Source organism: Streptomyces sp. UNOB3_S3 (assembly GCF_020740895.1).
GTDB lineage: Bacteria > Actinomycetota > Actinomycetes > Streptomycetales > Streptomycetaceae > Streptomyces.
Genome location: NZ_JAILXP010000005.1, coordinates 1 through 56,390 on the forward strand (window position 1 = coordinate 1; position 56,390 = coordinate 56,390).

Annotated in this window: 60 protein-coding genes and 2 pseudogenes (1 of these 62 running past the window's edge); 52 read left to right on the forward strand and 10 right to left on the reverse strand. The window is 68.4% G+C overall.

The features are described from left to right. The coding region (locus tag K6I33_RS01160) for a LysR family transcriptional regulator (protein ID WP_229347566.1) at positions 1-515 on the reverse strand (515 nt) is incomplete at its 3' end. 106 nt (positions 516-621) lie between these two features. Between K6I33_RS01160 and K6I33_RS01165 the strand changes: the two genes are divergently transcribed. Beyond that, entirely contained in the window at positions 622-1,221 is a 600-nt protein-coding gene (locus tag K6I33_RS01165; RefSeq protein WP_229347573.1) for a short chain dehydrogenase, read from the forward strand. 8 nt (positions 1,222-1,229) lie between these two features. On the opposite strand, the gene K6I33_RS01170 is transcribed toward K6I33_RS01165, so the two are convergent. Beyond that, positions 1,230-2,378, reverse strand: coding sequence for a hypothetical protein (locus K6I33_RS01170; RefSeq protein WP_229347575.1), 1,149 nt, complete (start codon positions 2,376-2,378; stop codon positions 1,230-1,232). Positions 2,379-2,563: 185 nt separating this feature from the next. Here K6I33_RS01170 and K6I33_RS01175 point away from each other — a divergent pair, with 185 nt between their 5' ends. After that, complete coding sequence (locus tag K6I33_RS01175) at positions 2,564-3,739, forward strand: serine hydrolase (RefSeq protein WP_229347577.1); 1,176 nt, start codon at positions 2,564-2,566, stop codon at positions 3,737-3,739. Between the two features lie 12 nt (positions 3,740-3,751). Here the strand turns inward: K6I33_RS01175 and K6I33_RS01180 are convergent, their stop codons facing one another. Continuing rightward, positions 3,752-4,525: a polysaccharide deacetylase family protein gene (locus K6I33_RS01180; protein WP_229347579.1), complete on the reverse strand. Its 774-nt coding sequence runs from the start codon at positions 4,523-4,525 to the stop codon at positions 3,752-3,754. Between the two features lie 180 nt (positions 4,526-4,705). Between K6I33_RS01180 and K6I33_RS01185 the strand changes: the two genes are divergently transcribed. The 9 genes and pseudogenes from K6I33_RS01185 (at position 4,706) to K6I33_RS35900 (ending at position 14,424) form a co-directional block, all read left to right on the forward strand. Further along, positions 4,706-4,894, forward strand: a complete 189-nt coding sequence (locus K6I33_RS01185; protein ID WP_229347581.1) for a hypothetical protein — start codon at positions 4,706-4,708, stop codon at positions 4,892-4,894. Beyond that, positions 4,878-5,672, forward strand: a pseudogene (locus K6I33_RS01190) (helix-hairpin-helix domain-containing protein); the annotation flags it as partial. The gene K6I33_RS01185 and the pseudogene K6I33_RS01190, both read left to right, overlap by 17 nt. A 68-nt stretch (positions 5,673-5,740) precedes the next feature. Next, positions 5,741-7,336 (forward strand): recombinase family protein, encoded by a 1,596-nt coding sequence (locus K6I33_RS01195; protein ID WP_229347583.1) that lies wholly within the window; start codon positions 5,741-5,743, stop codon positions 7,334-7,336. 2,187 nt (positions 7,337-9,523) lie between these two features. After that, positions 9,524-9,754 (forward strand): hypothetical protein, encoded by a 231-nt coding sequence (locus tag K6I33_RS01200; RefSeq protein ID WP_229347585.1) that lies wholly within the window; start codon positions 9,524-9,526, stop codon positions 9,752-9,754. After that, positions 9,754-9,990: a hypothetical protein gene (locus tag K6I33_RS01205; protein ID WP_229347587.1), complete on the forward strand. Its 237-nt coding sequence runs from the start codon at positions 9,754-9,756 to the stop codon at positions 9,988-9,990. The genes K6I33_RS01200 and K6I33_RS01205 overlap by 1 nt, the downstream gene beginning before the upstream one ends. Before the next feature lie 26 nt (positions 9,991-10,016). Then, on the forward strand, positions 10,017-11,618 hold the full coding sequence (locus tag K6I33_RS01210) for a terminase (RefSeq protein WP_229347588.1): 1,602 nt from the start codon (positions 10,017-10,019) through the stop codon (positions 11,616-11,618). 4 nt (positions 11,619-11,622) lie between these two features. Further along, positions 11,623-13,092 carry a phage portal protein gene (locus K6I33_RS01215; RefSeq protein WP_229347590.1) on the forward strand — a complete coding sequence of 490 codons (1,470 nt, stop codon included), beginning with the start codon at positions 11,623-11,625 and terminating at the stop codon, positions 13,090-13,092. Then, positions 13,022-13,930 (forward strand): hypothetical protein, encoded by a 909-nt coding sequence (locus tag K6I33_RS01220; RefSeq protein WP_229347592.1) that lies wholly within the window; start codon positions 13,022-13,024, stop codon positions 13,928-13,930. The genes K6I33_RS01215 and K6I33_RS01220 overlap by 71 nt, the downstream gene beginning before the upstream one ends. Further along, positions 13,927-14,424: a hypothetical protein gene (locus K6I33_RS35900; protein WP_275126603.1), complete on the forward strand. Its 498-nt coding sequence runs from the start codon at positions 13,927-13,929 to the stop codon at positions 14,422-14,424. Before K6I33_RS01220 ends, K6I33_RS35900 begins: the two co-directional genes overlap by 4 nt. On the opposite strand, the gene K6I33_RS01230 is transcribed toward K6I33_RS35900, so the two are convergent. After that, a complete protein-coding gene (locus K6I33_RS01230; RefSeq protein ID WP_229347594.1) occupies positions 14,421-15,080 on the reverse strand; it encodes a hypothetical protein in 660 nt (219 codons plus the stop codon). The two genes, K6I33_RS35900 and K6I33_RS01230, sit on opposite strands and share 4 nt — an antisense overlap. Before the next feature lie 245 nt (positions 15,081-15,325). Between K6I33_RS01230 and K6I33_RS01235 the strand changes: the two genes are divergently transcribed. From K6I33_RS01235 to K6I33_RS01265, 7 genes are all read left to right on the forward strand, one after another. After that, on the forward strand, positions 15,326-16,261 hold the full coding sequence (locus tag K6I33_RS01235; RefSeq protein ID WP_229347596.1) for a P22 phage major capsid protein family protein: 936 nt from the start codon (positions 15,326-15,328) through the stop codon (positions 16,259-16,261). A gap of 11 nt (positions 16,262-16,272) precedes the next feature. Next, complete coding sequence (locus tag K6I33_RS01240; protein WP_229347598.1) at positions 16,273-16,734, forward strand: hypothetical protein; 462 nt, start codon at positions 16,273-16,275, stop codon at positions 16,732-16,734. Then, positions 16,731-17,084: a hypothetical protein gene (locus K6I33_RS01245; RefSeq protein ID WP_229347600.1), complete on the forward strand. Its 354-nt coding sequence runs from the start codon at positions 16,731-16,733 to the stop codon at positions 17,082-17,084. Before K6I33_RS01240 ends, K6I33_RS01245 begins: the two co-directional genes overlap by 4 nt. Further along, a complete protein-coding gene (locus K6I33_RS01250; protein WP_229347602.1) occupies positions 17,056-17,367 on the forward strand; it encodes a DUF5403 family protein in 312 nt (103 codons plus the stop codon). Before K6I33_RS01245 ends, K6I33_RS01250 begins: the two co-directional genes overlap by 29 nt. Next, positions 17,364-18,392 (forward strand): hypothetical protein, encoded by a 1,029-nt coding sequence (locus K6I33_RS01255; protein ID WP_229347604.1) that lies wholly within the window; start codon positions 17,364-17,366, stop codon positions 18,390-18,392. Before K6I33_RS01250 ends, K6I33_RS01255 begins: the two co-directional genes overlap by 4 nt. Beyond that, the gene (locus K6I33_RS01260) at positions 18,392-18,838 is read left to right on the forward strand and encodes a hypothetical protein (RefSeq protein ID WP_229347605.1); all 447 of its coding nucleotides are present in this window, start codon (positions 18,392-18,394) and stop codon (positions 18,836-18,838) included. The genes K6I33_RS01255 and K6I33_RS01260 overlap by 1 nt, the downstream gene beginning before the upstream one ends. A gap of 79 nt (positions 18,839-18,917) precedes the next feature. Next, positions 18,918-19,517: a hypothetical protein gene (locus tag K6I33_RS01265; protein WP_229347607.1), complete on the forward strand. Its 600-nt coding sequence runs from the start codon at positions 18,918-18,920 to the stop codon at positions 19,515-19,517. A 20-nt stretch (positions 19,518-19,537) separates the two neighbouring features. Here K6I33_RS01265 and K6I33_RS01270 read toward each other — a convergent pair whose 3' ends face one another. Then, a complete protein-coding gene (locus tag K6I33_RS01270) occupies positions 19,538-20,116 on the reverse strand; it encodes a hypothetical protein (RefSeq protein ID WP_229347609.1) in 579 nt (192 codons plus the stop codon). Between the two features lie 164 nt (positions 20,117-20,280). On the opposite strand from K6I33_RS01270, the gene K6I33_RS01275 reads away from it, so the two are divergent. The 29 genes from K6I33_RS01275 to K6I33_RS01410 all read left to right on the forward strand — a co-directional run bounded on the left by K6I33_RS01275 (position 20,281) and on the right by K6I33_RS01410 (position 45,904). Beyond that, the gene (locus tag K6I33_RS01275; protein ID WP_229347611.1) at positions 20,281-20,613 is read left to right on the forward strand and encodes a hypothetical protein; all 333 of its coding nucleotides are present in this window, start codon (positions 20,281-20,283) and stop codon (positions 20,611-20,613) included. Next, positions 20,580-21,101 (forward strand): hypothetical protein, encoded by a 522-nt coding sequence (locus tag K6I33_RS01280; protein WP_229347613.1) that lies wholly within the window; start codon positions 20,580-20,582, stop codon positions 21,099-21,101. Before K6I33_RS01275 ends, K6I33_RS01280 begins: the two co-directional genes overlap by 34 nt. A 13-nt stretch (positions 21,102-21,114) precedes the next feature. Next, positions 21,115-23,244 (forward strand): hypothetical protein, encoded by a 2,130-nt coding sequence (locus K6I33_RS01285; protein ID WP_229347615.1) that lies wholly within the window; start codon positions 21,115-21,117, stop codon positions 23,242-23,244. A 3-nt stretch (positions 23,245-23,247) separates the two neighbouring features. Beyond that, positions 23,248-24,210 (forward strand): hypothetical protein, encoded by a 963-nt coding sequence (locus K6I33_RS01290; protein ID WP_229347617.1) that lies wholly within the window; start codon positions 23,248-23,250, stop codon positions 24,208-24,210. Further along, on the forward strand, positions 24,207-25,271 hold the full coding sequence (locus K6I33_RS01295) for a hypothetical protein (RefSeq protein ID WP_229347623.1): 1,065 nt from the start codon (positions 24,207-24,209) through the stop codon (positions 25,269-25,271). The genes K6I33_RS01290 and K6I33_RS01295 overlap by 4 nt, the downstream gene beginning before the upstream one ends. Beyond that, positions 25,264-25,842, forward strand: coding sequence for a hypothetical protein (locus K6I33_RS01300; protein WP_229347626.1), 579 nt, complete (start codon positions 25,264-25,266; stop codon positions 25,840-25,842). Before K6I33_RS01295 ends, K6I33_RS01300 begins: the two co-directional genes overlap by 8 nt. A gap of 89 nt (positions 25,843-25,931) precedes the next feature. Then, on the forward strand, positions 25,932-26,354 hold the full coding sequence (locus tag K6I33_RS01305) for a hypothetical protein (RefSeq protein WP_229347629.1): 423 nt from the start codon (positions 25,932-25,934) through the stop codon (positions 26,352-26,354). After that, positions 26,351-26,866 (forward strand): hypothetical protein, encoded by a 516-nt coding sequence (locus tag K6I33_RS01310; protein ID WP_229347631.1) that lies wholly within the window; start codon positions 26,351-26,353, stop codon positions 26,864-26,866. Before K6I33_RS01305 ends, K6I33_RS01310 begins: the two co-directional genes overlap by 4 nt. A gap of 67 nt (positions 26,867-26,933) precedes the next feature. Then, on the forward strand, positions 26,934-28,112 hold the full coding sequence (locus K6I33_RS01315; RefSeq protein ID WP_229347633.1) for a hypothetical protein: 1,179 nt from the start codon (positions 26,934-26,936) through the stop codon (positions 28,110-28,112). After that, positions 28,087-28,671: a hypothetical protein gene (locus tag K6I33_RS01320; RefSeq protein WP_229347635.1), complete on the forward strand. Its 585-nt coding sequence runs from the start codon at positions 28,087-28,089 to the stop codon at positions 28,669-28,671. The genes K6I33_RS01315 and K6I33_RS01320 overlap by 26 nt, the downstream gene beginning before the upstream one ends. Before the next feature lie 304 nt (positions 28,672-28,975). Continuing rightward, positions 28,976-30,205, forward strand: a complete 1,230-nt coding sequence (locus tag K6I33_RS01325) for a peptidoglycan-binding protein (protein ID WP_229347649.1) — start codon at positions 28,976-28,978, stop codon at positions 30,203-30,205. Next, positions 30,202-30,444 (forward strand): hypothetical protein, encoded by a 243-nt coding sequence (locus tag K6I33_RS01330; RefSeq protein WP_229347652.1) that lies wholly within the window; start codon positions 30,202-30,204, stop codon positions 30,442-30,444. The genes K6I33_RS01325 and K6I33_RS01330 overlap by 4 nt, the downstream gene beginning before the upstream one ends. Continuing rightward, complete coding sequence (locus tag K6I33_RS01335) at positions 30,441-30,758, forward strand: hypothetical protein (RefSeq protein WP_229347654.1); 318 nt, start codon at positions 30,441-30,443, stop codon at positions 30,756-30,758. The genes K6I33_RS01330 and K6I33_RS01335 overlap by 4 nt, the downstream gene beginning before the upstream one ends. Before the next feature lie 69 nt (positions 30,759-30,827). Next, positions 30,828-31,397, forward strand: a complete 570-nt coding sequence (locus K6I33_RS01340) for a hypothetical protein (RefSeq protein WP_229347657.1) — start codon at positions 30,828-30,830, stop codon at positions 31,395-31,397. Continuing rightward, positions 31,382-31,570, forward strand: coding sequence for a hypothetical protein (locus K6I33_RS01345; protein ID WP_229347660.1), 189 nt, complete (start codon positions 31,382-31,384; stop codon positions 31,568-31,570). The genes K6I33_RS01340 and K6I33_RS01345 overlap by 16 nt, the downstream gene beginning before the upstream one ends. A gap of 463 nt (positions 31,571-32,033) precedes the next feature. Then, on the forward strand, positions 32,034-34,130 hold the full coding sequence (locus K6I33_RS01350; RefSeq protein ID WP_229347665.1) for an ATP-binding protein: 2,097 nt from the start codon (positions 32,034-32,036) through the stop codon (positions 34,128-34,130). Between the two features lie 507 nt (positions 34,131-34,637). Next, complete coding sequence (locus K6I33_RS01355) at positions 34,638-35,435, forward strand: hypothetical protein (protein WP_229347668.1); 798 nt, start codon at positions 34,638-34,640, stop codon at positions 35,433-35,435. A gap of 188 nt (positions 35,436-35,623) precedes the next feature. Then, entirely contained in the window at positions 35,624-36,313 is a 690-nt protein-coding gene (locus tag K6I33_RS01360) for a hypothetical protein (RefSeq protein WP_229347670.1), read from the forward strand. A 78-nt stretch (positions 36,314-36,391) separates the two neighbouring features. After that, positions 36,392-36,661, forward strand: a complete 270-nt coding sequence (locus K6I33_RS01365) for a hypothetical protein (protein WP_229347674.1) — start codon at positions 36,392-36,394, stop codon at positions 36,659-36,661. Next, a complete protein-coding gene (locus K6I33_RS01370) occupies positions 36,661-37,020 on the forward strand; it encodes a hypothetical protein (protein WP_229347676.1) in 360 nt (119 codons plus the stop codon). Before K6I33_RS01365 ends, K6I33_RS01370 begins: the two co-directional genes overlap by 1 nt. 16 nt (positions 37,021-37,036) lie before the next feature. Continuing rightward, positions 37,037-39,415 carry a phage/plasmid primase, P4 family gene (locus K6I33_RS01375; protein ID WP_229347678.1) on the forward strand — a complete coding sequence of 793 codons (2,379 nt, stop codon included), beginning with the start codon at positions 37,037-37,039 and terminating at the stop codon, positions 39,413-39,415. A 12-nt stretch (positions 39,416-39,427) separates the two neighbouring features. Continuing rightward, positions 39,428-41,284 (forward strand): DNA polymerase, encoded by a 1,857-nt coding sequence (locus K6I33_RS01380; RefSeq protein ID WP_229347691.1) that lies wholly within the window; start codon positions 39,428-39,430, stop codon positions 41,282-41,284. A gap of 13 nt (positions 41,285-41,297) precedes the next feature. Further along, on the forward strand, positions 41,298-41,723 hold the full coding sequence (locus tag K6I33_RS36215) for an endonuclease VII domain-containing protein (RefSeq protein WP_229347697.1): 426 nt from the start codon (positions 41,298-41,300) through the stop codon (positions 41,721-41,723). A gap of 315 nt (positions 41,724-42,038) precedes the next feature. Next, complete coding sequence (locus K6I33_RS01390; RefSeq protein ID WP_229347700.1) at positions 42,039-42,269, forward strand: hypothetical protein; 231 nt, start codon at positions 42,039-42,041, stop codon at positions 42,267-42,269. A gap of 199 nt (positions 42,270-42,468) precedes the next feature. Beyond that, positions 42,469-43,482: a hypothetical protein gene (locus K6I33_RS01395; RefSeq protein ID WP_229347703.1), complete on the forward strand. Its 1,014-nt coding sequence runs from the start codon at positions 42,469-42,471 to the stop codon at positions 43,480-43,482. 20 nt (positions 43,483-43,502) lie between these two features. Next, positions 43,503-43,628 (forward strand): hypothetical protein, encoded by a 126-nt coding sequence (locus K6I33_RS35905; RefSeq protein WP_275126604.1) that lies wholly within the window; start codon positions 43,503-43,505, stop codon positions 43,626-43,628. Positions 43,629-43,667: 39 nt separating this feature from the next. Beyond that, positions 43,668-44,303 carry a hypothetical protein gene (locus tag K6I33_RS01400; RefSeq protein WP_229347705.1) on the forward strand — a complete coding sequence of 212 codons (636 nt, stop codon included), beginning with the start codon at positions 43,668-43,670 and terminating at the stop codon, positions 44,301-44,303. Between the two features lie 47 nt (positions 44,304-44,350). Continuing rightward, positions 44,351-45,124, forward strand: a complete 774-nt coding sequence (locus K6I33_RS01405) for a LysM peptidoglycan-binding domain-containing protein (protein WP_229347719.1) — start codon at positions 44,351-44,353, stop codon at positions 45,122-45,124. Positions 45,125-45,610: 486 nt separating this feature from the next. Continuing rightward, positions 45,611-45,904, forward strand: coding sequence for a hypothetical protein (locus K6I33_RS01410; RefSeq protein ID WP_229347724.1), 294 nt, complete (start codon positions 45,611-45,613; stop codon positions 45,902-45,904). Between the two features lie 48 nt (positions 45,905-45,952). Here the strand turns inward: K6I33_RS01410 and K6I33_RS01415 are convergent, their stop codons facing one another. From K6I33_RS01415 to K6I33_RS01425, 3 genes are read right to left on the reverse strand one after another with little or no spacing between them, the layout of a single operon-like run. Then, the gene (locus tag K6I33_RS01415; protein ID WP_229347727.1) at positions 45,953-46,792 is read right to left on the reverse strand and encodes a helix-turn-helix transcriptional regulator; all 840 of its coding nucleotides are present in this window, start codon (positions 46,790-46,792) and stop codon (positions 45,953-45,955) included. Between the two features lie 7 nt (positions 46,793-46,799). Further along, positions 46,800-47,324: a DUF6879 family protein gene (locus K6I33_RS01420; protein WP_229347729.1), complete on the reverse strand. Its 525-nt coding sequence runs from the start codon at positions 47,322-47,324 to the stop codon at positions 46,800-46,802. After that, positions 47,308-47,703 (reverse strand): hypothetical protein, encoded by a 396-nt coding sequence (locus K6I33_RS01425; protein WP_229347731.1) that lies wholly within the window; start codon positions 47,701-47,703, stop codon positions 47,308-47,310. Before K6I33_RS01425 ends, K6I33_RS01420 begins: the two co-directional genes overlap by 17 nt. A 177-nt stretch (positions 47,704-47,880) precedes the next feature. On the opposite strand from K6I33_RS01425, the gene K6I33_RS01430 reads away from it, so the two are divergent. The 3 genes from K6I33_RS01430 (at position 47,881) to K6I33_RS01440 (ending at position 50,540) form a co-directional block, all read left to right on the forward strand. Then, positions 47,881-48,201 (forward strand): hypothetical protein, encoded by a 321-nt coding sequence (locus K6I33_RS01430; RefSeq protein WP_229347733.1) that lies wholly within the window; start codon positions 47,881-47,883, stop codon positions 48,199-48,201. Between the two features lie 1,080 nt (positions 48,202-49,281). Continuing rightward, positions 49,282-49,716, forward strand: coding sequence for a hypothetical protein (locus tag K6I33_RS01435; protein ID WP_229347735.1), 435 nt, complete (start codon positions 49,282-49,284; stop codon positions 49,714-49,716). Between the two features lie 167 nt (positions 49,717-49,883). Beyond that, the gene (locus tag K6I33_RS01440) at positions 49,884-50,540 is read left to right on the forward strand and encodes a bifunctional 2-polyprenyl-6-hydroxyphenol methylase/3-demethylubiquinol 3-O-methyltransferase UbiG (RefSeq protein ID WP_229347736.1); all 657 of its coding nucleotides are present in this window, start codon (positions 49,884-49,886) and stop codon (positions 50,538-50,540) included. A 45-nt stretch (positions 50,541-50,585) separates the two neighbouring features. On the opposite strand, the gene polX is transcribed toward K6I33_RS01440, so the two are convergent. After that, the gene (gene polX / locus K6I33_RS01445; protein ID WP_229347738.1) at positions 50,586-52,310 is read right to left on the reverse strand and encodes a DNA polymerase/3'-5' exonuclease PolX; all 1,725 of its coding nucleotides are present in this window, start codon (positions 52,308-52,310) and stop codon (positions 50,586-50,588) included. Positions 52,311-52,382: 72 nt separating this feature from the next. Here polX and K6I33_RS01450 point away from each other — a divergent pair. After that, positions 52,383-53,402 (forward strand): annotated as a pseudogene (locus tag K6I33_RS01450) (PHP domain-containing protein); the annotation flags it as partial. 13 nt (positions 53,403-53,415) lie between these two features. Here the strand turns inward: K6I33_RS01450 and K6I33_RS01455 are convergent. After that, a complete protein-coding gene (locus K6I33_RS01455; RefSeq protein ID WP_229347741.1) occupies positions 53,416-54,114 on the reverse strand; it encodes a VC0807 family protein in 699 nt (232 codons plus the stop codon). A 213-nt stretch (positions 54,115-54,327) separates the two neighbouring features. On the opposite strand from K6I33_RS01455, the gene K6I33_RS01460 reads away from it, so the two are divergent. Then, positions 54,328-56,390, forward strand: partial view of a germacradienol/geosmin synthase gene (locus K6I33_RS01460; RefSeq protein ID WP_229347743.1) — the 5' portion only. It continues 193 nt past the right edge of the window; only the first 2,063 of its 2,256 coding nucleotides appear in the window; its start codon is at positions 54,328-54,330; the stop codon falls past the right edge of the window.

The following is a 56,390-nucleotide window of genomic DNA, read 5'->3' on the forward strand; positions in this document are numbered from 1 at the left end:
GCCAGCGGGTGGTCGTCGGGGAGGGCGGCGACGCGCTCCTCCAGGTAGAGGGCCTCGGAGCGCAGCCGGGCGTCGGCGGGCCGGACGCGCAGAACGGCGACGTCGGTCTCACCGGTGGCCAGGCCCGCCGTGCGGCTGTCCACACGCGTGAGTTCGAGCGGTACGTCAGGGTGGCCGCGCCGCCAGGAGCGCAGCAGCGGCACGGTGAGCTCGCCGAGGACCGCGCAGGTGTAGCCGACGCGCAGCGGCCGGGAGACGGCGACGGTCTCGGCGAGGGCGGCGTCGACGTGGGCGAGGACGGCCCGCCCGTGGTCCCGGAGGGCCCGCCCGGCGGGGGTGAGGGCCAGGTGGCGGGACGAACGGTCGACGAGGCGCACGCCCACGTGTCCTTCGAGGGCGGCGAGGGTGCGGGAGAGAGCCGGCTGGGTGAGGCGCAGCCGCGCCGCCGCGGCGGTGATCGTGCCTTCCTCGGCGATGGCGACCAGGGCTCTGAGGTGACGCAGCTCCACATCCATGCGTGTGGAGCATAGTCCCTGACCGGACGACATTTCCGGGGGCCGGCCGGCGGGCCGTAGCGTCGCCGGTGTCCATATTTCCCAGGTGTTGTACGGGGTGGTTGTGATGAGGATTCTTCTGGTGGGCGCGTTCGGCACGCTCGGTGGCGCGGTGCGGACGGCGCTGGCGGGACGTGGCCACGAGGTGATCGCCGTGGGGCGCGGCCGCGGTGACGTGATCTGCGACATCGCCGACCCGGCGGCCGTGGCGCGGCTCTACGAGCAGGTGACCGGCGTGGACGCGGTGGCGTGCGCGGCGGGGGACGCCGTGTTCGGCCCGCTCGGCGGGCTGACCGCCGACGACCTGGCGGCGACGCTGCGCGGCAAGGCGCTGGGCCAGATCGAGCTGGTGCGCCAGGGTGTGCGGCACGTGGCGCCGGAGGGCTCTTTCACCCTGGTGACGGGCGTGCTGGCCCAGGAGCCGGTCGTGGGCGGGGCCGCCGCGTCGGCGGCGAACGGGGCGGTGGAGGCGTTCGTCCGGGCGGCGGCCATCGAGATGGCGCCGCGGCGCGTGAACGCGGTGAGCCCGACGCTGCTGGCCGAGTCCGCCGAGGCGTACGGGGCGTTCTTCCCGGGCGTCGAGCCGGTGCCGGCCGCCAGGGTCGCCCAGGCGTACGTCCGCTCCATCGAGGGCCGGGAGACGGGCCGGGTGCTCAGCGTGGGCTGAGCACCCGCTCAGTACCGCAGCACCGCCGCCAGCCGGTCCTCCTCGGCGAGGGTGTCGTCCCGGACGAACTCGACGTCCGCTCCGTTGTCCAGCGCCGCCTCGACGATCTCGTCGACGACGTCCTCGCGGATGGCGGGATCCGCCGTCAGCGGCTCGGTGGGCTCCTCCAGGCGCACCGGGTGGCCGCCGTTGCCGTCGACGCGGGCGGTGATCTGGTAGTGGTCCTCGACCGCGAGGAGCGCCACGCGCCCCTGGCGGACGGTCTGCCAGATCTCGTCCAGGCCGGAGGTGAAGCGCTTCTGGCCCCGCGCGTCGCTGAGGCGGCGCAGCACCTCGCCCTGCCGTGCGGCGCGGCGCTCCTCGAACGCCGGGCGCAGCACCTCGGCCAGCGCGTGCCCGGACAGGCCGATCGCGCCGCCCTGCTCGGTCCGGCCGGTGATCGCGTCGGGCCTGGGGCAGAGCTTCTCGAGGAGGGCGATCTGCTCGCGCAGCCCCACGACGTACAGCGGCCGGGGTTCACGGTCCAGTACGGGCATGAGGGCGCCGACGACCGTGCGCGCGTACTGGCGTTCGCGCTCCACGTGGGCCTCGCCGCGCGCGGTCAGGGAGTGGTTGCCGACCTTGTCGAAGTTCGCGCCGGGCAGGGCGTCCTCGTGGTCGGGGAGGGAGGGGCGGACGGGGAAGCCGTTCCCGATGGTCTCCACGAGGTGGTCCCCCGCGCCGTCCCACAGCCGGGTCTCGCCCTCGGAGAGCACCAGCACCCAGTACGGCTCCTCGGAGAGCCGGGCCGCGACCAGGTTGCGGGTGAGGAAGGTGTCCGCGACCACCACGCGCTGGGGCACGGTGCGGGGCAGGTACCAGACCTGGTGCTCGCCCGGGGCGGCCAGGATAAGCAGGCCGTCGCTGGAGTGGGCGAGGTCGACCTCCTTCACGGCGGCGTCGATCCGCGCCTCGACGTCGATGCGCGCCGACCGGGTCACCTTCGGGTCCTCGGCGAGCCGTCGCTTTGCCTCGGCGACCGTGTTGCGCAGCCTGACCTGGTCCTCGGTGCTGGTCGGTGCGCGGCGCGTGGTCGGCAGGAGCAGTGAAACGGCCGGGTACGGGCGCTCACGGCGCAGGTCACGGAGCGTCTCGTGGGTCAGCTCGCCGATGTCCATCAAGGTCCTCCTCGGGCCTGCGGGGTGTCTTCCAGCTCACCAGAGGCACGGCGGACCGGCCAATCGAGCGGGTCCACTCGGTGCACGGATCCCGTGCGCCTACCCGTTCCGGGGCTTCCTACCCGTACGGATGACTTCCTCCGCTCGCCCGATGAGCGGATCGTGGACTGCGGTAGCGAAGAGTCATGACGAAGCGTGCCGCCCGCACCGTTCTGCTGTCCCTGCTCACCACCGCGGCGCTGATCTGCGGCGCGTCCGGCGCGTCCGGCACCTTGCCGGACGGCCGCGCGCACGAGCGGACCCGGGCGGCCATGGAGGCGCTCGTACGGACCGGGATGCCCGGCGTCGTCGGCCAGGCGCGCGAGGAGCCCGAGGGGCGCGACGGGAGCCGGGTCTGGGACGGGGCCGCGGGGACGGCCGATCTCGGGCGGCCACGGGCGCCGCGGGCGCGCGACCGGTTCCGGATCGGCAGCAACACCAAGACGTTCGTCGCCACGGTGATGCTGCAACTGGAGGCCGAGCACCGGCTCCGGCTCACCGACACCGTGGAGCGCTGGCTCCCGGGCGTGGTGCGCGGCCACGGCAACGACGGGCGTGCCGTCTCCCTGCGCCGGCTCCTGGACCACACCAGCGGGATCTTCGACTACGCGGCGGACCCCGTCCTCCGGCAGCGGCTCTTCGGGCGGGACTTCCTCCGCCACCGCTTCGACACCTACACACCACGGCAGTTGGCGCGCACGGCCGTGTCCCACCCGCCGGTCTTCGCCCCCGGCAAGGGCTGGAGCTACTCCAACACCAACTACGTACTGGCCGGGATGGTCGTCGAGAAGGTCACCGGCCACTCCTACGGCCGGGAGATCCGCGACCGCGTCCTACGGCCCCTGGGCCTGCGTAACACCTTTGTGCCCGGCCGGTCGGCCGCCCTGCCCCGGCCGAGCGGGCGCGGCTACATCCGCTTCCCGGACGAGCCGGGGTCGCCGTTCCACGACGTCACCGACATCAACCCGACGGAGGCCGGGGCCGCCGGCGAGATGATCTCCACCGTCGGCGACCTGAACACCTTCTACCGGGCGCTGCTGCGCGGCCGCCTCCTGCCCGCCCGCCAGCTCGCGGAGATGCTGACGACGGTGGACACCGGGCTGCGCCCGGCGGCGCGGTACGGGCTGGGCATCGCCGCGCGGAAGCTGTCCTGCGGGGTGACGGTGTGGGGGCACGACGGCGGGATCCAGGGGGCGGTCTCCCACGTCAGCAGCGTCCGGGACGCCTCGCACACGGCCGCGTTCGGTGGCAACGCCCTCGGGGTGCCCTTCGACACGCTCGCGCTGGCGGAGGCCGAGTTCTGCGGGAAGGCACGCCCCTAGGCCCGGGTCGGCTCAGCCGCGCACGCGGCACCGCCGTACGAGCCGTCCCAGGCCCGCGAAGCCGTAGCCGTGGGCCCGGGCGGAGGCGATGATCTCCGGCAGGGCGTCGGCGTCCAGCACGGAGTGCCGCGCGTCCGTGGAGCCCACATGCATCTGGATGATCGCCCCCGGTGAGAACGCCCGCTCCGCCCGCCGGACGACCATGTCCACCGTCACGCCCCCGTCGGGCCCGCGCCAGCCGGCCGTGTCGTCCACCCATTCGACGACGGGGTATCCCAGGGCGTTGACGTCGCGGACGTTCCGCTCGGTGAACTCGCCGTACGGGAAGCGGAAGGCCACGGGCGTGCGGCCCGTGGCGCGGCGGATGGCCCGTGCGGCCAGGACGGCCTCCCGGCGCTCCTCGCGGAAGGACAGCCCGGGGAACCGTGGATGGCTGTAGGAGTGGCTGCCCACGGGATGGCGGACGGCCAGCGCGCGGGCCGCCTCCGGGTGGCGGTCGGCGAAGTCGCCCGTCAGGAAGAACATGGCGGGCACCCGCTCCTTCCGGAGCACGGCCAGGACCCGGGCGATGCCGTCCTCGTTCCACGCCGCGTTGAAGGTCAGCGCGATGACCTTCCGGTCCGTGGGGACGCGCCGGAGGGCCGTCCCGGCACACCCCGGCCGGCCGGTGACGGGCTCCCCCGCCGCACCCGGAGCCGCCGCGCTCCGAGCCGCCGCGCCCGGAGCCGCCGGGGCCAGCAGCAGGACGGCGGCCGCGAGCGCCGGCCATCGACGGGACCAGGACATGAGCGGACTCCTCCCGTGCGGAAAACCCGGGACGATCCCATGCGATCCGGTGCCGTCCGCTCGTACGCCGTGCCGAGAGATCGTTTCTCCTTCCCCCGTACGGGCGATACGGCGCGTGCCGCCACGGCACCGGGGGCAGACCCCGTACGTCCAAGCCGATGACCGGATAAGAGGTACTTCATGCGCCGCACCCCTGTCATGACCCTTGGCACCGCCGCCGTGCTCGGCCTCCTGCCCGGCTCGCCCGGGGTCACCGACAGCGGCACCCCCGCCACCACCGCGTGCCGGCTCCCCGCGCCCGCGCGGCCCGGCACCCGGTTGCGGGGCGCCGCCCCGGTGGCACGCTTGAACTGTGGCCCGGCCCAATGACGAGGTCGAGGCGCTCCTCCAGGAGTACGCCGACCTCGTCGCCATCACCGGTGGCGACGCCTTCAAGGCACGTGCCTACGAGAAGGCCGCCCGTGCGATCGGCGGCTTCCCCACCGACGTCTCCACCCTCGACGCCGAGGGCCTGCGGGAGATCCCGAACGTCGGGAAGTCCATCACCGACAAAGTCCTGGAGTATCTGAGCACCGGCCGCATCCCGGCACTGGAGGAGACCAGGGCGGCGATCCCGCCCGGGGTCCGGGAGCTCATCGCCGTCCCGACGCTGGGCCCCAGGAAGGCCATGACGCTCTACGAGGAGCTGGGCGTCTCCTCCGTGGAACAACTCCTCGACGCCATCCACGACGAGAAACTGCGCGACCTCAAGGGCTTCGGGCCCCGGACCGAGGAGAACATCCTCCACGGCATCGCCCTCATGCAGAAGGCCGGCGGCTCCGGCGGCCGCATCCTCCTCAACGCCGCCATGGACGTCGCGGAACAGGTCGTCGCCGAGCTCTCGCGGCTGGACGGCTGCGAGGGGTGCGCGTACGCCGGGTCGCTGCGCCGCATGCGGGAGACCATCGGGGACATCGACATCCTCGTCGCCGCCACCCGCTCGGGCCCGTTCATGGAGGCGATCACCGCCCTCCCGTACACCGCCGAGGTCATCGCGCACGGCGAGAAGAAGACCTCGATCCGCACCACCAAGGGCCTCCAGGTCGACCTGCGCGTCCTGCCGCCCCGCTCCTGGGGGGCGGGGCTGCTGTATTTCACCGGGTCCAAGGACGCGGAAGCACTCTGACACCTTGCCTCAACGAGCGAAAACCGCAGGTCAGAGTGAAGATGGAAGACATGGGCACGGCACCCGAGCGCCCCCGCTGGGGCATCCTCGCCCGTAAATCGAAGGTCTACGGGAAGGGCGACCGGCGTCGCGAGCTGAGCACCGAGGCGCAGATCGACACCGGCCACCGGGAGGCCGCAGAGGCCGGGGCCGAGGTGCCCCCGGAGTTCGTCTGGGCAGAGCTGGGCTCCGCGTTCAAGGACCGGGAACGAGAGGACTTCGACGAGGCACTAGCCGCACTCGCCGCAGGAAAGATCAGCGTCCTGTGGTGCTATCGGCTGGACCGGTTCAGCCGCAAGGGCGCCGAAGATCTCCTAAGGGTCATCGGCAAGGTGCGCGTCATCTTCTGGTACGACCGCTTGGACTCCATGGAGCCCGGGGACCGACGCCGGATCATCGACTACGCCGAGCAGGCCCGCGAGTACTCCGAACGCCTCTCACACAACGTAGTGCAGACCAAGCAGGTACAGCGTGAGCGAGGCGAGTGGCTGGGTGTCCACCCGTTCGGACTCAAGCCCAACCGGGACCGAAAGCTGGAGCACGGCGAGCGGTGGCCCGTGGTGGAACGGATCTTTTACACCCTCGCCGAGGGGAAGGTGTCCGGCCGGGGACTGGTGCTCGACATGAACCGGGAGGGCGAGTTGTCCCCCGGCGGCAAGGCGTGGTCCGTATCCACGCTGAGCCGAATCGTCAACCACCCCGTGTACGAGGGCTGGCAGATCATTCGGAACCCGGCTGGAAACTCACCCGTGAATCTCGTCTACAAGAACGCGCGGGGGCACCGGGTCGGCGTGCTCGCCGAGGGGTTCGAACCCATCCCCGCGGCGATCGTCAGGAAGGCCAGGCAGCACCTCAGCCGGCGGGACCCGGCCCCCAACAGTCACCAGCTCCCCCAGCAAGGGAAAGCGCAATCGCTCCTCGCCGACGCCCTACGGTGTCACGGCTGCAAGGGCCCTATGGTCACGGTGTCGCGGGAGTCCTACGGGTGCTACCGGCATCACCAGCAGGGCCTTGACTGCCCCGCTCCCGCGTTCGTGTCCAAGAAGCCTCTTGAGGACTACGCGGCCGTTCGCTGGATCAACCGCATCGGCGGTTCGGATGCCAAAGACCCGTTGCTGCTGGCCGTCGCGGAACGCTGGGCGCTCCTCACCCGGCCCGACGAGACCCAAGCTCACCGGGAGGCCCTGGAGGCCGTAGAAACGGCTCAAAAGCGGATGCGGCGGCTCATGATGGACCGGAACAAGGGCCGGTACGACCTGATGGAAGACCTCTTCGAAGAGCATGAGAGGGAAGCGCTCCAAGACCTCAAGGACGCCCGGGCGCTGCTAGCTGAACACGGGCCCACAACATCGTTGGACGCCGTGGGATTCCTGACTGAGCCGGAACAGGTCCAAAAGCTATGGGGTACGGCCACCCTGCCCATGCAGCGGGATCTACTCCGCTTGGCGATCGATTACGTGACCGTCAAGAAGTCTCCGAAGAAGGGGACAAGGTTCGACGGCAACCAGCGGGTGACGATCAAGTGGGCGAAGGCTGGAGGATCGGTGGCGCAGCACCCTGGAGGTAAGCAAGGCAGCGAGATCGAGGCACAAACTGCCGCCGCGTGACCTGGCGTCGAGGGCGCAGCGAAAAGGGCGCTGCCTGTACCTCTTTCCTTAATGCGTACTAGGAGAAGAAGGAGCGGGCAGCGCCTTTTCTGCTGGGCGTGGTGCCCGGCGTGCCGTACAGGACGCTCACGCCGGCCGCTCCGCCTGCTGTACCCCACCCGAACTTAATCAGGATGCAAGGCCAGGAGCGCCACGCGCGCGTGCGCAGAAGACGGAGCGACGCCCCGTAGCGCGGCCCTGTAACCCGCCTCGCCTGGCGCGGTCCCGTGGTGGCTCTCCTCCTGCGGTTCGACCCCAGGCGGGGCGCTGTGCTTGCTGTTTGGTCATGCCGGACGGACTACCCGCGACGGTTGATCTCCTGGCGACGGCGGGCACGATCCTGCTGCCACCCTTGCCATAGTTCCTTGCGGTCACGAGAGTTCTGGGGCCACAGGGCGCGGGCAAGGGCTGTCAGCCCAGTGATGAGAATTACGAGTACAGCGACGACCAGTACGGCACCCCACGGTACCGATTCCGGCAGGTTGAACACGATGTATGAGCCTTCCGACCTTGAGCGGTCGGCGGGTCACTCAGGCAGCTAGTACGGCGCTCCCCAGCACGCTGCGATGACGCCCGCCCCGGTGGTTGGTCACGGGGAAGGCGCAGTTCGGCCCTCTGGGCGCGATCTGAGGTGATGCCTCGATCGGCTCAGGTTTCCAGTCAGGCGGTGCTTCTGCCCCGGGGCGACTAACCGAGCGGGACAGTACGAGTAGTAGAACTCGCATAAGGAAGCGCAACAGACACCGCAGCAGCTCTGCCAGAGCTTCAAGGAATTCCCGGGCCGCAGCGCGCCTTTCAGCTGGTGTTTCCGCGTTCCGCAGACGCTCGCTGGCAGCGCGGAGTGTGTGCTGCTGAACCCTAGCCCTTTGTAGCTCTTGTACAAGCCAGAGATAGGACTGGGTCTTCCCGCTGCCTGTCGCGTGGTAATAGATGCTGTGGAGCTCATCTCGCACGACCAAGTCGGCCACTTCATTGGAAATCTCGGTTGCCGAAGCGTACGAGTTCGCCACTACGAGTACGGTTTCCGTCCGCTCTATGTTGTCCACCTCCATCCCCCCTGCGGCGCTCAGTGTGAGCCTAGTCTAACGCCAGCCTCAATGGGCCCGGCATCGCAGAGGAGTTGAAGCATCATCCGGCCTCCGACTCTGGCGTGCAGTGCCCCTGTTACCGAGCTGACCACGAGTGGGCGCGCACCTGAACGGTAACTGGTCAACCAGCACCCGTCGTGCTCAACTCCCGCGAAACTGGCCTCGCGTCCGCGCCACCGTCCTGTCCCGTGACGCGAGCCTCTGCCAGTGGGTCCGGTACGACACGGGCCTGCCGTGCTTCGAGGAGGCGTCCGAGGTGGACCACCGTTTCGATCCGCACGACCACAGACCCGAGGCACTGTGGTCGCTGTGCCACTGGCACCACGCCCGCAAGACGGCGCAGGAAGCTGCGGCCGGCCGGAGGCGGGCCCGCGAGGTCCGAGAGGTGCCCCGCAGTCGCAGGCCCCACCCTGGGGCGCTGTAATCCCCCTCTGTCTTGCGGCAACACCCCCGGGTGGTTCCCTAGCAGCCCCCGTCCCCACCCCTGGGGCCGCCGGGAGGATGGCCCGCGCGCAGCGTGTGGCCGGTGGGTGCGGAGGGCGGGGCCCGGTGCTGTCGCTGTGCTGTTCGTCGTGTTCTCAAACTGTGCAGCGTGCGGACCTGCCGGGGTGCAGCCGGAGCCTGGTGCCCGTTGAGGCATGCCCACGGTGGACGGAGCCGAGGCGCTGCCGCTCCTCATGGTGTGGCTCGTCGTGTTCGCCGCCGCTTCAACATCATTGATCGCTTCTCACACGCGAGCTACGACGAGCCGACGTCGAGCCATCGTGATCGTGGCCGACCCAGGGGGGTGGCTCCCCGATCATGATTCTTCCTGACCGGGGCGTGACAGCAGCTCGGTTTCTGTGCGATCCCGAGGCCGCCTCTTTTCGCCGCTTCGCCCCTTGCGCCGCCTGACCGAGGGCCGCTTTCCCCACGTACTGAGACCCGAGGTGACGACGCCCTGCGCATCGATCCCAAGCTGAAGGACGCGGACAAGATCCGCGCTGCTCTCGTCGACGGGTTCGAGGTCGAGCTGGATCTGGAGCCGGCGGACTTCGCGGCGATCGACATCGCCGCCCCCATGCTGGCCCGCGCTGCGTCGCTGGACGACCTGGTGCGCCGCGAGGGGCAGATGGTGCCGGGCGGGAACCGCGCCGGCATGTTCGTCCTGCACCCCGGCATCACCGAGGCCCGGCAGCTCCGGCAGGCGGCCAGCGCGCTGCTGGCGAAGGTCCGTGGCGAGGGCGACGGGCCGGAGCGCGGGCACAACTCCCGCTCGGCGGCCGGTGCCCGGTGGGCGGGTCGTCGCTGATGGCCCGCCGTAAGAGCAGGGCCGGGAACGGCCCGTCGAACGAGGCCCTGCGCATCGCCCGGACGATCGCCTACTACGGGGCGTGCCTTGATCGGGGCGTCACGCACGAACAGGCGCGGGCCCTGTGGGCGCACGACATGACGCAGCCCTTCACCTCCTGCCCGGCGGACGTCCCGCCGGCGCTGCTGGCCCGGATGGAGGCCGAGGCCCGGCGCGACGCGGAGGCCAGTACATGACCGACTGAACCGAACGGGGGTGGCGCTTGCCCACACCGGTCTTCGCCCCCGTACGGACCGTCGAGGACACCGTCCCCGAGCTGACCCTGGCCCGGGACATCCTGAGGTGGACGGCCTGGCACTTCCGGGCCGACTGGCGGTACACCCCGGAACAGGTGCGCATTCTGGCCCGCTGGTACGCCATCGACGCCGAGGGCGAGTTCACGTACACCTCGGGGACGCTCAGGAGGCTCAAGGGCTGGGGCAAGGACCCGATGATGGCGTCCGTGTGCTGGGTCGAGCTGATGGGCCCGTGCCGCTTCGGCGGCTGGCACCCGGACGGTTCGCCCAAGGGTGTGCCGGCCAAGGAGCCGTGGGTTCAGATCTTCGCGACCTCCGCGACGCAGAACACCAACACCATGTCGGCGCTGCTGGGCTTGCTCACGGCTGAGACGATCGCGCAGTACGCGGTCGATCTGGGCCAGGAGAAGTGTTACGCGACGCTGCCGGACGGTCGGCGGTGCCGGCTGGAGGCCAAGGCGTCGAGCTACCGGGCCGCCGAAGGCGGGCGCCCGAGCTTCGCCCTGATGAACGAGACGTGGCATTGGGTGACAGCCACGCAGGGGCCCAAGTTGGCGGCCACGATCCGGGCCAACGCCGCCAAGGTCTCCGGCCGGTACATGGAGATCACGAACGCCCCGGTCATCGGCGAGGACTCGGTGGCCGAGAACACGCTGTACGACTTCCAGAAACAACGCGACGGCAAGAACCGGTCCACCGGCCTGTACTACGACAGTGTCGAAGCCCCCTCCGGGGTGGATCTGGGCGAGGAGGAGCAGTTGCGCGCCGCCCTGCTGTGCGCCCGGGGCGATGCGGTCTGGGTCAACCCGGACCGCGTCATGCCCGAGATCTGGTCGGCGTCCACCACCGAGGACGAGTCCCGCCGCAAGTACCTGAACCAAACGACCGTCGCCGAGGACGCGCTGGTCGACCCCGAGGACTGGGGCCGGTGCGAGGTCGAAGGCCGGGACCTGCGGCCGGGCGACCGGATCGTCCTCGGCCTGGACGGCGGCGAGGCCGACGACAGCACAGCCTTGGTGGCCATGCGCGTGCGCGATGCGCTGTGCGTCCCGCTGGGCGTGTGGGAGAAGCCCGACGGTCCCGCCGGGGCCGGCTGGGAGGTGGACAAGGGAGTCGTCAGCGACGCCGTCGCGAACGCCTTCACCACCTACAACGTCGCCGCCTTCCTCTCCGACGTCGCGTACTGGGAGACCTACACCGCCCAGTGGTCCGAGACGTACGGCCCGAAGCTGCTGATCCGCTCGAACGCGCGATCCGCGGTGGGCTACGACATGCGCGCCAATCAGCGCGAGATCACCACGGAGAACATGGCCATGGTGGGGGCCATCGAAGCCCACCAGCTCCTGCACCAAGGCCACTTCACACTGCGCAGGCACGTGGAGAACGCCCGGAAGCGGCCGAACCAGTACGGCATCAGCTTCCGCAAGGAGTCGCGCGAGAGCCGGCACAAGGTCGATGCGTACGCAGCACTGCTGCTGTGCTGGATCGCCCGCCGGCGACTGATCGAGTCCGGCAAGCTCAAGCCACAACGCGCGGTGGCACAGCTGACCGCGTACGAAGGGTATTGACAGCTTGACCGAGGTCGCGAGCGTGCTCACGCAGCGCGCACGCCACGCCCGTGGCCTGATCCAGCGGGACTACGAGCGGCTGAACCTGGCCGACCGGTACCTGCGGGGCTTCCACCGCGCGCCGTTCATCCCGAAGAAGGCGAACCCGGAGTTCAGGGCCCTGGTGAAACGGTCCTTCGACAACATCGTCCCGCTGATCGTGGACGCGCCGACCAACGCCATGGGCGTGGACGGCTACCGCCGCTCGGGCAGCGATACCAACGCGCCCGAGTGGAAGTGGTGGCAGGCCAACCGGCTCGACCAGCGGCAGCACCAGGTTCACCGGGGCGCGCTCGCGGCCGGCCACAGTTACGTGACCGTCCTGCCCGGGATGCGTCCGGGTGAGAAGCGGGACCGGCCGCAGGTGCGCGCGTACGACGCGGTCAAGACGGTGGCGGTCTACGAGGACCCCACCTTCGACGCCTTTCCCCTGTACGCCCTGCACCTGGACCGCACGCCGGGCGACGGCGGCCAGGAGCCGCACACGGGCCGGCTGATCGACGACCAGGCCGTCTACCAACTTGACTTCGAGGCCGGTGACCCGAAGGTCACGAAGGTCGAGCCGCACGGCATGGGCGTGTGTCCGGTCGTTCGGTTCGCGCCGGCGGTCGACTTGCAGGGTCGCACTCAGGGGCTGGTCGAGCGGGTCATGACCACCCAGGACCGCATCAACCAGATGACGCTCAACATGCTCATCGCCCAGCACTACGGCGCGTTCGCGATCCGCTTTGCCACCGGCCTCGCGCCGGTGGAGGTGCTGGACGAGTACGGCGACCCCGTGCGCGACGAGAACGGGCAGCCGACGTTCCTCCCGCCGGTCCTTGACCCCTCCACGCTGCTGGTCTCCCCGAACGCCGAGACCGAGTTCGGGCAGCTCCCCGCCCAGTCCACGAAGGATCTCCAGGACTCCATAGCCATGGCGGTCAAGCACGCCTGCATGGTCACCGAGACCCCGCCGCACTACGTGATGTCGGACATGGTCAACATGGCGGCCGACGCGCTTGCGGCGGCCGAGTCCGCGTTCATGCGCAAGGTCGCCGAAGTGCAGGCCGCGTTCGGAGAGAGCTGGGAATCGGTCATGAGGCTGTGTGCGCTGGTAGCCGGCGACCGGGCCGGCTTCGAGGACGAGGAGTCCGAAGTCGTCTGGGCCGACCGGGGCAACCGCTCCTTCGCCCAGGCCGCCGACGCCGGCCTGAAGCTGTCGCAGATCGGCGTCCCGCTCGGCATCGTCCTGCGAAAGGTCCCCGGCTTCACGCAGTCGGACATCGACGAGGCGGTCAAGGAGTGGAAGGCTGCCCAGGAACAGCGGCTGCGCGAGATCGCCGCGAGCCAGCAGGCGAAGGCCCCCGACGAGGGGGTGAAGGATGGCGACGAGCGCGGACGCGCAACGGGCGACAGCCGCGTACCGGCGGGCGCAGGAGCGCATAGCCGCTGAGGCCGCCGCCGATCTGACCGCATGGCTGGCCGGCGTCTCCGCGCAGGACGTACGGACCGGTGCGGGGCCGCTGGGCCGCGAGTACCGGGCCCGTGTCGCCCGGGGCCGGCAGAAGTCCTACGCCCTGGCCGTCGCCTTCTACCGGCTGCTGCGCGCGCTGGAGACCGGCACGGTCGTCAACCTGCCCGGCACGGCCACGGCCGAGGGGCCGACTCTCGAAGGGTTGTGGCGCGAGTTCAACCGTGCGGCCGGCGCGCAGGCCGGCACCGCGAGCCGCGGTGGCCACCTGCTGGTGGATGACTCCCCGTGGGCCGGCTACGACGAGCGCACCGAGCAGCGCCGCGCGGAGGGTGCGTTCCACCGCGAGGTGACCGCCCGCTTGGACAAGGCACGGGGCGCGGCCGAGCGGCGAGGTCGGCTCGATGATCCGGAGTTCGAGAAGGAACTGGCTGAGGTCATGACGACCGCCCGGCAGGAAGCCGCCCGCACCGGATCGCAGATCGCCGAGGACGGCGGCCGCGAAGCCCTGGCCGAAGCCGTACGCGGCGATCCGAAGGCGCTGGGCTACTACCGGGAGACCGACGCCGACCCGTGCGCCTGGTGCGCGATGCTCGCCAGCAGGGGCGCGGTCTACAAGTCAGCCCAGTCCGCCGGGCTGTCGGACGGGCAGCGCTACCACCCCGACTGCCACTGCCAGCCGCGCCCGATCTTCTCCCGCACCCACACGCTCCCCGAAGCGAACCAGCGCTACATGCGGCTGTGGCAGGAGAAGTCCAAGGACGGCCTGACCCTGGCCGAATGGCGTCGAGAACTTGAGAAAGAGAGCAGCACCACGTGAGCGAGCAGACCCCGGTGGGCGCCCCCGAGCAGCCGCCGGCCGCCCCGGCCCCGACGCCAGCCGAAGTCTTCGGCGGCAAGGAGCCCGCAGCGGTGCCGGCCGAGCCGACGGCCGCTGAGCCCGCCCCGGCAGGGGAGCCGCCCGAGGCCGCGGTGGACTACCGCGCTCTGTACGAGAAGGCGCAGGCGGAGGCCCGCTCCCTCGCGGACGCGGCCAAGGCGGCGGACGCCGAAGCCGCCGACTACAAGAACCGGCTGGCGGAGATGGAGGTGTCGGTGCTCCGGCACCAGGAAGCCGCCCGCGTCAACCTGCCGGCCAACCTCGCGGCGCGTCTCCAGGGCGAGACGCCCGAGGAGATCGCCGCCGACGCCCGCAAGCTCGCCGCACTGGTCGTCCCGAAGCCCGTCACCGGCAAGGGCGGGCTGGAGCCCGACGCGCCGGCCGAGCACGACCCCGAGGCGATCACCCGCCGCATCCGCTTGATCGAATTTTAGCCGGTGTGCCGGACCGTGGCCCTGCCCAATTGGGCAACGATCACGGTAACCATGCCCACGAAGAAGACCACGACTCCGACGCCGAAGTTTTTGAAGCTGGGTGGATCTGGAATTTGCCCAGGTGGCACTTCGGCGGTGAACGCCTCCAAGAAGGGCATGCCAGCAATGGCAAGTCCCACTATCCCCAGGAGAGACCCGATCCAGGTCAACGTCTTGATCCACGCCGGGGAGTGGCTCTGTTCCGCCATGGAGCGGCGTGTAGTCACCCTGAGGTAGTCCCTGCCGACCTGGATCGGGTTGTTGTGGTGGCCGCCGGTCGACTGCGACTGAGTGGTTCCACCGATGTGTACCTTCATGGAGAAGTCCTGGTGGGAGATCCACCGTAGTTCGTTCGCTGCATCCGGTTGTTCGGAAAGCAAGCTTTGGGCGCGCTGTTGCCAATGCCAGCCAATGGCCTGTTCGGCCCTCGCGATGTCGCCGTACATGCTGGCCTGGTGCATCTGCGCCTGATGCGCGTCGAGTTCGTTCTGGACGAGAGGTGCTTCTCCCGGGCGCCTGTTACGCCAGAGAGTGATCACGGCGTTTCGGGCTGACTGCCAGCCCTCGGTAACCATGGCTTGCATCAATGCTGATGCAAACATTGCAGCGATCTCCATGATGCCCTCCCCGTGGCCGGTCCAGTGCTGCTCCTAGTCTCATTTACGGCCGCTTTACAAGTCATGCGTTGTTGCATCTCCGGAACTCGTTGGCAGGCAAACCGTGACAGAAACGTTCACTCGAGCGAGACGCTTATTGATCCCCCTTCAATCCTAGATAACGATCTCGCTAAGTCCCGGCGCCCAGCGGGGCTTCCCCATACCCGAAAGTAGTTGCACCACCCTTGGCTCATAGCTTCATCACTATGGAGAATGCGGGCGGCAAGGCCGCCCGTCAGGCTCTCTCCCTCCTCGCCGCCGAGCTGGTCCTAGGCCGTCTGGTCCACCGGGACGCCGAGAGCGAGTTCACCGGCGGCGTGGGCAACGTCGTCAACATCAAGAAGCCGGGCCAGACGCAGGACGCTCACGACGCCGGCACCGCCACGCCGAACATCGGCAGCGGTACCCAGGGCTATCTCGACGTCCGCGAGTCCTCGGTGCCGGTCCGCCTGGACCACCACTTCGTTCACCCGGTCAAGGTCACCTCGCGTGAGCTGACGCTGGACATCGAGAGCTTCGCCGCCCAGGTCCTCGCCCCGCAGGTCCGCAAGATCGGCGAGCGCATCGAGGGCACGATCGCGGAGCCCATGAACGCGGCCATCAAGGCCGTTCCCGAGACCGCCACCGTCGACCCGTCCAAGGTCAAGGCAGTGCGCGAGGCCATCATCGCTGCCGGCGTCACCATGGACGAGGCCAACGTCCCGGACACCGGCCGCATCCTGGTCGTCTCGCCCGCCTTCTACGGTGAACTGCTCAAGGACGATCTGTTCGTCCGCGCCGACCAGTCCGGCAGCACCGAGGCCCTGCGCAGCGCGAACGTCGGCGACATCCTCAACTTCCAGGTCTTCAAGTCGAACTACATCAAGGGCGGCGCGCTGGCGATGACCCGTGAGGCGTTCGCCCTGGTCGTGCGGGCCCCGCAGGCGTCCATGGGCGCCAAGCACTCGGGCTCGGAGTCCTACCAGGGCTACGCGATGCGCTGGATTCAGGACTGGGACACCGCCGGCCTTTCCGACCTGTCGATCTGCGACGTCTTCGCGGGCGCCAAGCCGCTGTTCGAGGGCCCCGACCCGATCACCGGTCTCGCGGAGTTCTGCCGGTACGTGCCGATCACCCTCAAGGGCAACGGCACCGGTAAGTAAGGCAGCCCCGCGTGACGGACACACAGTCCGCGGGCCGGCTCGCCGACCTCGCCGAACTGGAACGCCGCTACGGCGGCACCTTCACGGGGCCCGACCGGGAGCAGGCCGAGGCCGCCCTGGACGACGCCTCGGCGATCGTGCGGGCATACGGGAATCCGTCCTGGGGCGCGGTCGTCGACGGCCACCCCCGGCCAGTGCCGGCGGCGGTCAAGGCCATCGTCCTGGCGGTCGCCGAACGGAAGGTCCGCAACCCGGAAGGGTTCGTGAGCGAATCGGCCGGTGAGTACAGCTACCGCATGCCCGAGCAGGGCGCGGTGGGCGGCTCCCTGTCGAAGGGCGAGCAACTGTTGATCGAGCGGCTGTCCGGCCGCAGCGCCATGCGCTCGCTGGAGACCGTCCGGGCCGTCGTCCTTACCGACCGGTGCGCCGGCTACCCGTACCCGGACCCCGTCGACCAGCGGGGGCTCGTGTGATCTTCGACCGCCGGGCCCCCGTCGAGCTGCGCATCTTCCCGCCGGCCGAGGTGGGCGACGGCTACGGCGGCACCGCCCCGGGCCTCGGTGAACCGGTGACCGTGCGCGCCTTCGCCCAACCCGTGGACGCCCCCGAAGGGGTTGCGACGGGCTGGGCGGCACCCGTGCGTCTGAAAGTGCTCACGGGACCGTGCGAGGCCGCCCAGGTATGGGCGCGGGTCGAGATCGACGGCGAGCCCTGGCACATCGTGGACCCGCCGCGCGTGCACGGGGCCTCGCGCCACACCCGCTACCTGTCCGCCGTCATCGAAGGAGGCAGCGGTGGCGTACGTGAAGCCCAACATCCATAAGACCGTGGCCGGCATGCCCGGCGTCATGCAGGTTCTCAAGGCCCACGCCACGGTCATGGCGGGCGAGATCAAGGCCGCAGCTGCCCCGCACCGCAAGACCGGCGCGTTCGAGCACGGCATCAAGGTCCACCGACACCGCAAGGGCTACTCGGTCAACCTTGAGGACCGCAACAGCGCCTCGATCAACTACGGCCACTTCACCAAGGCCGGCGAATGGGTCGAGGGCATCCACGCCATCGAGCACGTGGTGGGCGCGGGACGCGGCCCCCGCAGCCGGAGGTGAACGTGTACGTCCTGCCCGACACCGAAGCGCTCGTCCTTCACGCGCTGCGCGCCTACCTGCCCACCGGCACGGCGGTGCGGGTGGCGATGCCACAGCACTGGGCCGGGCTGCTGCCGCTGGTGGTCGCCCGCCGCGTAGGCGGCAAGGCCCGCGACCCGCGCTTCATCGACTCCGGCATGTTCACCGTCGAGGCCTTGGCCGCCTCCCGCCCGGCCGCTTCGCTCCTCGCCCGGCAGGCCCGGGGCGCGCTGCTGGCCGCGTGCCGGGACCAGCACCGGGGATCGGACGGCTACCTGAGCCGCTTCATCGAGGTCACCGGCCCGTTCATGACGGGCGACGCCCTGACCGCCGGCCACCCGGGAGCCTGCCGGTTCACCGCCACCTATCAGCTCAATGCCCGCCCCCTGGCCGCCCGCCCGCCGCTGACGGTGACGCTCGCGGCGGACCGGGACGACGGCAGGTACTACCGCGCGCAAGTGGTCGGCGCAGCCGCCGGTCCCGCGCGCCTGGAATGGGGAGACGGTCACATGGCCGACATCACTATCGGAGCCGACCCGGTCGTGGTCGAGCACGAGTACAAGACGCTCGGCGCGCACACCGTCACGGTCACCGACGCCGACGGCAACACCAAGACCGTGACGACCGCGCCCGTCCTGCCCGTGGAAATCTCCTGGGCCATGGACGCCGGCTCGAACTTCGAGGGCGTGCTGTCGGCCACCGGCGTAAAGCCCGGCGTGACGGTCGACTGGGGCGACGGCTCCCCACCGGTCACCCCGGCCGTCTCGGCCGGCAAGCTCACCGAACGGCACGCCTTCACGGCTGACGGCGAGAAGACCATCACGGTCGCCGTGCCGTCCTGGAAGGACGCCGGCTTCGAAGGTCACACCGCCAGTGCCAAGGTGACCGTGAGGCTCCCGCGCGACTTGGACGTCCAGCTCGGCTACTTCGAGGACGACCCGCGCAAGGTCTCCGCCACCATCCGCAACGCCGTCGCAGGCAAGGGTCAGATCACCTGGGGTGACTGATGACGGCGGAGATCGTGGACATCCCCGGCCCCGAGTCCGCGGTGGCCTGCCACCACACCTACGCCGGCACCGCCACTCGCTTCAACGGCTCCTTCGAGGACCGGGCCGGGCGGTGCTTCACCTTCACCGTGAACCTGCCCGCCCCCGCCCCGGAGGCTCCGAAGGACGTGCAGGTCTGGCGGGACGGCGGCGCACCGAACGAGGTGCACGTGATGTGGCTGCCCGTCGAAGGCGCGGAGGACTACACCATCCGCATCTTCAAGAACGACACACTCCTGCGGACCGTCACCGCCCCCGGCCGGCCCCCGAACGAGAACGGCTACCGGCAGGTCCACGTGGCCCCCGAGCCGTACCCGGTGGTCGGCCAGGTCTACGAGTACGACGTGTCCGTCAAGGGCTCGGACGCGTGGTCGACGCGCGTTGCCCACCAGTGGGCCGGCTCCTAGCCCCCACGCATACGAACGATCGACGACGGCCCGCCTGGGGGCTTCCTGGGCGGGCCGTCGGCATGCTGAAAGGCGGCCCTTGGCCGAGAAGATCGAACCCGTCATGAACCCCTCGCAGGGGTATGTCTACGTGGCGGAAGTTGGCACCCCGATGCCGGCGCTTCCCATCCTTCCGAAGGACCCGAACGCGACCATGCCGCAGGTCGGCGGCGTGAAGTCCACGGCTTGGCGAGACGTGGGCAACACGTCGTTGGAGAACGGCATCGAGATGTCCGTGGACGGAGACGACGCCGAGACCCTGGGGTCCTGGCAGAACCCGAACCTGAAGCAGACCAACCCCAAGAAGACGTACGCGCTCACGGTGAGTCTTGAGGACTTCACCGTCGAGACGTACAAGCTCTACTACGGGGCTGGGGACGAGGCGGTTATTACCGACCCCGTCACCTCCAAGCCGGTCGGCTTCAACATCCCGCTGAACCCCACGGCCACGGAAAAGGCCCTGCTGATCGTCGGCACGGACGGAGATAACGCCGTCGCCTGGCACTACCCCAAGGTGGCCATCATCGGCGGGGACTCCATCACTCTGGACCCGGCCGCCCTGTCCGAGGTGCCCGTGAAGGCCACCATCCTCGGCTACGGCGGCTCCACTGGCACCGTGACCGAGCGGTATGCCCTGTAATGCTTAGCAGCAGAGCCAATTTACGCATGCACGTCGGCCAGTCCCTGTTTGAGTAGGGAGCTACCGATAGCGCAGGCAGCTGCCATGCCAGCCATACCCATTGGCCCGAAGACGGCAACCACCGGAAATCCTGACCCTACGATCGTCACTCCGCCGATGATGTAGATCCAGCCGCGCATGCGTTGACTAATGTCTGCCGTATCAGGGTCTCCTCTCTTAATCACTTCGATCTTGGAGAGCAGGTCTTGCACCTCTTCAGCGGCATGTTGCTCTAGGTACTTCGTTCCTCGTTCCAGCCACTCACCGAGGGACAGCGGATCGATCGGAAGTTCGAACTGGTCGAGAACTTCTGCATCTTTGCTTCGCGTGAAGCCGTGGAGTTGGTCGGCCATGCGATAAAGGAAGTGGCATTGCTCGTGCAGGTATGTGAGGCCGTTCGCTAGCTCTAGGCCGACATCAACGAGCTCCATGCCGGCATCTGTGTCAGGGTCCGGGCGGTCGACTTCCAGTACGGCCGTCCAAAAGCGATCAAGGTTCAGAATGTACACGCACGATCGAGAAATCTCTGCCGCATGCCGCTGATCCTTGATGCCGTACATCTGCTGCTTCTTCCTGCGAGAGGCCCCGTGCCTACAGTAAGAGGAAGAGCGGGCTGCTGTCTTTCGGGGTAGGCCAAGCCAGCGATGAACTCACCCCCCATTTTCGAGAGGGCTTGCCCGGCCCACATCCTGTGGGTAAGCCCTGTATAGAGAAAGACCTCTGCTTGACCACCCTGAACTTCGCTGATCTCAAGGCCGAGGCCGAGAGCAAGGCGTCCGCCGGCCTGGCGTTCATCGGCCCCGCCGGCGAAACGATCCACCTGCGTCCGCTGGCCACCGTGCCGGGCGGCGACCTCAAGGCCGTGCTGGCGCACATCGACGCGCTCGGCTCCGACAAGGTCTCGGACGTCACCAAGATCCATGCCATGGACGCGGCCCTGGTCGCGGTCGCGACCGACAAGAAGGCCATGGCGGCGGCTCTGGACGAGCTGCCGCTGGACGGCCGTTCGCGGATCTTCGAGGCGTGGATGGAGGCCGCGGAGGTCCCGGAAGCCTGAGTCTCGTCAGGCTGCTGGACGAGCACGGGGCCGCCATCTACGCGGACTTGCGCCGGTTCTACTCCGTAGATCTGCTGGCGTACTTCCGGGGCGAGATGTCGGCCCGCGCCGTTCTGGCGCTTGTCGAGAACCTTCCCGACGACGCGGCCGTCATGGCCGCTCTCCTCGGCGGCCGGCAGGCCGTCGGCTGGGACGTCCACGCGCACATCCTCGCGGACCTGGTGGACGCGGTGCAGTGGAACACCTACGTGGCTCTCGCGCAGCGCGCGAAGCGGCCCGGTGCCCTGGAGAAACCGACGCCCTACCCGCGCCCCGGCAAGGCGGCCGGCACCGCCGAGCGGGCCTCGAACCCCTTCGCCTCCGCGCTGGCCGGCGACCGTCCGCGCACGCCGCACCTCGCGCCCGTCCGCGCGTCGGTCGCCATCCCGGCCGTGGTCGCCGAGCGCTCGAAGGAGCAACGGGCCGCGCCCCCCTTCATCGTCAACTAGCAAGGAGCACCATTTGGCAGGTGGGGGGCCGGGCGGGCCCGAAGGCGGCCGCGTCCATATCAAGGTCCTCCCGGACACCAGCAACTTCCACCAGTCGCTCCAGCGGTATCTCGACCGCATCGAGCGGCAGGCGCGAGTGCGTGTCCATGTGGACGTAGACGACGCCACGGCGCGGGGCCGGCTGGACGCCCTGGCCCGCCGCGCGCGTCGCATCATCCCGACCATCCGCCCGGACGTGGACGCCGGGCGCGCCGAGGCACGCCTGTTGGCGCTCACCCGTCGGCGCGATGTGCGCATTCAGGCACGGGTGGACCGGGGCTTCCTCGGCAACGTCGGCCGCGCGGTCGACGGCGCCCGGCAGCTCCTCTCCGGCACCGGAGAGATGATCGCGGCCGGCTTCGGCACCGCGTTCACCTCCGTACGGGCCGGCTTCTCCGATCTGCTGGCCGGCGGCCTTCAGACCTTCAGCGGCATCGCCGGCGCGGCCGGGGCCGCGAGCAGCGCGATCGGCAGCGGCGTGCAGGTGGCCGTGATGGCCACGGTCGCCTCGCTGATGACCCTCGCGGTCGTCGCGGGTGCCGGCCTGGTCGCCGTCGCCGCCCTGGCAGCGGTCCCGCTGCTGCCGATGGCCGCCGGCATCGCTGCTCTGGCGCTGGGGACCGACAAGCTCAAGTCGTCGTTCTCCGCCGTCGCCAAGGAGGCGAAGTCCGTTTTCGCGGACGCCGCCTCGGTGATGGAGCGGCCGGTCAAGGCCGCCCTGGACCACATCCGCGGGTGGCTCGGCTCCTCCCGGGGGATGTTCCGGTCCTTCTTCGAGGCCGGCACCCAGTACGTCGATCCCCTCGTCCGCAGCCTGACCGGCTTCGCGGACAAGCTCCTGCCGCGCCTGACGAAGGCGCTCAACGAGTCGGGGATGCAGGACTTCGTCGAGCACGTCTCGACGGGGTTCGCCGAACTCGGCTGGATCGTCGGGGACTTCTTCGACAAGCTCGCGCAGAACGCGCCGACCCTGTCCAAGGTCTTCGACGCCTTCATCAACTTCCTGTCGGTCGTCACCAGCGCCTTCGCCGATCTGCTGGTCTCCCTGGCCGACTTCGCGCCGCAGGCGCTGAACACCCTGGCCGAGGCCCTGCGCGGGGTGATGCGGGCGCTGACGGACAACCCGGAGGCCATGCAGCTCCTGGTCGACCTCGCATCGTGGATCTTGATGCAGTTCGTCTCCGGGCTCCAGGCCACCATGGGCGCCCTGAACCTCTTCGCCCAAGCCTGGGAGGCCATGCGCTCGGCCATCGCCACGGCGGTGGACTGGGTGCGCACGGAGGTGCCGGCGGCCTGGCAGGGGGTGCAGGACAAGACGGGCGCGGCGTGGCAGTGGTGCTCCGACAAGGTGAGCTCCGCCTGGCAGTGGATCACCAACGCCACGTCGCAGGGCGCGCAGTGGGTGCAGGACAAGGTCTCGTCCGCCTGGGACGCGTGCAGAAACGTCACGGCGACCATCTGGCAGGCCATCTCCGACGTGGTCTCCTGCGCGGTCGGCTGGGTGCGCGACGCCTGCGCCAAGCTCGGCGAGCTGCCGGGCAAGTTCGCCGACTGGTTCGGCCGGGCGAAGGACGGCGCGGTCTCGAAGCTCGGCGATCTGGTGAGCTGGTGCCGGGGCCTGAAGGACAAGGTCCTCGGCGCGATCGGCGACGCCGGCTCGTGGCTGGTGCAGAAGGGCAAGGACGTCGTCAACGGCTTCATCTCCGGACTGAAGTCGGTGTCCGTGGGCGGCGTGATCTCCGGCATCAAGGACGCGGTCATGTCGCCGTTCTCCAGCTTCATGTCCCTGGCCGCCATGCCCATGAGCTACGCGGCCCCGTCGCCGTTCATGGCCCTGCCCGCCCTGCCCGACTTCGGGCCGTCGCCCATCGGGTACAGCGATCCGATCGCGGACGCTCTCCAGCCCCTCCAGCAGATCGTCTCCCGCTCCCTGGTCGGCGACTTCGGCCGCAAGGCCGGCCGCAGCGCGGACGACAACCGGGAGCGGCACCGGGGCGGCAAGACGGACCGGACCGAGAGGCCGATCACGATCAACGCCAGCACGAACGCGGACCCGCGCGAGATCGGCCGCGAGGTCGCATGGCAGCTGCGGATTGGACGGTAAACGATGAAGTCGGCGCGCATCCCGTTCACGGGCACGCCGTGGACGCTCGCGTACGGAGGCGTGCTCCTGGGCGGGGACTCCCCACTCCTGCCGGTGAAGGTGGACGGGCTCGCCGCCATGCCGGACGTGAAGTCCCATGACCTCGAACTCGTCAACTACGACGGGCTGCTGCCCGGCCGCGACTACATGCGCGGCCGCGTCGTCAGCATCACGTTCCGGGTGATGGCCGACGACTCCGAACACCTCGATCTCCTCATGGGCGAGGTCGCCGCGGCCTTCACCCACTCCCGCAACGAGCAGCCGTTCTCCTTCTGCCTGCCCGGCGTCGCCCAAGGCGCCTGGGCCCAGGTCGCCGGCCGCGTCCGTAAACGGGAGACCAGCATCGACGAGACGTACGGACAGTTCCACCCCCTGGTCGACGTGCAGCTCGAATGCACCGAGCCATGGATTCGGGCCGTGCGCTCGATCCGCAAGCAACTGGCCGCCTCCACCGACTTCAAACGCGGCGGCTACCGCTTCGGCCGGCACCGGGCGCTGCGCATGCCGCTGCGCATCCCGCGTGACGGCGGCTGGGGCCCGCCCCGCACCGCGATGCTCACCAACGGGTCAATGGACACCGCCGCCCTGCGAGCGGAAATCCGCGGGCCCGTCGAAGGGCCGGTCCTGGTGTTCAAGGAGGCCGGCCAGGTCGTGGGGCGCATGGGCATCGAGCGGTGGCCGGACGGCACACCGTTCCGGCTGACCGCCGGTGAGCGCCTGGTGCTCGACGTCCCCGTGACCGGACCCCCTGCGCTCACGCACTTCGCCGACGGCGCGAGCACGGGAACGGCCGTCACGCCGACCCTCACCCAGTGGGGGCGCGCGGAAGCCGGCCGGACGGTGGAGGTTTCCATCGAGCAGAGCAAGACGAGTTACGACGGGGCCGCCAGTGGCTTTGTCGAGTGGCAGCCCGGGAGGTTCGTGTGATCACAGTCGCGTTTCAGGAAGAGGCCGACTACCCGGCGCAGAGCTTCCGCCGGATGTTCGGATCCATGCAGGACTTCGTGGCCGGCTTCGACAGCCGCGAGAGCTTCGAGCCGTCCCTGTCCGCCCTCCACGGCCCCGGCTACATCGCACTCGCCCCGGGCCGGGCGTGGATCAAGGACGGCGACGAGGCCGGCGGCGTGTACTGGGTGGAGTCCGACACCGCCCTGCAAGTCCCGGTGCCGGCGTCCGTACAGTCCGGCTACGTCGTGCTGTACGTCGAGGACATCGCCCACGGCGACTGGCGCAACGCCCTGGTGCCCCAGGTGCTCCCCGCCGATGCCCCGCCGGCCACGGGCGAAGGGCGACGGTTGGTCGTCGCGAAGTTCGGCCGCTACCCGGACGGCACCCTCAACCTGCCCCCGGACTACGACCAGCGGTACGTCTACGGGTGGGGGCAGTACCTGGTCACCCGCACCGGCCCGGCGCGCGGCGAGGACCCCGCGCCGGCCGAGCTGGCCCGCTTCCGCCTTGGCACCCAGTACACCAACTTCTCCACAGGCAACCGCTTCGTGCGCACCGAGGAGGGTTGGCACCGCGACGGCAACAAGTTCTACGCCGCCACGGTGGACCCGGCGAAGGCCGAGGGCCTGAACGGCGACCAGTGGATCAACACCGCGACCATGGGCCTGTTCAACAAGTCCGGCGGCGACTGGGCGTTCCTCGGCAGCCTCAAGGGCGCCAAGGGCGATACGGGCACGGTCGAGGCCAACACCGGCGCGACGGTCGGCGGCGACCTGGTGGTGAAGCAGAACATCACCACCGAGCGGTTCAAGGTCACCCCGGCCGGCATCGTCACCCTCGGCCCCTGCGCGGCCGCCCCGGACCGTCCGCAGGACGGCGCGGTCCTGTACGCCAAGGACGGGGCCCTGTGGGTCGCCGAGTCCGGGAGCACGGGCAAGACGTTCAAGGTCGGCTCCGCCGATCTCGTCATGGCCGGCGACGGCCCGCCCCCGGGGTACGCCGTCGCGCCGACTGCCACTGGAAGCGGTGGCAATGGCTGACCCGATCGCACCCGGCACCACCTACGTCGACACCCAGGCCGGCACCCTCTACACCGCCCTGCGCGACGGAACATGGCAGTCGGCGGAGCGCCGCCCCTTCAGCGTGCAGGCCCGCGTCGACAACGACCGCTACGCCTTCCGGATGGGGTACGCCAGCAACGCCTCTCCGGAGGTCGAGCTGGGTTCGCTCCTCGTCCCGCCCGCGCCGTACGCGCGGATCGTGTCGGTGGACGCTGCCATCGCCTGGCACTCCGACGGAGCCGGGAAGACCACGCGGGTCAACAGCACCACCACGACGATCACGCGGGACGTCCGCCTCGCCGACGGCCGGACCCTGACCGGCCGGGTCGGCGAAGCCACCCGCGAACCGTGCTGGCCGGACGGCGGCGGGGCGGACGTCTCCACCTACGACCGGCTACCGGCCGGCGCGTCGGCGACCTACCGCCTGATCGGGCATTGCAACGGCATCGAACCCCGCAGCACTGGCGTGTGCACCGTGAAGGTCGAGGACACCGAACCGGGCACCTTCCTGCGCGCCACCGCCTACCCCGATCAAGGGAGCACGACATAGCAACCCTCGGAACCCGGTACACCGACACCCGCACCGGCGACCGCTATTGGGCCGACTGTACGGGCGCCTGGCGGCGCGCCGGCCAGGGCATGACCTACGCCGAAGCGTTCCCGGCCGCCGTCACGCTCACCGGGGCCGACGAGGGCCGGTGGACGCCGCTCACCTCCGTGACGATCGCCCCGGCCGCGTACGACCGGGTGGCGGTCATCAAGGCCATGGCCTGGGCCGCGTTCTCCGGCGACACCCCCGAGTCGGTCTCGCTGCGCGTGCGCGAGGGCAGCGCCAACGAGCTGGCCGTGATGTTCCGCGCCCCGGCCTGGGCCAGTGCCGGCGGGACCGACACCGTCACCATGCACCCCGTCCCGGCCGGCACCACCGTCACGTACGCGATGGACTTCACCTTCCGTTCCGAGGCCGGCCAGGACACCGCCGGCATGCGCTTGAAGATCAGCCCCGACCGGCCGCACGACACCTACCTGCGCGTCGCCCTCCACCCGAGGGAGAACCGATGACCGTCCCGGGGACCCTCTACCTGGACACCGCGACCGGCACCGAGTACGCCCGGACCACGGCTGGCACCTGGGTGCCGGTCGGCACGCCGGGAGCACAGTTCCGCAGCGACTACGCCGAGCCCGGCCTGACCGTCACCGGCCACCTGCGCTGGACCCTCTTCGGCGAGGTCCGGTTCGAGCCCACGCCGTACGCCCGCCAGGTCGAACTCACCGCTTCGTGGTGGGGCGACTTCCCCGACCAGCCCCCGGCCTCCGCAGACGTCGAGATCCGAGTCCAGCTCGGCGCGGCGGCGGAGACCAAGCTGGCCACCGTCTTCCGCGCCCCCTCCCGCCCGCAGCGCTCCCCGAAAGGCTGCGGGGCGGACGTCGCCACGCAGTTCGAGGCCCCCGCCGGCGTGCCCGTCGTCGTCCGCGCCCTGGCCGGCCTGCACGCCGGCGACAAGACCCGCGCCACCCTGCGCACCGGCTACCAGGTCACCTACCTGCACGCCGTCGCCTACCCCAAGCGCTGATCCACTCGCACCACCCGCACGAAAGGGGGCCGCCCTGGCGGTCACCGAATCGGGCTACGAAGCCCGCTTGTACGAATTCGTCCCCGACGGAGACCCCGCACTCGACCTCACCCGGGGAACCGGCAGTACCGGGTGGCACCCCGACAGCTTCCGCCAGAGGGGCTGGCGCGCCGTCTACCGGGCCTCGCCCCGGTTCGTCAGCGTCGGGTGGCGGCGCACCATGGACAAGCCGTCCGAGGCCAACGTGACCATCCCGCTGGCCGCCCTGGACGACGCCCGCCTGCGGTATCCGGCGATCCAGCCGTTCCGTACCGTCCTGGGCATCGTCCGCGACGGCTTCATGGTCTGGGGCGGCATCGTCTGGAACCTCCGGGTCGACCTGGAGGAGCGCACGCTGGAGCTGGCCGCCCGCGACTTCCTGTCGTACTACGAGACCAACCACGCCTACGGCGGATGGTCCACCAAGGCCGGCGGCGACCTCCAGTCCGACATCCTCAAGCGTATGGCCCTGCGCGCCGAGTGGGGTATCCAGACCAGCACCGCGGCCATCACCGCGATGCCCCGCAAGCGCGAGCTGTCGTTCCTGGAGAACGAGTTCAAACCCTCGCTGGACGTCATGCAGGACCTCGCCGACAACATCGGCGGGTTCTTCTTCCGCAGTGCGGCATGGCGGGCCCACAAGGGAACCGAGCTGCGCCACGACATCCGCAACACAGTCGACCGCACGCCCCGCACCGCCACCGGCCCGGACGGCGTACCGCTGCCGGACCTGGTGGAGGGCACCACGTGCGAGGTGCAGGAACTGTTCCTCAACGGCGAGAACATCGCGACGACCGCCTACACCATCGGCGCGAGCGGCAGCGACAAGACCGCCGGCGTCTGGTCCCGCCGCGACAACCGGGACCTGCGCCGGCTCTTCCCGCAGCGCGACGTCGTCAACGTCATGGGATCGATCAAGCACCAGAGCACCCTCGATCTCCACGGGGACACCGCCCTGCACTTCGGAGCCACGGGCATCGTCACCCCGCGCGTGGTGACCTATCCCGACGTCTACACCCCCCACCATTTCGACCCGAACATGGGCCAGAAACTCCGTCTCGTCTCAGCCAACGAATTCATGCGCATCGACAGCTCGTACGTGCTCACCGAAGTGCGCGTCGCGGTCAACGCGGACGGCTCGGACCGGTGCGAGCTGTCCCTGTGCCAAGAGGAACTGTTTGATGCGGAGAGCTTCACTCGTCCGTGAGCCGAGCCTGGTCGACCAACTCGCCGACCTCCAACGTCGGCTGCGCGACCTGGAACGCACACCCCCGCGCGGCGGACGCACCGACCGGTTCCAGTCGGTCGCCGTCTACCCCGGCTCCGCCCACCGCTTCCAGGGCCCCGGCTGGGTGGATCTTGCCGAAGTGCCGATCTCCGGCATGAACAAACCCATCCTGCGGGTGGAAGCGCGCCTGTTCTCCGCCCAGGACTGGCAGGTCGAGCTGAAGACGAACACCGGCAAGACCACCCACAACACCGGCGGATACCCCTGCGCCGTGGTCCGCCCCGGGGACATGCAGTCCTACGACGTCCCCGGCATGGGCACGATCAAATATCGCACCCTCCGGTGGTTCTGGCGCTGGCCCGGCCGCACCGGCTGGTCCGAGGGAGACGGCGCGGACCGCTTCTTCCTGCGCGGCAACACCCCCGCCACCGACACCTCAAGCGCCTCGTTCTGGGTGCCGGCCGCCACCGCCCTCGGCGAGGACGACCTGAGCGATGAAGAGCTGGCACAGGTCGACAAGGCGCCCACTTTCATTTAGCCTGCCAATTGCCGGATTACTGTTTCCGGTATTCCGGAAATCCGCGCCGACCTTATGCATAAGGTGAAGTCATATGCATAAGGTCGCCATTTGCATACAGTGGAACGGCCGCGCTATGTTCCTGTCATGGAGATGGCAACTGCCCTACCGGGTACGGGATTTCTGGCAGCGGTTACCGCAGTGCTGCTGACTGCGGTCATGCATCCGGACCCGCAAATCAGAGAGCGTGCATTGCTGGCACTCAAGGCATTATTCGGAGGCAGGGTCAGGTAATTTTTGGCTGCCAGGGCTCGTTGTGAATCATTTGAGCCCTGGCCGAGTCATCGCATCCCGAAAGGAGAAGCCCGCACTGGGTTCCCGTAACGCCTTCCTCGCCGAAGCGAGGAAGTGGGCCGACGAGAAGTACAAGGAAGGCCGCAACAACGACACCGTCTTCGGCCGCTGGTACCCGATGAACTGGCAGCCCTGGTGCGACATGTTCGTCTCCTACTGCGCCGAGCGGACCGGCAACGCGGCGGCGGTAGGGAAGTTCGCCTACTGCCCCTCGCACGTCGAGTTCTTCAGGAATCGCGGCCAGTGGTACAGCGCACAGGCGCAGGCCAGGGCCGGCGACGTGGTGTTCTTCCACAACGGCGACGGCGTCGCCTATCACGTCGGCATCGTCCTGGCCGACGCCGAGCCCGGGACGAGCGTGAAGACGGTCGAGGGCAACACCTCCAGCGGCGCGGCCGGCTCGCAGAACAACGGCGACGGCGTGTACTACCGCACCCGCCCCCGGTCGATGATCCTCGGCTTCGGCCGCCCCGCCTTCGCCACCCTCGCCGGCGACACCGCCCCGGCCGACCCCGGCCGGTGGACCGTCAAGCGCGGGCAGACCCTGAGCGCGATCGCCGCCCTGTGCGGCACCACCGTCTCCGCCCTCCTCTCCCTGAACCCCGGCATCGACCACCCTGACCGGATCACGGACGGCCAGGAGCTGACCGTCTCGGCCACCGCCAAGCCCGCTCCGGATAAGCCCTCCCCGCCGACACCCGACACACACCGGCGGGACCACGACGAGACGTCGGCCGGCCGGGCCAGCATCGAGGGCCACGAGTACGGACCCGGCGCGTATGGACCGCACATCACTGCCCTGGGCAAGGCCCTGGTGGACAAGGGCTTCGGCCGCCACTACGCCGAAGGCCCCGGCCCCCGCTGGTCGCAGGCCGACCAGCGCAACTACGCCGACTTCCAGCGGTCCCTCGGTTTCACCGGCGCGGACGCCGACGGCATCCCCGGACCCGTCTCCCTGCACATGCTCCTGGCCCCTGCCCCCACGAAGGCGAAGCCGACGCGGCCGCAGGAGCCGGCCCCGGCCAAGCCGGCGCAGCCGAAGCCCGCCAGGCCGGCCGATCCCCTGGGCGAGGGGCTGTGGACCATGGAGAAGAACGCGGACGGCTCGATCACCTTCCGCCCAGTCAAGCCGACCTCGAAGAAGGACGCCGTGCGCGCCGAGCTGACGCGCGCCGTGCCCGAGCCGGTGACGGCGGCATGAACGAACGCGACTCCCTCGGCGTCAGCATCTCCGCCCGCGAGATCTACGACCAGATCGTGGGCCTGCGCGATGACGTCCGAGGGCTGACCCAGACCCAGACCACTACGGCCGCGGAACTCGCCGACCACGAGACCCGGCTACGCGCCATCGAACGGTGGCGCTACGCCGCACCCCTGGCCGGGGTCTCCGCCCTCGGCGCGGTCGTCGCCGAGGCCATCCGTGTCACCGGAAAGGCATGATCATCAGAGACGACATCCGAGACAACCCCGTGATGATGCGCGCCATCGTCGTGGCCGCTCTGTCCCTGCTGGGAGCGTGGGTTCCCGCACTCGCCGGCATCGAGCACACCGAACCCATGGTCGGTGCCGTCGTGGCCGCCGTGACGCTGTTCCTCGGCCACGGCGCGCGAGCCCGTGTCACCCCCAACCACCGCGCGGTGCTCCGCGAGGAAGCGGAGGCCGCCCTGGCCCAGGCGGACCGCTCCGCAGAGGGGCCGACCGCGCTCCTGCCCACCATGTCGATGAAGGCCGAGGGGCGCGGCCGGCCCGGCTGAGCTGTACCCCTCCCGAACTCAACCCTCGCGTCAGCCGAGGGAAGGGGAAGGGTGCGAGGCATCGGGATCATGGGACGGGCACGCAGCGGAAAGGACACCGTGGCCGCACGGCTCGTCGAAGCGTACGGATTCCGGCGCGTGGCCCTGGCCGACCCGCTCAAGGACATGGCCCTCGGGATAGACCCCCTGATCACCTGCGAAGTGCGGGACGGCGGCGCGCTGCGCCTCGCCGAGGCGGTGCGCCTGTTTGGCTGGGAGACGGTCAAGGAGCGCTATCCCGAAGCCCGGCGCTTCCTGCAACGCCTCGGCACGGACGGCGTACGTCACCACATCAGCGTGAACCACTGGGTGGACGTGCTGCTTCGGAACGCCGACACCGCGTACCGGGAGGAGGACGCTCGCCCCGTCGTCGTGCCGGACGTCCGCTTCGAGAACGAAGTACACGCCCTGGCCGCGCACGGCTTCACCCTGTGGTCCGTCGACCGGCCAGGGCTCCCGAACGCGGTACACGAATCCGAGCGGCTGCCCCTCCACCACGGGGAGCTGCTGATCAACAACAACGGAACACTCGCTGCGCTGCACCGCCAGGTGGACGCGGCCATGGAACAGACCAGAAAGAGCCGATGCGACACCTACTGATCAAGCTCCTGCGAGCCGTGCCCACCGAGAACGTACTGAACACCGTGGACGAGAGTCCGTGGGACGCGGTAACGCCGCGCGAGATGCGCGAGCAGCGCGTGGCGGATGCCCGAGTGCGGGCTGAGGTGCCCGGTTACCGCGACGGCGTGCCGTCCATCAACCGGGCGCGCTGACGTCCACCTCTCTGGCCCCCGTGGCCGATCTTCGGGATCGGTCATGGGGGCCTTCGTGCGTTCCCTGAGGAGTAACGGTTGTGAGAAACCGTCGTGGCAGCGATGTCACCGCCGCTTCAAATGACCAGAGCCAGTGTTGTCATTGACTTTCTGAAGGAGGACGGAGCCGACCGGTTAGCGCGGGCTGGCAGTCGCTGAGAGTGAGTTGGGGCTCCGGCCCGGGTAGCCAGGTGTCCCTCGTCATCGCGCACGAGCTCTGCCGACCCAACCCTTGATCAAGTAGCGTCCCCATCTACATAGGTATGGACTGGAGTAAGGGGAACGAACTGATCAAACACTGAGCCTTACTCGCTGCATGACTTCACACCACAACGCATACTTGGCGCAGAGGTGCTCTAGGCCACGCCAAAGCTGAAAGATATCGGTAAGTGTGATCGCCTAGTCCTGACAGGCGGTGAGTGACGTGGACGAGTTGGTTTTCATTACCGGCGATCAGACCATCGACTGGGTTTTCATGGAATCTGACAGCAGTGGAATCCGTCATGATGATGAGCGCCTACGGGCTCGCTTGACGGTGGGGTGGCATGCAGGCGGAGTAACACTGCTCGAATCCCTCGTGAAGGAATCAATCACCACACGAGCTACGGTTAAGTGCGCGTACAGCAAACCCAATAAAGACGAAATTCGAACGTACGATAACCCGTATAATCACACGTTCGCCCTGATGGCGAAAGGCGAAAGAAATCGGGCTCGAATCAAAGACTACCTAGGGTTCCGGGAGAGCGGAAAGCCGAATGCTCCCGAAAGGCCGCCGGGGCCAGCCAAAGTAGTCGTCATCGATGATGCGGCACTCAGTTTTCGGAAAGATCCACGGAACTGGAAAGGCTTGATACCCAACAGTGATTGCAGCAAGGAGGATCAGCCCTGGGTGGTCCTTAAAATGAGTCAAGGCGTCATGACGGGGAAGCTTTGGGATTATATCTACAGCAGGGTGTGTGACTCGAAGGACTGGCTCGGGCGCAAGCTAATCATCATCACCTCGGTAGCGCGCTTGCGTGATGTGGGAGCCGGTATCAGTAAAGATCTATCTTGGGAGCGATCGGCTCAGGATGTTGCAGTAGAGCTTCAACGCAACGCCGCAATAAAGCCACTAGCCCGCTGTGGGCAAGTAGTTGTTTCTTTCGGCCCAAGCGGGGTTCTGCTGATCAAGCGTAAAAACGGTCAACGCGATTATACCTTGGTATTTAATCGTGAGCTGATGGAAAGCGAATGGGAAGAAGCGCACTCCGAAGGTATGATGTTCGGTTATGGTAGCGCCCTATGTGCTGGAATCGTTCGCCAGCTCCTTGCGGATCCGGAAGAGCTCACTGAAGGGATACTTCAGGGAGTTGCCGCCATGCGGCTAATATACGACGATGGATTTGATGTAAGTAAGTCGGAACTCGCATTCCCGAGCGATTCGCTTTCCTTTGCGCGAGAGGCGGACAGGGCGAGAGTTTTGACGGGGTTTGGCATCTCTCGAATATCGGCTTCTACCGCGGTTGAATCTTATGCTACTGATTCGATATTGGGTATACAACATCACGATCAAGTTGAGGTTGAAGCACTCGCTCATCGAGTAGTGATAGAAGGGCCATCGGTGCTCGATGACATTCCCTTGGGCCATTTTGGCAAGCTGTTTAGCGTGAGCCGTCAAGAGATCGAAAGCCTGCATTCCATCCGCAATCTTTTGATGGACTACGGGTCCAAGTCGGCACTAGATGTAGCGCCACTTTCAATTGCGGTTTTCGGTGCCCCGGGCGCTGGAAAGAGCTACGCCGTCAAGCAGCTTATGGCACCCCTGGAGAGACCAGGTCGAGGCGTCCAGTCATTTGACTTTAATCTCTCGCAATTCAACTCCGCTTCCGATCTTATCGGCGCACTGCATCGAGTGCGTGACGGAGCGCTTCAGGGGAGTATTCCACTGGCCTTCTGGGATGAATTTGACTCCCCCCTTAAAGGCGAGCATCTGGGATGGCTTCGATATTTTCTTGCGCCTATGCAGGATGGTAAATTTCTGCAAGGTGAGATTGTTCACAGAGTAGGGCCGGCGCTCTTTGTGTTCGCTGGAGGGACATCTGACAGGTTTGACGAGTTCAGAGACGCGGTACAGAAGGCGGACCCCGACGCGAAAGCCCTAGACTTCCTCAGTAGGCTTCGTGGTTTTATTGATGTGACTGGGCCGAACCCGGAAGGACCGGGCGACGTGCACTATGTACTTCGTCGGGCCATCATTCTCCATGAATTGTTGAAGAAGAAGGGGATCGTAAAAGATAAGCGAGGCCGGTTCGAGGTATCGGAGGATGTGATTCGGGCCTTCTTGACGACGCCAGATTACCTTCACGGAGCTCGCTCTATGAGGGCGATTGTGGAGATGAGTAGGGTTACGAAAGGGGAGCACTTCAAGGTGTCTTGTCTGCCCGAAGAGAAGCAACTCAACCTGCATGTCCCGGGGGCTGAATTTCTTGGTAGGGCGCGTAGACGTTCGCCAGATATCGGGTTCTTGCCGTTTAGTCATTGAGAGCGTAGCCTGATGTGCGGCTTTTACTCATCCACGAGGAGCCTGATTCTCGCCCACCAGCAGGGCGTGCTCGATGTTCTTGTTCACCTGCTGCTGGGGCCAGGGATCATCCTGGCGTAGAAGCGGAATAAGGACAGGGATTTATGGCCTGCGTGGCGGGCAACTTCGGTGGGGACTGCGCCAGACGATGTATGAAGTCGGCGCGATTGGGTGCCCAAGACAGGGTTTCTGCCGAACAGCTCCCAGCGTGTAGCGGTCCCTCCATCCGGTTGTTGGACCAGCGTGCATCCCGCGCGACGGCCCGCAACCTCCAGCAGTGATCACCGGGTTCTAGGCTCGGCGCAGCAAAACAGCTGCTGCATGTACCTTCTTTCCCTGTACGCGTATAAGGAAAGAAGACGGCGACAGCGGTTTTCCTGCTGTCGCCGCCCAGCTGTACCCTGCCTGAACTCAAGCCTTCCGCAAATAACAAAAGCCCGCCAGCGGCGGGGCTGCGGAGAGGGTGCGATGGCAGGCGCGAACACGATCATGCGGGGCGGCTCACGGTTCTACGTGGAGCCCGAGAGCGGCATCAAGGTCCCTGGAGTCACCTCCATCATCTCGTGCCTGCCCAAGCCGTTCCTGGCGTTCTGGCAGGCGAAGATGACGGCCGAGTGCGCGGTGCAGAACCTCGGCTCCGTAGTGGGCCTGGCACTGAACGACGCGGGCGGGGCGGTCGACTACCTCAAGGGGGCGGCGAGGAGGTACACCCAGCAGCGCGCCGCCCTCGGCTCCGACGCCCACGACCTCTTCGAGCGCCTGGCTCGCGGGGAGGTCGTCCGCCGCGTCCATCCCGATCTCGAACCGTACCGGGCGCACTTCTGCGAGTTCCTGGACCGAGCGCAGCCGGAGTTCCTGCGGATGGAAGACGTTGCCTGGAGCGACCGGCATGTCTATGCCGGGTCCTTCGACGCCATCTGCCGCATTGACGGCGAGACGGTGATGTTGGACTACAAGACCTCGAAGGACACCTACGCGGACGTCTCCCTTCAGCTCACGGCTTACGCGCGGGCGGACCACATCATCGACGCCGACGGGGCCAAGCTCCCGATGCCCCGGTGCGAGGCCGGCGCGGTCCTGCACGTGACCGCCGACCAGTGGGCGCTCAAGCCGGTGGAGATCTCCAACGAGGTCTTCGGTCACTTCCTGGCATTGCGCGAGACGTTCGACTGGGAGCGGGAGCGGTCGAAGGTGGTCATCGGCAAGCCGGTGATGTCCGGCGGCTCCACTCTCGTCACCGGCACCCAGCGCAGGGCGGCCCGGTGACCTTCGAACCCGTCGTGGGGCTCGCCCTGGTCGCGGCTGTGCTGCTGTGGCTGGTGACCGGGACCCGCCGCTGAGCGGCCGTACCCCGCCCGAACTCAAGCCCTCCGAGAGAGGGGCCGCGCCGGCCCGGCTGAGCCGCCGCGCGCCTCTCTCCGCTCACCAACGCAAGTCAGAGCACGGAGAATTACTTGAGCCTGCGCATTTTCGAGACCGACCCCGAGAGCCGGCCGAAGCCGCGATTCAGCAGCGACACGGTAGGGCGGTTCCGGTCGGGCCGGATAGCGGGCAACCGCCCGGAATCGTTGAGCGCCTGGCGTGTGACCACCGGCGACCCCGAGGTTGCCGATGCCGTCGCGAAGGTATACGGCGGCCGGCCGGAGGAGTGGGAGACCTCGGCGGAGGACCGGCTGGAAGTCCTCACTGAAGCCGACGCCGTGAAGGTCGTCATCGACGGTCCGCAGGCCATCCGCTCCCGCATGGTCCTTTGGGGGCGGCAGGGCCCCATCCACGAGTGCGACGGCGTGGAGTTCCTGAGCCCCGAGGAGGACAAGGGCACCCCTTGCGGTTGCCCCGCATTGCTGGCCGACCGCAAGGCGGCGGCCAAGACCGGTCGGGGCCCGGCCCCCTCCGTCGAGGTGACGTTCTCCCTCGCCGATCACCCTGACCTCGGGCGGTTCCGCTTCGTGTCCGGCTCCTGGGAGCTGGTGAAGGTCCTGCACGAGGTCGAGAACAAGCTGGAAGCCGTCGGCGGCCCGGCGGTCTGCACGCTGCGTCTGGAACTCGTGGAGTTCCAGACCAAGAGCGGTATCGACGTGCGGTACCGCAAGCCCGTCATCGATGTCCACAAGGCCTCCCAGCCGACCGAGGTTCCGTTCTAGCACGGGACGAAGGCCCGCTGCGGCAACAACCACCGCGGCGGGCCCCTCGGCCACCAACCACCCATGGAGAAAGACAGGTTGAGTAACACCGCCCTCCCCGGCCGCCGCATGCTGAGCGCCGAGGAGATTATGCGATGGCCGTTCCGCCAGGACACCCTCCTGCCCGACCTTCACCCGTCCACGGGCACCGGCAACAGCTCGGCCAAGCTGAACGAGGACAAGGTCCGCGCCATCCGGTCGGCCGCCGCAGCCGGGGCACACCTGGCCACCCTCGGCCACGCCTTCGGTATCTCCGAGCGGGCTACCCGTCACATCGTGGACGGCACGAGCTGGCGGCACGTCCAGTAGTGGCCAACCCGCACAAAGCCAAAGGCACGGCCTGGGAAACGGCCCTGGGGACGTACCTCAACGAGGGGCTGACCGACCGGAACGCCCAGGTACGCCGCAACGCGCAGACCGGTGTGAACGACATCGACGATCTGGACGCCTACCCGTTCACCGGCGAGGCCAAGGCCGTCAAGGCGTACGACCTCGCCGGCTTCGTCGAACAGGCCAACCGCGAGGCACACAACGCCGGCGCGCCGTTCGGGGTGGCGCTGATCAAGCGTCCGCGCAAGGGCGTGGGCGACGGCTACGCCGTGATGGACGTGCGCACCTTCCGCCGGGTCCGGGCCCGGCTTCTGGGGGTCGATGCCCCCGACGACTGAGGAGAGAGACAAGCAAGTGGAGTTCCGTTCGATCCTGGCACGCTTCGAGGACGTCTCGGAGCACGCGGACGGTGGCTATCTGGCCCGGTGCGCCGGCCACGACGACCACCACCCCTCGCTGCGCATCTGGCGCGGCGAGGACCGCAAGGTGCGTCTGGTGTGCCGCGCGGCTTGCAAGACCGCCGACGTGCTGAAGGCGGCCGGCCTGATGTTCTCCGACCTCTTCGACGCCGAAGGCGAGGGCCTGACCGTCCCGGCACAGCGTCCGTCGCCGGTCGGGCCGGCGCAGGTCGCCGCGCTGCGGATGTGGCTGGACGAGCGGATGATGACTGCCGGAGATGCGGTCTACGACTACGTCGCCGAGCGGTTCGGACTCACCGCCCAGCAGGCCCAGACCCTGGAGCTGGGCGAGTGGCAGCCGGCCGCGGAGTACCCGGAGTTCGTCTCCGACACCTTCGCCCGCTTCCCGCGCCTGGTCGTCCCGCTGATCGGCTTCGACGGCGTCGCGCGAGGCGCCCAGGGCCGGGACATCTCCGGCCGCTGTCCGGCCCGCTGGGCCTCCCTCGCCAACGCTGGCGGGACCTGGGCCAAGTACGGCGTCTTCCGGGGCGGGGCTGGCTTCGACACGGTCATCGTCACTGAGGGCCCCTCGGACGCCCTGACCGCCGCAGCGGCCGGCTACGACTCAGTGGCCGTGCGCGGGGCCGGCCTGTCGCGCAACGAGTTGCTGGTGGCCGAGCTGGCGGCGGGCTTGCGCGACCGGGACGTGGTGCTGGCCGGCGACCGCGACCGGGCCGGCGACGCCTTCACCGACGACCTGGCGCGCGCACTGCTGCGGGCCAGCGTCATAGTGCGCCGCCTTGACGGAATTCCAACCGGTCTGGACTTGACCGAGTGGCGCGAGCAGGACCGCGAAGGCTTCGCCGGCCGACTGCACCGGGCCGTACGGGCGGCGCAGCCGGTCAAGGCCACCGAGCCCAAGCCGGCCGCCGACGCACCGGGCGGCGACGAGGGGCCGCTCCCCCTGACCGACCTCGGCAACGCCGAGCGGCTTTACCGCAAGCTCGGCGGTAACGTCCGCATGATCCCCGGAGCGGGCGTTTTCAGATGGCAGGGCCGCAAGTGGGCCCAGGTGCCGGAGGAAGCCCTGTACGCCGACGTGCGGGCCGTCGTCGCGGAAATGGCCAAGGAGTCCGGGCACACCAACCCGGACACCCTGGCGAAGTGGATAAGCCTTTCTCAGAGCGCACAGCGGGTGCGCGGCATGGTGGACATGCTGTCCTCCATACCCGGCGTCTACGCGAGCGTCGACCAGTTCGACGCCGATCCCCGACAACTCGCCTTCCGCAACGGCATGGTGGACCTGTCCACGGGCGCCTTGAGCGAGCACCGGCCGGAGAACATGAACACATTCTTCGTGGACGTGGACTTCGCCCCTGAGGCGCCCGCACCCCGGTGGGAACGGTTCCTTCGCGAGTGCCATCCGGACAGCGAGGCCATGCTGGCCTTTCTCCAGGAACTCGTCGGATATGGGCTTTCCGGGCTGTCGGTCGAGCGGTGCTTCGTGATGCACGTCGGTCCGACGACCAACGGCAAGACGACGTTCACCGGCACCCTTGAGGACGTTTTCGGCGCGGCCGCACACCGCGTGGACGCGTCCCTGTTCCAGCGTCGGCGGGAGTCGGGCGGGCCCCGTGCGGACATTGTGGGCCTGCGCGGAAAGCGGCTGGTGATCAGCTCGGAGTGGCCGGCCTCGATGCAGCTCGACCAGGCTCTGATGAAGGCCATCACCGGTGACCAGACCATCAGCGCGCGCGGCGTCTACGCCCGCCACGACATCACGTTCCGGCCGGCCTGCCTCGTGCAGGTGGACACGAATTACTGCCCGGACGTGGACGCCACCGACGCCGCACTGTGGCAGCGCGTTCGCGTCATCCCGTGGGAGCAGGACTTCCGGGGCCGGGAGGACCGGCATTTGTCGACCATGTTGCGCCGCGAGCGTGAAGGCATCGCGGCGTGGGCGGTGGCCGGCGCGGTGCGTTGGTTCGCCAAGTACGTCGCCGGCCAGGGACTTGATTTCCCGTCCTCGGTCGAGAGGCGCACCGCGCACTATCGGGACGCCTCGCACCCGCTCTCCGGCTTCATCGGCGAGGAATTCGCCGTCGAACCGGGCGCCTTCACGCGCCGGCCGGACACCTGGGAGCGGTACCGCACCTGGGTCGAGGAATGCGGGATCAAGCACCCCATGAGCCGCAACCGCTTCTACGACGCCGTGCGCACCTTCCCCGGCGTGGTCGAAGGACAGCGCTCCGACGGCTCGCGCGGATTCCGCAACCTGCTGGACCTCTCGAAACCCGCACAGCGGGGCCCCGGCATTTTCGGGGGCGATAACTAAAGGAAAGAACGCTTGCGCACGCACGGGTACCTCATCGCCGGTGAGCCGGTCGACATCCACGTGGTGGAGGACGCCCAGGACGTGCGGGCGTTCCACGGCTGGGCGGCTGGACACATCTCCGCCGGCCGCCCAGTCGCCTTCGACACCGAGACCACCGGCCTGGACATCTTCAGCGCCGACTACCGGCTGCGCCTCGCGCAGTTCGGCGACCAGCGAACCGCCTGGGTCCTGCCCGTCGAACGCGGCCGGCTGTTCGCCGACGCCGCACGCCGAGTCCTTCTCGACCTGCCGAAGGTGGTGATCCACCACGCCGCCTTCGACTGGCTGGTAGTGGACCGCTATCTCGGTGTGCCGCTGGAACGGTTGTACCCGCGCACCGTCGACACCAAGATCATGGCCACCCTGGTCGACCCCAGGCAGGCTCAGGAAGGCGGGGTGGGCACCGGCCTCAAGCAGCTCTCCGCCCGTTACATCGACCCGGCCGCCCCCGACACCCAAGAGGACCTGACCCGCGTCTTTCGATCCCTCGGCCTGACCAAGGCCGAGGGCTTCGCCGGCATCCCGCTCGATCACCCCACCTACGAGACCTACGCAGGGCTCGACGTCCTGCTCACCAGTCGGCTCCTGGGCGCACTCACCGGTGCCCACGCCCAGCTCGGCATCCGGCCGGCACTCCTGGAGTACGAACACCGCATCGCCTTCATCTGCGCTTACATGCAGCGCACAGGCCTGCTGTGCGACATCGAGTACACCAAGGACCTCTCCGAGCGACTGCGCGCCCAGGCCGAGGAGTTCGAGCACAAGGCCCGCCGCTACGGCGTCGAGTCGATCAACTCGCCCAAGCAGGTGGCGGACGCCCTAGTCGGCATGGGTGAGGCGCTGTCCGAGCGGACCGCCAGCGGCGCGCTGCGGGTCGACAAGGCCGTCCTGCTGGCCCTGGCCGACCTCAGCAACTCGTGGGAACGCCGCGGTGCCCGGACGCCCAACCCCTTGGCCGATGCGGTCGTGCGCTCCAAGAGGGCGGGCAAGTGGAAGTCGGCGTACGCGGATACGTTCCTGCAAACACTGGACGCCGAGGGGCGGGTGCACCCCTTCATCCACTCCCTGGCCGCCCGTACGGGGCGGATGTCGATCACCCGACCGGCCTTGCAGACACTTCCCGGCCGGGACGTGACGATCCGCCGTGCCATCCTGGCCGACGAGGGCCACGTGATGATCTCGTGCGACTTCGACGCGGTCGAGATGCGGGTCATGGCCGCACTCGCGGACGTCAAGCGCATGAAGGCCGCCATCCTCGCCGGTGAGGACCTGCACAGCTACACCCGCTCCCTGGTCTACGGCGACGTGGACGACCCGGACGGGCGCCTGCGGGCGCTGTGCAAGGGCATCGGCTTCGGCAAGATCTTCGGCGGCGGGGCCTCCGGTGTCGCCCGTATGACCGGGGCCGACGAGGACGCCGTCCGCTCGGCCATGCGCACCTACGACCGGGTCTTCCCGGAGATCAAGCGGGCCTCGAACGCCTGGCAGCGCGAGGCCATGGCCAACGGCATGGTTACCACGACGGTGACCGGCCGCCGGCTCCCGCTCGACCGCGACCGTACGTACGCGGTCGTGAACTACCAGGTCCAGTCTGCCGCCCGGGACTGCTTGGGCCAGGCGCTGTGCGACATGCACGACGCCGGTGTCCTGGATTACCTCCGGTTGCCGGTGCATGACGAGGTCCTTGTGTCCGCGCCGGCCGAGGACGCCGAGGACATCGCGCGGGTCGTCGAGAAGGCGATGAACTTCGACCTGTACGGCGTACCGATCACCGCGAGCGCGGACATCGGCAAAAGATCATGGGGCAGCCTCAAGGGCGGCGACTTCTGAGGAGGTGGGACGGGTGAGCGTCAAGCCCTGCTGCGACTGTGGAGATCTCCTGCCGCTCGCCCGGTTCCCCCGGCACCGCTCCAGCAACGACGGCCGCGCCTCCCGCTGCCAGGTGTGCACCACCGCCCGCAGGAAGCAGACCCGCGACCCCGCCCGCGAGCGGGATCGCCGGCTGCGGCGGGCGTACGGGATCACGAGCGAGGACTACCGGTCGATGGGAGCCACCCAGGGTTGGCGCTGCCCGGTCTGCGGCGAGGGCCCGGCCTCCGGCGGCCGGCTCGTCGTCGACCACGACCATGTCTCCGGGCTGCCCCGCGGACTCCTGCACTCCACGTGCAACGCCGCGCTGGGACTGCTGGCCGACGACCCGGCGGTCCTGGAGCGGGCCGCTGCTTACCTCTCCCGGACGGCCGACCTGCGGGCCCAGGTGCTGGGCTGACCTGGGCGCGGACGGGATGAGGCAGGGGGAATCCACCATGATCAGGTCACGGAACATCGCGTCGCGGTCACGAGGGGGTCACGACGATCACGCCCTTGTCCCTCAAAAGGAGGGGGCGGCCGAGCGGGTCTCGTTCCGGCGGCGGATTTGGGTCACGCCACGGCTAATCGGGGTTTACGCCGTGTTTAAGTACTGCGGTGCGAGTTGCGCACCAGTGAGTAACTAGCGGGAAAGCGGAGGGTCATGCGGTTTTCAACCTTCCGTCCCGCGCCATCCTGCCAGAGTTGTTTCGCCAGCCGGTCGGCGGCCCCCGGGATGTTCATCCGGGCGCTGATCGAGCGCCTTCGCTGTCTCGCGCTGCACTGGCTGTCCGGCCTGTGCGCGAGTGTGATCGTCCGGCTGATCCTCGCGTTCCACACCCTCCACCTTCACCAGGTGTGGTCGCACCGCGCGATCTCTCGCGCAGCCCACATGGCCGCTGCCCAGCGCCGCCGCGCCGACGGCGTCTTCGCCCGGCTGCTCACCCTCGAAGAGTCCTGCGCCTAACACGCAGGGCGCCGTTCGCACGCCCCTGCGCTGACCACGGCACAGGGGCCCCTTTGTAACCAGTCACGCCCCCGCCCGGCCTACCCGCCGTCCGGGGGCTTCGCCATGCCCTTTTTCGGCCCTCCGCTGGGCGCTTTCTCCGGGTTTGTACCCAACCCGAACTCAAGCCCGGCGGAGAACCGAACAAGGAGCAACACCCTTGCGCACCACCATCACGGCCGAGCAGATCACCGCCGCCCAGAACGGCGACGCCGCCGCTGCCGACAACATCCTGGACGCCCTCGAAGGCGCCGCCGTGAAGATCGCCGCCGACCGGGCAACCCGCACCGCCGGCGGCACCCAGATGCGCGACGACCTCATGCAGGAAGCCCGGATGGCCTTCTGGCGCGCCCTCCAAGACTGGGACGTCGACGCCGACAACGCCGCCGCCTTCACCACCTACGCCTTCCAGCGGGCGAAGTACGACGTCCACCGCGCCGCCCTGCGCTGGACGGTCCCCGGGATCGGCGACGTCGCGCGGGCCACCTTCGCCGCCGCCCTGCGGCAGAGCGGCGGCAACTTCGACGAAGCCGTACGCATCGTCACCACGCTGGAAGACCCCGAGCGCCGACTGTCACCGCAGCTCGCCGCGCTGGTCCGCAGCGCCTTCGAAGGCCCCGAACCCATCGAAGGAAGTTCCGCGACCGCGGCCGGGGTGGCAGCCCTGCCCGCACCGTCCTCCGCGTACACCAGCGGCGACCGCTGGGCCGAAGACCAGGGCCAGCTCCCCGACCACATGTGTCACCCGCTCGACCTCTCGCGCGACGCGGTCCGCTGCAAGGGCGTGGCCACCACCGGTAAGGGAGTGCAGGTCGGCGCGAAGCGGCGCGAACGCATCCACGCCGGCCAATCGCCGGCCCAGGGCAGGGGAGCCACCTGGCGCGAGGTCGGGGCCCTGGTGGACCACGCCGCCGACCGTGAGATGCGCGAGCGCTCCATAGCCGTCGGCCACGTCATCGCCGGCCGCGTCGCCGAATTGCTGTCCCCGGCCGAACGGGAAGTCGTCTCCGTCGCCTACGGCACCGCCTACGTCTATAACGAGGCCACCGCCAAGGGCGCCCCCGACCTCCATGCCACCGCGCACGCGCTCGGCAAGACCCACAACACCGTGAACGTGACCCTCAAGCGGGCCCGCACCAAGCTGCGCAAGGCCCGGGAAGTAGGCCACATCTGACCAACGAAAGCGATCACCAGGTGAGCTACTACGCCACCCCCGAGGACGCCGCCCTGGCCGGCGCGTCCGTCCTGGACGGCCAGGACTGGACCACATGGGACGACTCCTGGGTCTGGTGCGACTCGACCTCCGAAGTCGAGCAGTAGACCGGCCTCCACCGGCTTCGACAACCACAGAGCAGAGAAATGATCTACCGCTTCAACTGCAACTCCACCCCCGGCGACTACATGGCCGTCTCCCTGGACACGGACGGCGACATCGCCTTCGCCGTCCACGAGCAGGAGCAGACCCCGCGCATGGTGTACCTGGACGCGGGGGAAACCCGGCTCCTGACCCAGGTGCTCGACGACCTCGCCGAGCGCGCAGCCCGGCCGGAAGAACAGCAGCAGGACCGCAAGGACACGATCACCGAGGCGCTGAACCGCGAAGGGCTGGCCCTCGAACGCGACACCAGCCCCGGCGAGCCGGCCGTCGAACCGGCGGTGGTCAGCCCGTCCGACACCCTCTCGCTCCCCCTGCTCCAGCCGGTACTCCCCTTCGGAGCTGAACCCGCGCAGGTCAACTCCGAGACGGCCGGAACGCCCATCAACGACACCGTCGAGGAGACAGCGGAACCGTCCCTCCCGGCGCAGGAGAGCCGCGACCAGGACCAGCCGGAACCTGCCATGGGGACCTTCGCGGACGCCATGCTCCCCCAGCCGGCCACCGTCAACGCCGAGCGGGCCTATCTGCGGGCCCGTGAACTCCTCCGCCAGGGCGACACACCATTCACGCACGCCGCCGTACTCGACCTCGCGCGCTACCTCGCCGAGGCCGCCTAGACACCGCCGGCCGCCCCGGCCGGACGGTACGCAATGAAGGACAGCAGTTGATCCACCGCAAACGGACGGTCGCCCTGGTGACCGGCCTCGCCATACCCGGTGTACTCGCTGGCACCGCCCACGCCGTACCCCAGGCTGCCGCCACCACATACTCCGGCGACCCCGACAAGGCCACGCCGACCACCCCGGCACCGTCGAATACGGCCGACGCCCCCGGCCAGAACAAGATCAGTAAGAAGACCTCGCACACCGTGCGCGAGGGCGACACCCTCTGGGACATCGCCGCCCAGCAGCTCGGCTCCGGCGAGGACTGGCAGCGCCTCTACGGAGCCAACGCCGACAAGGTCACCGACCCGGACCTGATCTTCCCCGGTCAATCCCTCACCGTGGACAGCACCGCCCCCAGGTCGACGCCGCCCCTGACCGAGAAGGCGAAGGCACCGACGCCCCCGCCGGCCTCGAAGAAGGACCGGGCTCGCACTTCCGCCAGCGGCACCCTGGACGACTGGATCGAGCAGGCACGCGAGGAACTGCGCAAGAACGGCGACCCCGTCCCCTCGGCCGCCGCCATCAAAGCCCGTGTCATGACCGAGTCCGGCGGTAACCCCAAGGCGATCAACCTGACCGACTCGAACGCAGCCGCCGGCACACCGTCCAAGGGGCTGATCCAGGTCATCGACCCGACCTTCCAGACCTACCGGCTCAAGCACCTCGCTAACGAACCCTTCGACCCAGTGGCGAACCTCGTCGCCGGCGTCCGGTACGCCAACGACGTGTACGGAAGCTTCGAGAAGATCGCTTACCAGGCCGGCGGGTACTGACACCCTGCTCGGAAACCAGGGCAGCATGGGAAACACACGTTGAAGGCCCCCGTCCATACTGGGCGGGGGCCTTGTCGCGTTCATCGTGTGAAACAGTTAAGCAACACGCCGCGCAAAGTTGACGGGTAACTGCGGTCTCACGTCAACTTTCACGCATGAAACGTGATCTTGTGACGCTTATGTGTAACGGTACGCGAACCCAAGGGCCTGTTAGTTTTAAGCAACGGCGCCCTCACCTGCGAAGTTACAGGTTAACAGGCGGCCGCGATCAAATGATATGTGTCATGTCGCCGTGATCCATAAATGTATCGCGAACCCCACATGGGGACTTGGGGGTACCAGAATATGACTAAGGGTCGCCTCCGGATTTGCGTATCGCCGAGAGCGAGCAACCATGGAGAGGTGAGCCCCCGAATAACGGGCCCAAATGCCCGGCTGGAACTGCAAGTCGCTGACCAAGTTGGCGACGACTGGCGACCGGCTCGCATGCCCGCGCCCCTGAACGGGGAAGACTCGGTCGCGTTGTACATCGAGGCGCGCAACCTCGATGAGGTAGGCAAGATAGTCAAGACCTACGGCAGCATGATCAAGGGGATTTTTGAACTGCCCACCGTTCCCTTCGGTGCGCCTGCCGCCTTTCGCTTGATCTGCTGCGCCTTGGGTACCAAGGCGGCGCTGGCGTTGATGATCTGGATCAAGGGCGAGGACAACCGCTACAGACCATTCACGTCGGAGTGGGTGACCGGCGACCCGTCGGCGCTGCCCCCCGTCCCGAGGTAGTGCTGTGCTCGTCCACCGTCGGCCCGTCTTGCGGCACTACCTCGGGAGCTAGTCCAAGTGGCCAAGAGCTCTGGTGATGAGTGCCTTGGCACGCTCGCCGTACACCGCAGATTGCTTCAGGAGGTCGAAGGCTTTTGCGTACAAGGCGACTTCTCGGGGCTGGGTTACGGAGAACTCTGCCGAGTAGGTCTCGATGAGTACAAGCTTGTCGTCGAACATCGAGAAAGAGTTACCAGGCCAGAGGTGCATCACTGCGTCACGAGGGATGAACCCCAGGCTGAGGCGGGGTAGCCTCATGACGGCAAGAAGGCGATCAAGCTGGCCCCGCATGACGTCTCTCCCACCGATGTTGGTGTAAAGCGCTTGCTCGGAGAGAAGAACGTTGAATATGCGGTCGCCTTGATAGAGGTATTGCTGGCGTTCCATCCTCTTCGCCACCGCAGCGTCCGTGTCGTCAGGGATCTCGTAGTAGTTGATGACCTGTTGGAAAGTGGCGGCGGCGTACTCGGCTGTCTGGAGAGTGCCCCAGACCACCGTGGGATGGAAGATCCGAAAAACCCTGGTCTTCGCATATACGGGGAGCGCCTTACGCTGTCGTTGTTCCGCGCCACCCTGTAGCTGACGCCGCCACTCAAGCCATAGTTCCTCGATATGCCGAACTGTGGCGATGAGATCGTCGACCTGGTCTTCGGTATGGGTCTTCTGGCACCAGAGCCGGATGTCGTCTTCGCTGGCGTTCTGCCGCCCGTTCTCGATGCGGGAGACCTTGGACTCCTGCCACCCGGTTACCGCGGCGAATGCCCGGCCGCTGGCGAACCCCGCGTCCTTACGGAATCCTCGCAGCCGGGCACCCAGGGCCTCCCGCGCTTCCTGTGCTCTGTTACTCACTGGTGGATCAGGGCTGGTACTCGCCGTGCGGGATGGCCACGGACCAGAGGGCATCGCGGATCTTGATGCACTCAGAGACCGTGGCTGGGGCGTCGATGAGTTCGGAACCGAGGACGCGGCCGTCCTCGCTGAAGTGGCCGACCGCCAACAAGCGGTCGTCGTACAGCCACCAGTCGTTGCCGGCCACCGGGAACGTGATCCCGTCGGGCACCTGGTGCCGGGGTAGCCACCGGATGTCCTCGCCGGCCTCGATGTTCAGCCGGGTCAAAGAATGCTCCCACCGGACGTACTGTGAGTGCGGCTCGCTGATGACCCGGACCCGGCGCACCGTCCTGCCCTCGCCCGTCACCCGCTTCATGAGCGTCATCCACGGGTCGAGCCATGCGTAGTCGTCGGATTCCCCGCGCTGCCAGCGCGTGTACGGGGTGTCCTCGACAGGAGAGCCGTAGTCGTCCCGCAGTTCGAGGTGGAAGGCGTCGCGCTCGAAGCTCTCGAAGAGCTTGTCGCGCTCAGCGCTAGTGATCAGGTCCACTGTTCTCCTCCAGTAGGGCCGTGATCGAGGACTTGGGGACCTCGATGCAGGTCTCGTAGTCGGGCATGCGCATCTGGCCGAGGGCTTCTGCGTCCGTCATAGCAGGTCCCTGAAGGACGCATGTCCCCTGCTCCGTCACCAGCATGATCGGTGCCTCGAAACGCTTGATCTTGCCCGATGGCAGGCCGTCGTTGACCAGGTGCTCGAACAGCTCGGGCGGGACCTCCACGGCCGTGTGGCCGGCGGGCACGTCGAGCTGCATCAGCAGGTCGTTCCCGTAGATCTTCCATCCCTGGACGACGTAGCTGTCCTGGTCGGTGGAGTACAGAGTGGGGCTGTCCCCAGGGGTGCTGTTCTTGCCGAGGAACCGTAGCTTCATCGTCGCTCTCCCGTCCGCTGCCTTGCGCCGGATTGCTCAGAGGCACGATCGTCCGGGGCGGATAGTGCCCCGTCAACCCGCCTGCTGCAAACTGGCGCAATCTCCTTGGGGGTTGAGCAAAGCCGGCCCTACGTTCATCTAGGTACCCAACCAGGCAAGATCGAGGACGGGGAACCCATGACGTTCGGGAGAAAGCCGCCCGGCCAGCGCAGTACTCCGCTTGACGGCGGAGAAGTGGTCACCGTCGAGCGCACGGGATGCGCCGACATGCAGGACCCGGTGTTCAAGCGGCACGACGTGGTGCTCGACGTCCGGGCCGAGCGCATCGGCATCGTGATGGACAACGTCGGCCCCCGCTACCAGCTCCGTCCGCCGGCCGGCGGTCGAGAGTGGGAAGCGGAGCCGCAGCACATCCAACCGGCACCTGCCGAGGCGCGGATGAGTGCACGGGTGGCGGAAGCTAACAGAGACAGCAGGTTGCGGGGTGGCTGCTGGTGAACAGAAGGGTGTCGCTGGAGTCGGCTACTCCGGACAGCATCAAGAGCCTGGGGTTGCCGCCCATCCGATCACTTGTCCACGACGCGGCATCGGGATGCGATGGGGTCCTCATGGACGCCGGAGAGTTCGAAGATCCATATAGCCATCGGAAGTATGTCGTGGCCTTCCTCCGGCAGGAGCACGGCGGGCGGGAGTGGACGACGGACCCCGCGAAGGTTTCCTCGACACGCCTCAGGCCGAAGCCGAGGACACCGTGATCAACGCCGAATACCGGTACTGGTGCGAGTTGCAGGCCGCCAGGTTCGACGAGCCCGAGGCCATGACGCTCGCAGCCGAACCCACGACGACGCCGCGCCTGACGCTGCGCTGGTTACAGTGGCACGCTGATCGAGCCGCTCAGGAGCTCGACCCCGCACCGGGGGATCCTCACCGGCTCGCGGCGCTCCGCGTCGGCCTTCCCGCGGCGTGGCCGGACGTCACCCAGTCGTTAAGGGCTTGGGTAGCCGACCATGACCACCACGAACACGTGTTGGCCGAGCTCCGTGCCGGTCGCGCTTACACGTTGCGGGCGTCGGCCCCATTCGTCTCCTTGACAGCGGCCCCCTTGCGAGAGCCCCACGAACCACCACTCGGCGATCCCCGCACCCCCCGCACTACCGCCGAGGTCCCCGGCGGCCTTCCGCCGAGTCCTCCGGTACCCCAAAGGGCGCCGCACGGCACCGTGCGCTGCCCACACCCGCCCGAGCGTTGCACGACCACGGACAGCCTCATCATCTGCCGCTGCGGTGCTCGTCGGTTCCCCGACTACCACGCGCTCGGTGTAGCTGCCCTCGACATCGGCGGCCGCCCTGCTTCGTCGACAGCCACTCAGCCGGCTGTCGGGACATCCACCCTCCACCGCCATCTCGTCGGCGCGCCTGCGCCGGCCCCGTGACTCCCGCCCCGGTCGGCGCACCCTGGACAGGTCGAGCAGGCCGGGAGCGGGGCAAGGCCCCTCCCCGTTCGTCGTCGGTTCCGACAACGCCGCATCCGTCGGACGGGGAGGGTTCCGCAAGATCGGTTCTAGCTGGAGGTGCCCGCATGGGTACAGCAGTAGCGGTACGCGATCCGAAGGAACTGCTGGGTGAGGACGTCTGGGACCGCGAGATCAAGCTCCTGGTCCGCGACAACCTCATGGACACCGTGATGGCCGGCCGTCTCCTCGGCCAGGCTGTCGCCTACCTGATCACCGCCATGGAGACCCTGGGCGAGGGTCTGGAGCTCGGCTGCGGAGAGCTGGTGGACACGGCAGTCCACACGCTCATCCTCGACACGGCGAACTACGCCGAATTCTGCAACAAGTACAACAAGGGGCAGTTCCTCCATCACATCCCCGAGATCGAGCGCAAAGCCGACGGCACCGTCATGAGGACGGCGGCCGTGGTCGAGCGGCACGGATTCGAGGTGGACTGGCCGCTGTGGGAGCGCGACGCCTCCACCTGCTCGCCTTGCACGCAGGGGACGAGCTGCCACTGAGTAGTACGACCGCGTGAAGACCGGCGGCACCCTGAGGGTGTCGCCGGTTCTCGTTCGAGGGAAGGCCGCAGAACCCCCACCCCTCGGGAAGGCCCGGGAGTAGCGTGTGACCGTCGGAGCCTGACGGTACGGATGCTCACCAACAAGCCACCAAGGAACGTTGCTGCATGAGCGTTGAGAGTTACTGGGACCGCTACGCGGCCGGAGCCGTCGAGAAGATCGGCCCGGTGGAGGTCTCCATCGAGAAGGGGTTCGGCTGGACGCAGTACGACCACCACGGCCCCGCCGAGGAACTGCTCTGCCAGCCGGAGAAGACGCTGGAGCTGGGCTGCGGGTGCGGTGACACCGTGGCCTACCTGGCGCGTAAGGGCATCGACGCAACGGGCCTGGACCTGTCGCCTGTGCAGATCAGGACCGCCGAGGAGCGCTGGGGGGACCTCACCGGTGCCCGCTTCCTCCTCCGGGAGGCCGTGGACCACCTCAGGACCACGGACGAGACGTACGACGCGATCTACTCGATCTGGGGAGCCTTCTGGTTCACCGACCCCCGCCGGCTCCTGCCCGCCATCCGTGAACGACTCAACCCGCATGGCGTCCTTGTCTTCTCCCAAGCGCCGGCCGTCGACGGCTGCTACGGCGCGCAAGGGATGTACGGCAACGGCTTCAACGGCAAGATCCTCCCGGTGCAGCGCTGGGCGTACTCCGCGGAGATGTGGAAGGGCATCCTCATGCACCATGGCTTCCTCGACGTGGAGGCCCGGATTCTGGAGGCTCCCGCCCCTGAGAACCTGGGGACCCTGATCGTCACAGCCCGAATGGTCTGACCGTGCCGATGCGCTCCGCCCTCTCCTGGAGCGGCGGAGCGCGAATCAGCGGGTTCTCGGTCGCAGGAAGCGCCGCAGCTTTTGCAACGGCCACGTGTTGATGACGTCGTCCTTCGTCAGCCAGCCGCGCTGTGCCGTCCCGACCCCGTACCGCATGTAAGGCAGGTGCATCACCGAGTGGGCATCGGTGTTGATCGAGAACTTCACTCCGTGGCGCCTGGCCCGAAGGATGTCCTCGTCACCTAGGTCCAGCCGTTCCGGGTGCGCGTTGATCTCCAGCGCGGTGCCCGTCCGCGCGCAGGCGGCGAACACCTCGTCGAAGTCGGCGTCTATCCCTGGGCGCTTGCCCAGCAACCGGGTAGTGGGGTGCCCGATGATGCTCACGGCAGGGTTCTCACAGGCCCGGATGAGCCGGCGAGTCTGCTCTGCGCGGTTCTGCTTGAAGTGGTCATGCACCGAGGCAACGCACAGATCGAACCCCGCTAGGAACTCTTCCGGCCAGTCCACATCACCATCCGGACCGATATTCAGCTCCGTGCCGTGCAAGAGCCGTATTTTGCGGTGCTTGCCGTCCAGCTTCCGTATCTGTTCCCGCTGAGCGAGCATCTTCGCATCGGTCATCCGCTGCATGTACAGGTTGGGCGCGTGATCCGTGATCGCGTAGTACGCGTAACCCCGCTCAGCAGCGGCCGCGATCATGTCTTCCAGGGATGCCAGTCCGTCTGTGAGATCTGTGTGGGTGTGCAGGTCGCCCCGGATATCGGCCTCCTCGATCAACGTCGGCAGCTCGTCCCGGAGGCCGGCCGCTACCTCCCCACGGTCCTCGCGCAGGGCGGGCGGTATCCACGGGAGGCCAAGCTTGGCGTAGATTGCCTCTTCGGTCTCGGAAGTGATCTTCTTGCCGCTCTTGCCGTAGAACAGGCCGTACTCCGAGAGCTTCCAGCCCTGCCTGACGGCGATTTCTCGTATCTGAATGTTGTGGGGCTTTGAGCCTGTGAAGTACAGCAGCCCCGCGCCCCACGCGTCGGGCGGCAGCACCCGCAGGTCGATCTGGAGTCCGTCGACGGTGCGGACCGACGTCTTCTTCAGGCCGCGGGCGATGACCTCGGCGGTATACGGGAGGGTGCTGATCGCCTCCATGAACGGCTCGGCGCGGTCGGCCGCCACGAGGACGTCGACATCCCCGATGGTCTCCCGCATACGGCGCAGCGACCCGGCGAAGGCACAGCTCTCGCAGCCATCGATCCGCGAGAGGTCGGCGACGATCCGCTCGGCGGCGTCCGAAGCGGCGGACAGCAGGATCCGGCCGCCGGCCTTCTTCATCAGCTCGATGCCGTGCAGGATGTTCTGCTCGGTCTTCTCGCCGAACCCCTTGAGGTCGCGCAGCCGCTCCTGGTGGATGGCGTCGAGGAGTCCGTCGACGGAGGAGACGCCCAGCTCCTCGTAGAGGACGAGGGCCTTGTGGGGGCCCAGGGTCGGGATGGTGAGCAGCTCGCGGACGCCCGGCGGCACGGACGTGCGGGTCTCCTCGAAGGCGGCGACCCGGCCGGTGCCCAGGTACTCGACGACCTTCTCGGCGATCGACTTGCCGACATTGGGGATCTCGCGCAGGCCGTCGATGTCGAGCTTCGAGACGTCGGAGGGGTGGCCGCCGATGGCGCGGGCGGCCTTCTCGTAGGCGCGTGCCTTGAAGGCGTCGCCGCCCGTGATGGCGACGAGATCGGCGTACTCCTGGAGCACCGCCGCGACCTCTTCGTTGGGCCGGGCCATGGTTTCAGCGTGCCACCGGAGCGGTCGCGGGGCGAGGCGGGCGGGGGGGAAGTGTCAGACCCCGGTGCGAGCCGGGCAGAGCCCCCGCCCGGTCCGCCGGGTGGTGCACAGCATCTGACCTGCGGCTATCCTAGGTGTCTGAGTGTTTCCGCCACCAAGGCGCACAACATCCGCGTCCGTGAACTCGCGGTCCGCCATGGTTACAAGCTGTCCGAGTACGGGCTGTTCCACGCCAGGAGCGGGCGACGGATCACCTCGGCGACGGAGGAGGACGTCTACGCCCGGCTGGGCCTGCCCTGGATCCCGCCCACCCTGCGCGAGGACCGCGGCGAGGTGGCGGCCGGGCTCCGCGGCGAGCTGCCCGAGCTCGTCGAGGACGGCGACATCCGCGGCGACCTCCACACCCACACCGACCTCACGGACGGGCTGGCCTCGCTGGAGGACATGGTCACCGCCGCCGCGCGGCGCGGCTACTCCTACTACGCGGTCACCGACCACGCCCCGGACCTGTACATGCAGCGGATGACGGACGCCAAGATCCTCGCGCAGCGCGAGCGGGTGCGGGAGCTCGACGGGAAGCACCGGCGGATGCGGCTGCTGCACGGTGCCGAGCTGAACATCGGGCCGGACGGGGAGGTGGACTGGCCCGGTGAGTTCCTGGCGGGCTTCGACCTGTGCGTCGCGTCCGTCCACTCGCACTTCCGGCAGAGCCGGGCGGAGCTGACGCGGCGGCTGGTGCGCGCCTGCGAGAACCCGTATGTGTCGGTCATCGGGCATCCCACCACCCGGCTGCTGGGCAAACGGCCCGGAATCGACGCCGATTTCGACGCCGTGTTCGAGGCGTGCGCGCGAACCGGTACCGCACTGGAGATCAACGCTCATCCGGAGCGGATCGATCTGTGCGACGAGGACATTCTGCGGGCCAGGCGCCACGGGGTGAAGTTCGCGGTGAACACGGACGCGCACTCCACCACGCATCTTCCGTATATGCGCTATGGCGTGGGAACGGCGCAGCGGGGCTGGCTGACCAAGGACGACGTCATCAACACCTGGCCGTTGCAGCGGCTGCGCCGTTTCCTGTCCCCGGAATGACGGGGACGTGGCTTCAGGAGGCTGCGGCGGGTTGTTCCACTGCCGCGGCGGCGGCCTGGGCACGGCCCTGGGCGCGGGCGCGCTTGGAATAGGTGATCGTCCAGGCGATCAGCAGGGCGGGAACGCCATAGGCCAGGACGGAATTCACGGCGACCATGGCGCCGGTCGACAGCGCGTAGGACAGTCCGACGCGGGCGATCGCCTCGACGACATACCCGAGGCCCCAGACCATGGTGATCCGGGTCATCGACCGCCGGAAACTCTCGTGCCGCCAAAGGCCGTTCCACTGGGCGATGCCGCTCGTGGAGCCGTCGGTGCCGAATTTCCGGCCCAGGTAGAACATCAGCGGGCGCGGGGCGGCCAGGCTGATCAGGCAGACCACGCCGAAGAGGCCGGTGATCAGGGAGTCCTTGACCAGCAGCAGTCGGGCCGAGTGCGGGCCGACGGCGGAGACGGCGAGGGTCAGCACCAGGAAGATCAGGGTCAGCACGGCGAACTCGTCGACGCGCCGGTGCCAGATCAGATAGACCACCATGTCCACGACCGGCCAGACGCCGGAGGCCACCAGGGCGGAGAAGTCGCTCCAGCCCGCTTCGGTGAGCTGGTTGTAGGTGACGAACGGCAGCACCACATTGCAGGCGATGGTCACGGCCCAGCTCAGCATGGCGCCGGGTCCGAAGCGCCGGGATGGCGCGGATGACGCGACGGTCATCGATTCCCCCAAGATCAAATGAGTTAAAACGGGGGGACTGTAGGGGAAAGGCATCATCGAGAGCAAGATCGTTAATCTCAACCCCTCATTTATTCACCATATTGGGCGGAAATCCTACTTTCCCTGGTCTCCTCGCCCACTCCCCGTCATAGCGTGCCGCCGACCACCCTTACGCACCGGCACCCGTACCCGCACCGAAAGGCCGCGCACGCTATGCCCAACCCCTTCGAGCTGCCCCGCTTCTACACACCGCACCCGGCCCGTCTCAATCCCCATCTCGAGGGCGCGCGGCGGCATTCGAAGGAATGGGCGCGGCGCATGGGCATGCTCGAGGGATCGGGAATCTGGGACGAGGCGGATCTCGACTCCCACGACTACGCCCTGCTGTGCTCCTACACCCACCCCGACGCCTCCGGCCCCAAGCTGGACCTGGTCACCGACTGGTACGTGTGGGTGTTCTTCTTCGACGACGACTTCCTGGCCCGGTTCAAGCGCACGGGCGACACCCTGGGTGCCCGCGCCTATCTCGACCGCCTCCGCGCCTTTATGCCGCTCGGCCCGGACGACGCCACCCCGGAGCCCGCCAATCAGGTGGAGGCGGGCCTGGCCGACCTGTGGGCGCGTACGGTCCCGGACATGTCCCCGGAGTGGCGGCGGCGCTTCCGGGAGAGCACCTGGCATCTGCTCGAGGAGTCGATGTGGGAGCTGTCGAACATCAACGAGGGCCGCGTCGCCAACCCCGTCGAGTACATCGAGATGCGCCGCAAGGTCGGCGGCGCCCCCTGGTCCGCCCATCTCGTCGAGTACGCGGCGGGCGCCGAGGTGCCCGACGCGGTGGCGGCGACCCGGCCCCTGCGCGTCCTGAAGGACACCTTCGCCGACGGGGTCCACCTGCGCAACGACCTCTTCTCCTACCAGCGCGAGACCGAGAGCGAGGGCGAACTCGCCAACGCCGTCCTCGTCTTCGAGCACTTCCTGGGCTGCGACACCCAGCGGGCCGCCGACGCCGTGGGCGACCTCCTCACCTCCCGCCTCCAGCAGTTCGAGCACACCGCCCTCACCGAGGTCGGCCCCGTCCTGGCCGAACACGGCCTGGACGCACGGGCGTACGCGGACGTCTTCGCCTACGTCAAGGGCCTCCAGGACTGGCAGGCCGGCGGCCATGAGTGGCACCTGCGCTCCAGCCGCTACATGAAGAGCACCACCGGCACCCCCAGGGTGCCCGAGGCCCTGCTGGGCGGGCCGCTCGGGATCGGCACCTCGGCGGCCCTGCTGGTGCCCTCGATCCTGGCGGCGCTGCCCGCGCGGCTGCGCGGCTTCACGCACGTCCCGTTCGAGAAGGTGGGCCCGCTGCCGCGCCCCGACTTCGGGATGCCCTTCCAGACCCGCCACAACCCCCACCTCGACGCCACCCGCCGGCACGGCGTCGACTGGGCCCGCCGCATGGGCATCAGCGTCCCCAGCCCCACCGACCCCCTCGCGGGCCACTGGGACGAGGAGAACCTCCGCGACTTCGACCTGGGCCTGTGCGCCGCCGGCATCAGCCCGGAGGCGAGCCCCGACGAACTGGACCTCGCCACGGACTGGCTCATCTGGGGCACCTACGGGGACGACGTCTACCCCGCGCACTTCGGGCGGCGCGCCGACGGCCTGGCGGCGGCGAAGGACTGCACCGACCGGCTCAAGCTGTTCATGCCGCTGGACGCCGTCGTCACCGAGACACCGCTGAACTGCCTGGAGCGGAGCCTGGCCGACATCTGGGTGCGCACGGTGACGCCCATGTCCCCCGCCGGCCGCGAGGCGTTCCGGCGGGCCGTCGAAGGGATGCTGGACAGCTGGCAGTGGGAGCTGACCAACCAGCGCATGAACAAGATCCCCGAGCCGGTCGACTACATCGAGACGCGCCGGAACACCTTCGGCTCCCCGCTCACCATGACGCTCTCCCGGCTCCGCCACGGCAAGGCGCTGCCGCCCGAGGTCCTCGCGTCACGGCCCGTCCAGGCGCTGGAGAACGCCGCCTCGGACTACGCCACGCTCATGAACGACGTCTTCTCCTACCAGAAGGAGATCGAGTTCGAGGGCGAGGTCCACAACTCCGTCCTCGTCGTCCAGAACTTCTTCGACTGCGGGCGCGACCAGGCCCTGGGCATCGTCGCCGACCTGATGAGGTCCCGGATGCGGGAGTTCCTCCACATCGTCGCCACCCAGCTGCCGGCCCTGTGCCAGGAGTTCGGGCTCGACGCGAAGGCCCGCGTCGCCCTGGACGGCTACGTCCA

What these genes read in the sequence shown, in the direction of transcription:
- K6I33_RS01165 (WP_229347573.1), top strand. Translation starts at nt 622, where the DNA reads ATGAGGATTCTTCTGGTGGGCGCGTTCGGCACGCTCGGTGGCGCGGTG.
- K6I33_RS01170 (WP_229347575.1), bottom strand. Translation starts at nt 2,378, where the DNA reads ATGGACATCGGCGAGCTGACCCACGAGACGCTCCGTGACCTGCGCCGT.
- K6I33_RS01175 (WP_229347577.1), top strand. Translation starts at nt 2,564, where the DNA reads ATGACGAAGCGTGCCGCCCGCACCGTTCTGCTGTCCCTGCTCACCACC.
- K6I33_RS01180 (WP_229347579.1), bottom strand. Translation starts at nt 4,525, where the DNA reads ATGTCCTGGTCCCGTCGATGGCCGGCGCTCGCGGCCGCCGTCCTGCTG.
- K6I33_RS01185 (WP_229347581.1), top strand. Translation starts at nt 4,706, where the DNA reads ATGCGCCGCACCCCTGTCATGACCCTTGGCACCGCCGCCGTGCTCGGC.
- K6I33_RS01195 (WP_229347583.1), top strand. Translation starts at nt 5,741, where the DNA reads ATGGGCACGGCACCCGAGCGCCCCCGCTGGGGCATCCTCGCCCGTAAA.
- K6I33_RS01200 (WP_229347585.1), top strand. Translation starts at nt 9,524, where the DNA reads ATGCTGGCCCGCGCTGCGTCGCTGGACGACCTGGTGCGCCGCGAGGGG.
- K6I33_RS01205 (WP_229347587.1), top strand. Translation starts at nt 9,754, where the DNA reads ATGGCCCGCCGTAAGAGCAGGGCCGGGAACGGCCCGTCGAACGAGGCC.
- K6I33_RS01220 (WP_229347592.1), top strand. Translation starts at nt 13,022, where the DNA reads ATGGCGACGAGCGCGGACGCGCAACGGGCGACAGCCGCGTACCGGCGG.
- K6I33_RS01230 (WP_229347594.1), bottom strand. Translation starts at nt 15,080, where the DNA reads ATGGAGATCGCTGCAATGTTTGCATCAGCATTGATGCAAGCCATGGTT.
- K6I33_RS01235 (WP_229347596.1), top strand. Translation starts at nt 15,326, where the DNA reads ATGGAGAATGCGGGCGGCAAGGCCGCCCGTCAGGCTCTCTCCCTCCTC.
- K6I33_RS01260 (WP_229347605.1), top strand. Translation starts at nt 18,392, where the DNA reads ATGACGGCGGAGATCGTGGACATCCCCGGCCCCGAGTCCGCGGTGGCC.
- K6I33_RS01270 (WP_229347609.1), bottom strand. Translation starts at nt 20,116, where the DNA reads ATGTACGGCATCAAGGATCAGCGGCATGCGGCAGAGATTTCTCGATCG.
- K6I33_RS01290 (WP_229347617.1), top strand. Translation starts at nt 23,248, where the DNA reads ATGAAGTCGGCGCGCATCCCGTTCACGGGCACGCCGTGGACGCTCGCG.
- K6I33_RS01300 (WP_229347626.1), top strand. Translation starts at nt 25,264, where the DNA reads ATGGCTGACCCGATCGCACCCGGCACCACCTACGTCGACACCCAGGCC.
- K6I33_RS01305 (WP_229347629.1), top strand. Translation starts at nt 25,932, where the DNA reads ATGACCTACGCCGAAGCGTTCCCGGCCGCCGTCACGCTCACCGGGGCC.
- K6I33_RS01310 (WP_229347631.1), top strand. Translation starts at nt 26,351, where the DNA reads ATGACCGTCCCGGGGACCCTCTACCTGGACACCGCGACCGGCACCGAG.
- K6I33_RS01320 (WP_229347635.1), top strand. Translation starts at nt 28,087, where the DNA reads ATGCGGAGAGCTTCACTCGTCCGTGAGCCGAGCCTGGTCGACCAACTC.
- K6I33_RS01330 (WP_229347652.1), top strand. Translation starts at nt 30,202, where the DNA reads ATGAACGAACGCGACTCCCTCGGCGTCAGCATCTCCGCCCGCGAGATC.
- K6I33_RS01335 (WP_229347654.1), top strand. Translation starts at nt 30,441, where the DNA reads ATGATCATCAGAGACGACATCCGAGACAACCCCGTGATGATGCGCGCC.
- K6I33_RS01340 (WP_229347657.1), top strand. Translation starts at nt 30,828, where the DNA reads ATGGGACGGGCACGCAGCGGAAAGGACACCGTGGCCGCACGGCTCGTC.
- K6I33_RS01345 (WP_229347660.1), top strand. Translation starts at nt 31,382, where the DNA reads ATGCGACACCTACTGATCAAGCTCCTGCGAGCCGTGCCCACCGAGAAC.
- K6I33_RS01355 (WP_229347668.1), top strand. Translation starts at nt 34,638, where the DNA reads ATGGCAGGCGCGAACACGATCATGCGGGGCGGCTCACGGTTCTACGTG.
- K6I33_RS01390 (WP_229347700.1), top strand. Translation starts at nt 42,039, where the DNA reads ATGTTCATCCGGGCGCTGATCGAGCGCCTTCGCTGTCTCGCGCTGCAC.
- K6I33_RS01400 (WP_229347705.1), top strand. Translation starts at nt 43,668, where the DNA reads ATGATCTACCGCTTCAACTGCAACTCCACCCCCGGCGACTACATGGCC.
- K6I33_RS01410 (WP_229347724.1), top strand. Translation starts at nt 45,611, where the DNA reads ATGCCCGCGCCCCTGAACGGGGAAGACTCGGTCGCGTTGTACATCGAG.
- K6I33_RS01425 (WP_229347731.1), bottom strand. Translation starts at nt 47,703, where the DNA reads ATGAAGCTACGGTTCCTCGGCAAGAACAGCACCCCTGGGGACAGCCCC.
- K6I33_RS01430 (WP_229347733.1), top strand. Translation starts at nt 47,881, where the DNA reads ATGACGTTCGGGAGAAAGCCGCCCGGCCAGCGCAGTACTCCGCTTGAC.
- K6I33_RS01435 (WP_229347735.1), top strand. Translation starts at nt 49,282, where the DNA reads ATGGGTACAGCAGTAGCGGTACGCGATCCGAAGGAACTGCTGGGTGAG.
- K6I33_RS01440 (WP_229347736.1), top strand. Translation starts at nt 49,884, where the DNA reads ATGAGCGTTGAGAGTTACTGGGACCGCTACGCGGCCGGAGCCGTCGAG.
- polX (WP_229347738.1), bottom strand. Translation starts at nt 52,310, where the DNA reads ATGGCCCGGCCCAACGAAGAGGTCGCGGCGGTGCTCCAGGAGTACGCC.
- K6I33_RS01455 (WP_229347741.1), bottom strand. Translation starts at nt 54,114, where the DNA reads ATGACCGTCGCGTCATCCGCGCCATCCCGGCGCTTCGGACCCGGCGCC.